Raw genomic sequence first — 56,723 nt, forward strand, 5'->3', positions numbered from 1 at the left:
CTGGCGGGCAAGGTCCGGGAGCGGCTGACCAAGGGGAAGCTGCCGCTGACCGTGGTGCCGACGGACTATCAGAAGGCGGCCGTCTCGCCGTACCGCAAGGCCCTCACCGCGGCGCTGCCCGCGGACGTCCGGGTGGCCTGGAGCGGCGGTGCGGTGATCCCGGCGAAGATCTCGGCGGCGGCCACCGCGGAAGCGGCGAAGGCGTCCGGGCGGCCGCTGGTCACCCTGGACGGCTACCCGGCCAACGACTCGGCGCCGGAGCGGCTCTACCTGGGCGCGTACCAGGGCCGGGAGGCCGGGGTGGCGACCGGTTCGGCCGCGCTGCTGACCGCCGCGATGGAGCAGCCGGTGGCCTCGCAGGTGCCGCTGGCCACCGCCGGCGACTTCAGCTGGAACCCGGAGGGCTACCGGCCCGCCGAGTCCTGGCGGGCCGCGCTGCGCCCGCTGGCCGGTTCGGCGGAGGGCCTGGCGGCGCTCACCGCGCTGGCCGGGCACAGCTCCTCGTCGGTGCTCGCCAAGGGCGAGTCGGGCTACCTGACCCCGCTGGCCGAGCGGTTCTGGGCGGCCCTGGAGCCGACCGGCGGGGCCGCGCCGGACCGGGCGAAGCTGGCCGAGGCGGCCGGGCCGCTGCGGGACGCCTTCGCCACCATGGCCGGGGCCCGGCAGGCGCTGGCCACCGAGCAGGTCGGGGTGGAGGCGGACCAGTGGCTGGCCGAGCTGGCCGGGTACGGCCGGGCCGGGCTGGCCGCGGTGGACATGCTGCTGGCCCAGCGCGGCGGGGACGGTTCGGCGGCCTGGCAGCAGCGGGTCGCGCTGCGCGGCGAGCGGGAGCGGCTCGGCCAGGGCGGCGCCACCGTCGGCGCCGGGGTGCTGGACCCGTTCCTGGACCGGGCGGTGCGGGCCGCCGACAGCTGGTCGGGGGTGAGCGCCGGGCCGGTCTCGGCGACCACCACCCTGGGCACCGCGCACGACCACCGGCCCGGGCTGATGACCGACGACTCGGCCGACACCTTCTACTGGACCGCCGCCCCGCCGCAGACCGGTGACACCATCGGCCTGGACCTCGGCCCCGGCCGCCCGGTGGGCAGCGTCACGGTGCTGATGGGCAGTTGGGGCCAGGGGGCGGACGCCCGCAGCGCGGCCGGCGACTTCCTGCGCGAGGGCGTGCTGGAGTACTCCACCGGCGAGGGCGGCTGGCGGCCGCTGGCCGATCTGAGCGGCCGTCAGGACCTCACCGTCACCGTGCCGCCCGGGGTGGTGGCCAAGGCCGTACGGCTGCGGGCCACCGCCGGGCAGAAGACCGCGGTGGCGGTGCGCGAGTTCAGCGTGGCGGCGCCGGGCGAGACCCCGGCCACGGTGAGCGGCGGCCCGGTGGCCGAGCCCGGCTCCTCGGCCGCGGCGGTACTGGACGGGAACCCGGACACCGCCTACCGGGCGGCCAGCGCCCCGGCCGCCGGGGACGTCCCGCTCACCGTGCAGCTCGGCGCGGCCCGCCCGCTGGACCGGGTCACCGTGCTGACCGACCCGACCGTGAAGGCCTCGGGCACCGTCGAGCTGGAGCAGCCGGACGGCAGCTGGGTGGCGGTCGGCACCGTCCGCCCCGGCTGGAACGAACTGCCCGCCGGGGGGCGGCAGGTGACCTCCATCCGGCTGACCTGGGCGGCGGGCGGCGAGCCGCCGGTGGTCAACCAGATCGTGCCCTGGTACCAGGACACCCCGGCCGCCCGGCTCTCGCTCTCCGCCCAGGTGCTGGACGTGGTGGCCGGCGCCGCCACCCCGGCGCAGACCGGGGCGGTGGTCGAGTCCGGCCGCCCGGACGTGGTGACCGGACGGCTCACCGCCGAGGTGCCGGGCGTGGCCCAGGGCCTGACGGTGGCTCCGGTGCCCGAGCTCGCGGTGCCGCGCGGGGGCAGGATCGCCGCCCCGCTCCAGGTGACGGCGGCGGCCGCCACCCCGACCGGGACGTACGAGGTGCCGGTGGTCTTCACCGCCCAGGGCCTGACGGTGCGCCAGACCCTGCGGGTGCGGGTGGTGCCGCCGACCGGCGGCCCCGACCTGGCGCCGGGCGCGGTGGCCTCCTCCTCCGGCGACGACTCCGCGAAGACGCCCGCCGCCGCGGTCAACGACGGGGACCCGAAGACCCGGTGGTCCTCCCCCGCGAAGGACGACGCCTGGGTGCGGCTGGAGCTCCCGGAGCCGGGCCGGCTGGGCTCGGCGGTGCTGGGCTGGGAGGCCGCGTACGCCTCCGCGTACCGACTGGAGGCCTCGGCGGACGGGGTCGCGTGGACCACGGTGGCCACCGTGGCGGACGGCCGGGGCGGCACCGAGACGGTGCGCTTCGACGCGCCGGGCACCAGGTACCTGCGGGTGCAGGGCGTCACCCGGGCCACCAAGTACGGCTACGCGCTCAACTCGGTGCAGCTGTACGGGGTCACCACGAGCTGACGGCGCCCTGACGGAAAACGGAGCCGCGCCGCCCCCGGGTGCTCCCAGGGGGTCGGCGCGGCTCCGTGGTGGTGCGCGGCGGGGCTCAGTTGGCCACCGCCAGGTCGGCCAGCAGGTGCTCCTCGTGGCCCAGGGTCTGCAGGGTGCGCAGCTCGGCGCGGCGGATCTTGCCGGAGATGGTGGTCGGCATCCCGGTGACGAACTCCAGGACCTTGACCCACTTCTCGGCCGGCAGCTCGGCCCGGACCCGCTGGAAGAGCAGCTCGGCGGCGTCCTCCCGCCCGGCCCACTCGGGGGCGAGCAGCACGAAGGCCTTGGGGATCCACATGCCGACCGGGTCCGGCACCGGCACCACGGCGGCCTGCTCGACGGCCGGGTGGCCCAGCAGCACCCGCTCCAGCTCCAGCGGGGAGATCCGGTAGTCGAAGGACTTGAACATGTCGTCGTCGCGGCCGACGTAGCTCAGCTCGCCGTCCTCGCCGAGCCGGACCAGGTCGCCGGTGTGGTAGTAGCCGCCGGCGAAGGCCGCCTCGGTCTTCTTCTGGTCGGCGGCGTAGCCGACCATGATGCCGGTCGGACGGACCGTCAGGTCCAGGCAGAGCTCACCGACGTTGCCGGGGGCGACCGGCAGGCCGGTCTTCGGGTCCACCACGACCGGGCGGTAGCCGGGGAGCGGACGGCCCATCACGCCGGCCTGCGGGCGGCGGCCCGGGGTGTGGCCGATCTGGCCGGTGGTCTCGGTCTGGCCGTAGCCGTCCCGGACGTAGACGCCCCAGGTCTCCTCGACCGTGGAGATCAGGGTGGCCTCCAGCGGCTCCCCGGCGCAGGTCGCCTCCCGGAGGGTGGCGGGGGCCTCGCCCAGGCCCTCGGCCAGCAGGCCGCGCCAGACGGTCGGCGGGGCGCAGAAGGTGGTGATGCCCTGCTCCCGCAGGGTGTTCAGGACCGCGGTCGGGGTGGAGAGGGCGGAGTCCAGGACCACGATGGTGGCCTCGGCGTTGAAGGGGACGAAGAAGGAGCTCCAGGCGTGCTTGGCCCAGCCGGGGGCCGAGATGTTCAGGTGGACGTCGCCGGGGCGGACCCCGTTCCAGTACATCCCGGAGAGGTGGCCGACCGGGTAGCTGGTGTGGGTGTGCAGGACCATCTTGGGGCGGGAGGTGGTGCCGGAGGTGAAGTAGACGAACAGCGGGTCGTCGCCGCGGGTGGAGCCCTTGGGGTCGAAGGCCTCGGGGGCGGTCTCGGAGTCCGCGTAGTTGGCCCAACCCTCCACCCGGGCACCGGTGTTGATCCTGGTCCAGCCGCCCGGCAGGTCGGCGAAGCGCTCGACCAGGGTGTCCTCGGTGAGCACGTGGCGAACCTTGGCCCGGTCCAGCCGGTCCGCCAGGTCGTCGGTGGTGGCGGTGGCGTAGGTGGGGACGACCACCGCGCCCAGCTTGATCGCGGCGAGCATCGTCTCGTAGAGCGGGAGGCGGTTGTGCAGGGCCATCAGGAGCCGGTCGCCGCGCATGACCCCCTGCGAGCGGAGCCAGTTGGCGACCTGGTCGGAGCGGCGGGAGAGCTCGGCGTAGCTGACCTCGCGGGCCGGGCCCTCACCCAGCAGGCGGAGCGCGGTGCGCTCGCCGTTCTCGGCGGCGATCACGTCGAACCAGTCCAGCGCCCAGTTGAACTGCGGCAGTTGGGGCCACTGGAACTGCTCGCGGGCGGTGTCCAGGTCGTGCGCGTTGTCCAGCAGGACGTTGCGGGCGGCGCGGAAGGCGGCGGTGGCGTTGGGGTTGCGGCCGGCGGTGTTCACGCGGCTCCTCCGGCGGTGACGGTGGCGGACTGGGGGGCGGTGGTGGTCAGTGCGAGCTGGATCATGGCGGCGGCGATCGAGTCGGCGTCGCGGCGGAACAGGGTGTTGAGGCCCGGCTTGCCGCTGCCGACCTGGGTGAACCAGCGGGTGTGCTCGGTCGGGATGCCCAGGGCGTAGAGGTCGCAGCGGATCCGGCCGTCGGCGTCGATCACCCGGAACGGGGCCTCGGTGACGTTCAGGCCGCCGGTGGCGTGGCTCGCGCCGGTCGCCGGGTCGGTCATCACGTACTCGCTGACCAGGCCGTCGGCGACGAGCGAGGTGGTGAGCGGGGAGGTGTCCTTGTGCAGGTCCGGGGTGGGGATGCGGGCGTCGACCAGCACCTCGGCGTGGTGCACCGAGCCGGCCACCTGCGGGGAGGAGATCCGGAACTTCCCGGCCGTCTCGTCGGCCTCGAACTCGGTGGCGGGGCCGGCCACCTCGACCACTCCGGCCTCGATCAGCGCCACCAGCTGCTCCACCCGCTCGATCGGAGGTCCGGCGGAGAGCAGGGAGTTGACGGGGAGGAACTTCTTCTGGAACTCCTCCACGTAGGAGTCGGGCTGGAGGCCGCCGTAGTCGACCGCCTCGCGCACCACGTTGCGGATGTCGCGGAGGACGTCGAGGGCCGACTTGAGCGGACCGTCCGCGTTGCCGAGCTGGGCCGCATCGAGGTCCTCCCGCATGACGGTCAGCAGTTCGGCGCGGAACTGCTCCGGGCCGGTGTACTCCTTGCCGCGGAACGGGCGGGCCAGCGCGTCCAGGTCGAGCGGGGCCAGCGGGGCGCCGCCGGTGCGGGCCCGGGAGTCGGCGCGGACCGCCTCCACCTCCTGCAGCAGCAGCGGGAGGACGTCCTCGTCGAAGCGCAGGCGGCCGCTGCCGCCGGCGTCGATCCGGCGCTTGCGGGCGTCGGCCACGGCGGCCGAGGTGAGGAAGCGCGGCTTGTGGCTGTGGTCGGGGTTCTTCTGGTTGCGGCCGCGGGCCGGGATCGGCAGGCCGCTGCGCGAGCCGGTGACGATCTTCGGCTCCAGGCCGCTGGCCAGGTAGCGCAGGGTGCCGTCCGCGTCGGTGGCGAAGGTGCCGCCGCGGCCGATGGTCAGGCTGAGCATCACGTCGTAGAAGGAGAGACCGAGGCCGCGGATCGCGACCGTGGAGCCGGGGCGGACGGTGTCCTGGTCCAGCGCCATGTCGGCGGCGGAGTCGCCGGCCAGGTAGGCCAGGCCCGGGTGGCGGTCGGCGAAGGCGAACATGCCGCGCTCGAAGGCGTCCGCCTTGTTGGTCGGGTGACCGGTGGCGAGCAGGAGCTGGTCGACCTCCAACAGGTAGGGGGCGGCGTCCAGTTCGAGCACGTAGCCGCCCTCGGCGGCCGGCGAGGCCTGGGTGACCCGGGCCTTGACCGGTACTAACTCGACCCGTTCCGGGAGGTTCTCGGCGATCGAGCGGTAGACGGCCTGCTGGTACTGGCCGTAGCGCTGCCGGGAGGCGTAGTCGTCCGGGCCCAGCAGCGGCTCGCCGTGGGTTCTCGCCCGCTCGGCGATCCACTGGCCCAGCGAGGGGCCGGCGCCGGGGCGGGCCGGGCCGCCGTCCGGGTCGCCCGAGTACATCGTCACCTGGCCGACCACCGTGTTCATCGTGAACCAGTCGTCCTGGTCCGTGCGCCACACCCGGCCGGAGCCGATCTCCACCGCGTCGATCAGGTGGATGCGGACCTGACGGCCGCTCAGTTCGCCGTCGTTCAGCCGGACCGCGAGGCGCTCCAGCACGGACAGACCGCGCGGACCGGAGCCGATGATGCCGAGGGAGAGGGGGGCCTGGGGGTTGCGGTCGGTGGTCACTTGGCGTCCTTGGCGGTCGAGGTGGCGGAGGTGAGGGTGGGGCGGCTGTACTCGGTCTCCAGGGCGGCGAGGTCGAAGCCGCGCTGCACGTGGGAGAGCATCCCGAGGAAGTCGTCGGCGCCGAGCCGGGCGGAGCCGGCGGGCCTGGTCGCCTGGATCGGCATCCGGCCGGTGGAGAGCCACTGCAGCCGGCCGTCCCCGTCGATGAAGCTGCGGGACCGCTGGGCGTTGTCGGCGTGCAGGCAGAAGGGGACGTCCAGGTAGCCCTTCTCGAAGGCCTTGCGCAGCGCCTGGCCGATGTCGGGGTCGAGCTCCAGGACCGCCTCGACCAGGGTGCGGGCCTCGGCGTAGACCGGGTTGTCGGTGATCGAGCCGGGCTGCGGGACGACACCCTCGGAGGCCCGGGCCGCCTCGCCCAGGGCGAGGATGTTGTCGGCGACGGTGGGGATGCGGTGGGCCTCGGCCGGGGTCTTGACGATCAGGCGCTCGGCGCCGGTGGTGCGGGCCAGCGTGGCGCTGCCGCGGAGCAGTTCGAGCGCGCCGGCCTCGGTGCGGGGGAAGACCCCCATGTAGGAGTACAGGACCACGTGCCACTGGGTGTCGCCGAGGTACTGGCCGGCCAGGTGGCGCAGCGCCGCGATGGCGTCCACGTCCTGGGCGAAGTTGGTGCCCTGGGCGTAGCTGAGCGAGATGCTGCTCAGGCCGCGCTGGCGGAAGAACATGCCCTCCAGGGCGGAGATCGCCACCAGCAGGCTGGGCGGGCAGAGCTGGCCGAGCATGCAGCCGCCGAAGCTCTCCAGGTGGGCGCCCTGCACCCGCTCGGCGAGCATCTCGCAGCTGGCCGCCCAGGCGTCCACCGCCTGGGCGAGCGGGGTGCGGGAGTAGGGGAGGCAGTAGGAGACCGGGCCGCCCTCGGTGGCGTCCAGGCCGGCGTCCAGCAGGGCCTGCACGATGCCGAGCGGCAGCGGGGAGCCGTGCCGGACCTGGATCGCGAAGTCCGGGGCGCCGATCTGGGCCAGCATCTCGCGGGTGACGTCGGCGCCGTGCGCCACGATCGGGAAGCCGTTGAGGTCCGAGCCCTCGCGGAGGGCCTTGCGGGCCGAGTCGTGGTCGCCGACCCGGGTGTAGCTGTCGAGGGTGATGGTGCCGACCGTGGTGGCGTCGGCGGCGGCGACCGCCTGGAGCCCGCCGAGCATCACCGGGACGCTGGGCATGCCCATCCGGGGCTGGACCACGAGGCGGCCGGCGGCCGCGGCGGCGGCGACGGTGTCGCCGAAGGGGGCGGTGGACAGCAGGCGGCGGACGCCGCCCGCGGGGGTGGCAGTGGCCAGGGTGCTCATGCTGCGCCTCCGACGATCGCTACGGGCTTGGGGGTCTCCAGGTAGCGGCGGAAGTCCGCCACGCCCTCTCCGTCCTCGAACACCGCGGTGAAGCCCGCGGCCATCAACTCGGCGCCGTAGCCGCCGCCTTCACCGCCGCGGATGCCGAGCTTGCCGCCGATCACGACCGGCAGGTCCGCCAGGTCGGCCTGGTCGCGCAGCCGGCCGATCATCCGGCGGCCGTCCAGGAAGCCGTGGCCGTTGACGCTGCTCACCACGACCATGTCGGGGTTGTGGCGGCGGCACTCGGCGATCAGCAGCTCGTCCGGGACGCAGGCGCCGATGTTGACCACCTCGTGGCCCATCTCCTCCAGCAGCAGCTGCAGGAAGACGAGGTTCCAGGTGTGGGAGTCGGAGGAGACGCTGGAGACCAGGACCCGGCGGCCACTGTGCCGGCGCTGGGCCGGCAGGTGCGCCCCGGTCGGGGTAAGCGATGACATGGGCTTCTCTCTGACGATCTGCGGGTGGGTACGAGGGGCCGCTGATGCTCGGTCAGCGGGTTTGTGCAGAGCGGGAGTTGCGGTCCGGCGGCCGGGGTGGCCGGCCCGCGGGGGCTTCCCCGTCGGGCCGGCCGGCCGGGCCGGTCAGGAGATCAGCGCGGCGGCGACCGGCCGGATCGGGTGCTGCGGGGTGCGCGGCGAGGCCGGGCGGGTGCGGATCGCCAGCACGGTGCAGCCGGAGGCGCTGGACATCTGGTGCTGGGTGCCCGGGCCCTCGACGATCAGGTCGCCCTTCACGTACGAGTCGCCGTCGCTGTGGTCCAGCTGGCCGTCCAGAACGAGCATCAGTTCGTAGCCGAGGTGCTCGTGGAAGTCGCCGTGGGCGGTCGGCGGGAAGCGGAGCAGCAGGCCCACCGACTCCTCGCCGGTCTCGGCGTTCGGGGCCCAGAGCACGTGGTGCTCGACGCCCGCCCGGCCCGGCTCGGACCAGGTCGTCCACTCGATGTCGGTGAGGTCGAAACCGCTGCGGAAGACATTCTGGATGAACTCGATCTCGGCCATGGGAATCCCCTTCTAGGATTTATCTGGATTCTGGCCGGGGCTTTTCTTTTTCCGCTCCCTCGGCCTGTAATAAATGTATGGCCCGGGGAGACCCCTGGCCCCCCGGCCTTCCCGATGGGGAGGCACGCGAGAAGCCGATGGCAGGTGACAGAGTCAGCTCAGCTGCCTGTGGAGGGCGTGTGCGCTCGCGCAGGATGATGGGAACTCGATAGCGAGAGGAGGCGCAGTGGACATAGCCATGTACCAGCTGCGGACTTTCTGGGAAGTCTCGCGCCTGCAGAGCATCACCAAGGCGGGCCGCAAGCTCGGCTACTCGCAGTCCACCATCACCGCGCACGTCCGGGTGCTGGAGGCCCAGGTGGGCACCCCGCTGTTCCAGCGGCTGCCGCACGGGGTCAGGCTCACCGAGGCCGGCCAGATCTTCCACGGGTACGCGGCCCGGATGCTCTCCGCGGTGGACGAGCTGTCGGCCGCGCTCGCCGAGAACGGCGAGGTCACCGGTCAGGTGTCGGTGGGCGCGACCGGCTCGCTGGTGGACCGCGAGGTGTCCCGGCTGATCTGGGAGGCCCGCTACCGGTACCCGCGGGTCACCGTCTCCCCGCTCAGCATGCTCTCCACCCGGATCCCGGAGGAGGTCGCGGCCGGCCGGCTGGACCTCGGCCTGATGATGACCAGCACCGCCGAGCCCTCCGAGCCGCCGCCGGCCGGAGTGGTCCGCGAGCGGCTGCACGAGCTGGACCTGGTCTGCGTCGGCTCGCTGGGCCTGCCCGGCGCCGAGGGCGATCCGGTCGGGCGGCTGCGGGAGGCCCGGATCCTCCAGGTCGACCACGGCTGCCCGTCCCAGGAGCAGGTGCAGAACGCCCTGCAGGAGCAGTACGGCTTCACGTTGGAGGTGATGTCGGCCGGCTCGGTGGGCAGCGCCCTCGGGCTGATGCGCAGCGGCCCGTTCATCGCGGTGCTCCCGGAGCAGTCGGTGGCCCGCGAGGTGGAGCTGGGCTCGGTGGTGCTCCAGGAGCAGTTACCGAGGATGCGGCGGGCGGTCTGGATGCTCTGGCGCGACCAGGCCTGGCAGCCCGCCGCGATGGTGGCCCTGTTGGAGCTGGCCCGGCGGGTGGGCCAGCTCACCGGGGAGCCCGTGGGCTCCGCCTGACGGCCCGTCAGGGCCGCGCCGCCTCCCCCGTGCGGCGGGAACGCCCGGAGGCCCTCGTAGCGTCGCTACGAGGGCCTCCGGGCGTTCCGGGCGGGACCGTCAGGCGGTGCCCAGCAACTGGGCCTTGAGCCGGGCGTTCTCCTTCTCCAGCTCCTGGAGCCGGGTGGTCAGCGGCTCCACGGCCGTCTCGATCTCCTCCTTGGTGAACCGGGGCGTGATGTGCTGGCTGCAGTTCCAGTCGAAGGCCTCGACCTCGATCACCAGGGCCCGCTCGGGCACGCCCGGGTAGTCCTTGTCCCGGACCGCCTCCATCAGCGCGCCGTCCGCGTCCTTGTCCACCGCCCGGGCCCGGCCGAAGACCTTCAGGCGGGCCCGGTGCGGGTAGTCGACCAGGAAGAGCGAGACCCGGCTGTCGTGGTCCAGGTTCCCGGTGGTGATGTACTGCTTGTTGCCCCGGTAGTCCGCGAAGGCGATGTGGTGCTCGTCCAGCACCTTGACGAAGCCCTTGGGCCCGCCCCGGTGCTGCACGTACGGCCAGCCGGTCGCGCTGGCGCTGGCCAGGTAGAAGCTGTCGCGCTCCTGGATGAACCAGGCTTCGTCCGGACCCAGCCGGTCCGCACCCTCCGCCCCGGCTGCCATCCGCTCGTAGCTGCGCGCGCTCCCGTGCGCCTGCTGATGGCGCTTGGTCTCCGTGGTGAAGGCGATCTGTGCGTACCGGCTGGTCACGGCTTACTCCTCGTCAAGTGACTTACAGGACGTTCTTGTTGACCTCGGCCGCCACCTTGTAGCCCATCTCCAGGGCGGCGTCGTTGTCCCAGCGGAAGTGGACACCCGCGTAGAGGCGGCTGTTGGCCTTCTCCTGCGCGGCCTGGGTGAAGCTGGTGAAGTGGCGGACCACGCCGACCGCGTTCGGGTCGTCGGTGCCGCTGCTGAACGGGATGTTGTCGCAGCCGAAGAAGTTCTTCATCGCGCCGGCCCAGGCCGCCACGATGCCGGAGTGGCCCGAGACGTAGGTCGGGAACGGCGGGGAGAAGTGCACGCCCTGCGGGGTCATCGAGAGCGGACGCCAGGCCGGGTCGGCCGTGGTCAGCGCGTTGTTGTCGGTGTCCGCGAAGTTGATCGCGGACTCCGGGCGCCACAGGTCGTTGTCGGTGTCGAACTTGGAGTCCCAGATCGCGATCGCGGCGTCGGCCATCGCTACGGAGATCATCGCGAACAGGCGGGCGCTCTGGGCCGAGTCGACCCAGGGGTGCTGCTGCTCGTAGACCGCGATCGACTGGATGTACTGGTGGCCGATCGGCTTGTAGGTGCCGTTGACGTCGTTGGCCCAGTAGCGGGCCTGCTCGGTCTGGTCGGCCGTGCGCTGGGTCGAGGTGGCACCACCGAGGCGGCGGACCTCGTCCACGCCGGCCGCGTACTGCGGGCTGGCGATGAAGTCGGTGATGTTGGTGAAGCCGAAGGGCAGGCTGGTCGGGCGGAACTGGCTGCCGGAGAGCAGACCGAAGGGCTTGACCTTGCCCCAGTTCGGCGAGTGCGGGACCGGGGCGCTGCCCGGGGTCGGCCGCCAGTAGCCGGGCTGGTTGGTGACCACGTAGGGGGTGTTGTCGTCCGCGCCGTCGCCGACCCGGTCGGTGATGATGCCGTTGGCGGCGGCGTTGCCGATCGCGATGCCGCGGTTGATGTTGATCGCGTTGGTCGGGCGGCGCAGCGAGACGGCGGTGTTCAGCTCGTCGTCGAAGTTGATCGCCGGGAAGGCAGCCTTCAGCGAGCTGTACGCGGCCTGGTCGATGGCCGCCTCCATCGAGCCGTTGTAGCCGCGGCTGTGCGGGACCAGGGTGCGGTACGGACGGCCGATCTGCTGGATCGAGTTGACGGCGTCGTAGATGGCGAGGTTCATCATGGCGCCGCCGCGGCCCAGCGGGCCGGGGGTGCCACCGGTGGTCCGGAAGGCGTCCATCAGGACGTTGTTCCAGTAGATGACGTGGTCGGTGCGGTGGACAGCCGACGTCTCGGCGTCCTCGACCGCGTTGGCGCTCTGCGGGACGAGTGAGACCAGGCCGCCTATCGCCAGGACCGAACAGGCGGCCTTGAGCACGGAGCGGCGAGTCCTCGTGGTGCGGTTCATCTGGGCGGATCCTTTTCGCTAGGAGGCTTGCGAGAAGGAATCTAGAGCCTGCCCGCAGGTTTAGACAGACGTTTCCAGTAAATCGGCCATCGGCATTCCCGATACCGGGACAGATCACCGGAGGAGTGAATTCCGGGCGACCTGACATATGCGTCCGATAAGCCTTGATGTGTCTTCGGCGAGACCCTTAGCGTCCCTGGCGTCGGAATTTCCTCCGATCGACTCCCCCGCACGTTTTACCCCCTGGAGTAATGAACGTGAACATCACGCGTACCAGCCGTGGCCGTCGCGCTGTGGTCTCCGTCGCTCTGGTCGCCGGTCTGCTCGGCGCCGGTGGCGTCGCCTCCGCCAGCCCTGGCAGCGGGATGACTGCGACCACCACCGCCTCGGGTCACTTCGTGAAGCCCCAGAACGTCAAGGTCAAGAACGTCACCCGGGTCATCGAGCAGACCCTGGTCATCCAGCCCGGCGGCCACACCGGCTGGCACGTCCACCCGGGCATCGTCTTCCTGACCGTCGCCAAGGGCACCATCACCCGCCGCAGCGCGGACTGCAAGGTCGAGACCTTCCCGGCCGGCAGCTCCTTCATCAAGCAGGGCGACATCCCGCTGGACGGCGTCAACCTCGGCACCGAGCCGATCGAGCTCCACCTGACCTACGTCCTCCCCGAGGGCACCCCGCTCCGTTACGAGCGCGAGGCGCCGAAGAACTGCAAGTTCTGACGGTCGCTCAGCGAGCCGCTGCTCGGTGCGGTCACCGCACCGCACCGAGCAGCACCTCCTGGAGCTCCCGCCGGTAGCCGGCCAGCCGGCCGACCCGGTTGACGGCCAGCGCGCCGACCAGCCCGCCCGCCCGGTGGTACGAGACCTCCAACCTCCGCCCCGGCAGGTCGAGTTCGACCACCCGGGCCTCGTCGGCGAAGGCCGGCAGGCCGACCGACCGGACCTTCACCCCGTGCAGGTCCGACCAGAACGACGGCACCCCGGTGAAGGGCTCCGGCGCTCCGGGACGCAGCAGGGTGTGCGCGGCCGCCACCGCCTGCTCCACCGCGTTGGTCCAGTGCCCGAGCGCCACCCGCGCTCCGCCGGCCAAGGGGTGCGGCCACCGCACCACGTCGCCCGCCGCCACCACGCCGTGCAGCACCGAACCGTCCGCGCGCAGCGCCCGCAGCGCCGCGTCGCAGCCGACCCCGCCGTCCAGCGCCAGGCCCGCGCCCTCCAGCCATCCGGTGTTCGGCACCGCGCCCAGCGCCAACACCGCCGCGTCGGCCGCGAGTTCGCTCCCGTCGGAGAGCGTCGCCCCGGTCAGCCCGGGGGCGCCGTGGAAGGCCGCGACGGTGACGCCGGTGCGCAGCTCGATCCCCGCCTCCCGGTGCAGCTCGGCCAGGTATCCGCCCGCCTCGGCGCCGACCGCCCGGGCCAGCGGCTGCTCGGCGGCCTCCACCAGGGTGACCTCCAGCCCGCGGGACCGGGCGGTGGCCGCGATCTCACCGCCGAGGAACCCGGCCCCGACCACCAACAGCCTTCGCCCCGGCCCGAGTTCGGCCCGCAGCGCGAGTGCGTCGTCCCGGCCGCGCAGGGTGTGCACGCCGGCCGGCACCGGGCCGTGCCAGCCCCGGGCCGCCGAGCCGGTGGCGATCACCAGGCCGTCCCAGCCCAGCTCCTGACCGTCCGCCAGCTTCACGGTGCGGCCGTCCGGGTCGAGCGCCACCGCCGGGGTGCCGAGCAGCCACTCGGCGCCGAGCCCCGCCGGGACGGGCAGGGCGGTGGAGTCCGCCGGGCCGTCCGTGGCCAACTGCTGCTTGGAGAGCGGCGGCCGGTCGTACGGCGGGTGCGGCTCGGCGCCGACCAGGGCCAGCGGGCCGTCGAAGCCGCCGGCCCGCAGCGCCTCGGCGGCCCGCAGCCCGGCCAGTGAGGCGCCGACCACGACCACCCGGCGCGGGCCGCCGCTCATCGGGGCTCGACGGTGATGGCACGGACCGGGCAGACGGCGGCGGCCTTCTCCACCGTGTCGCGCAGTTCCTCCGAGGGCCCGGCCTCGAAGACCAGGTAGTCGTCCTCGTCGAAGGAGAACACCTCGGGCGCGGCGTAGACGCACTGCCCGTGGCTCTCGCAGAGGTTCAGGTCGACGGTGATCCTCATGTCCGTACTCCTCGGGCAGTCAACTGGCTGGGGTGACAGGGGGGTTGAAGCGGGAGGCCTCCGGGGCGCTCCAGCGCAGCGGAGCCGCGTCGGAGACCTCCCGGACGGCGGTGACGTCGAAGTCCACCAGCCGCTGCGCGCCGGGGACTTCGGCGACCAGCTGCTGGTCCCAGACGGTGCGGGCGGTGCCGGTGAGGTGGAGCGAGGAGCCGGACTCCCAGCCGGGGACGACGATCCCGGCGGCCGGGTTGAGTTCGAGGTTGCCCAGGGTCAGGAACATCGCGTTCCCCACGTAGTCCGGCCAGCGCAGCCGGGTGGGCGAGAGCACCCGGAGGAAGCCCGGGTTGCCGCCCCGGTGGGAGGCGTCGGCGTCGCCGCGGTTCGAGGCGGTGGCCACGAAGAAGGTGTCCGCCTCGCGGATCCAGCGCTGCTGAGCCTCGCTCAGCTCCGCCGAGTCGACCGCGGCGGGCGTCCGGCCGCCGCCCGCCTCACCCGGGAGCAGCAGGCGGTGGTCGCGCTTCTGGATGTACTTGGGGCAGTTGGCGATGACCTGGTCGAGCTCGACCCGCAGGCCGTCGCCGTCCGGGACGGAGCGGCCGTTGATCCGCATCCGGCGCCGGGTGGCGGGCTCGATGGCGATCATGCCGACCCGGGCCGGGCCGGCCAGCGCGGCGGCCAGCGGGTCCTGCGGCCCCGGACGGGCGGCGACGGTCAGCGTCCGCTCGTCCGGGGCCCGGAGGAACCCGGGGGCACCACTCAGCTGGGTGGCCCAGATCCGGCCGTCCCGGTCGGCGCCGCCGATGACCACCATCGGCCGGCCGGCCAGGAACTCCGCGGCCACGGGCGGGATGACGGTGCCGATCCCGCCGAGCGAGAACCCGGCCTGCCGGCCGAGCTCGGCGCGGTCCTGAACGGCGAGCTCCCCACGGTGGTAGGCGGTCGTCACGGTCTCTGTCCTTCCGGTCGGCTCGGCGGGCGGTCTTAGAAGAAGCCGCAGGTCGGGGCACCGGCGGTGGGGGCCTCGTGGGCCTCGGCGCCGGACGGGCTGTAGATCTCCAGGCGGATGCCGTCGGGGTCGGTGAAGAAGATGCCGCCGGAGGAGGCGCCCTCGCCGTGCGGGACCACGCCGTCGTAGGCGAACTCCGCGCCCAGGTCGCGCAGCACGGCCTCGGCGTCCTTGACCTCGTCGACCGTCTCCACCTGGAAGGACAGGTGGTGCAGGCCGGCCGAAGCGGTCGGGAAGGCGGCGGCGCTCTGCTGCCAGAGGGTGACCTGCAGCTTGCCGTCGCGGCCCAGGAAGGCGAACCGGCGGTCCGTCTCCTTGCCCTCGCCGAGCACCTCGAAGTCGAAGACCTTCCCGTAGAAGTTCATCGAGCGGTCCAGGTCGGTGACGTTCAGGCCGACGTGGCCGGTCTGCAGCGACTTGAAGTTACTCATCGTCATCACGTGCCTTCACAGAGGTGGTCCGGACATGTTCCCGAACCGCTGAAAGCGACATTAATGGTTAGGTCAGAGGCGGGCAAACCGACTAACGTCCGTTAACCGGTTAGTATTGCCGGCAGACGCCCGTCGTCACCGAACGTGAGGAGGAGCCCGATGTCCCTGCCGACCGCGGCCGACCCGCGCCCCCTGGCCGGCGAACCGCTCTCGATCGACCTGCTGAACACCCGCTGGACTCCGCAGGCCGGACCGCGGGACCTGCTCGACGGCACCGAGGGCCTGGCCCTCTGGCTCGGCTTCCCGACGGTCCGTCAGGCCTTCGCCGGCGCCGTGCCCGAGCCCTCTCCGGAGACCCTGGCGTGCCTGCTGGAGGCCCGGAAGGCAATCTCGGCGGTCGTGCGCGCACCGGACGACCCGGCGGCCCGCGCCGCGCTGAACGGCGTCCTGGCCCACGGCCGGACCCGCCACCTGCTCGGCGCCGACGGCCCCGCCACCGCCGTGGAGACCGACGCGCCCGAGTGGCTGCCCGCCTGGGCGGCCGCACAGGACTACCTGCGCCTGCTCGGCGACCGCCCGGAGCGCATCCGCTCCTGCGCGAACCACGGTTGCGTGCTGCACTTCTACGACGTCTCGAAGAACGGCACCCGCCGCTGGTGCTCGATGTCCGGCTGCGGGAACCGCGCCAAGGCCTCCCGGCACTACGCCCGGCACGGCAGCGGTTCCTGAGCGTCCCGGTGGGTCGGGGGTCATGGCGAAGACGCTAGGGAGGCCCGCTCCGAGCCTGCCAATCTCACCCTGATACTCCGTCAGGTTGCCTCACCCGCACGGGTGGTGACCCCCTCCGGACACACGGCGGGCCGCCGCACCGCCCGCGCTGGGGGTGGTACGGCGGCCCATGAGGCGTACCGAGGGGTGGCCCTGTCGGTCTCCTGGTCTCCGGTGGTGGACGGTGCGGTGGTCGGCGGTGCGGTGGTGGCTCAGGCCGAGAGCGGCTCGGGTTCGCCGCGCGGGCGGATATGGTCGTGGTGCTCGTACTCGCGGAACTGCTCGGTGGCCCCGTACGGCTCCAGGTAGGGCCGCCACCGCGGGTCCTTGATGCCGGTGCCGATGATCCGCCAGGCCAGGCCGGTGGGCGGGGCGGGCGGACGCTTCATCCGCCAGCCGAGCTCGGTCAGGTGACGGTCGGCCTTGGTGTGGTTGCAGCGGCGGCAGGCCGCCACCACGTTGTCCCACCGGTGCTGGCCGCCCCGGCTGCGCGGGATGACGTGGTCGACGCTGGTGGCGGCGGCCCCGCAGTACACGCAGCGACCGTGGTCGCGGGCGAACAGGGCCCGGCGGGTGAGCGGAACCGGACCGCAGAAGGGGACCCGCACGAAGCGGGTCAGACGGACGACGGACGGCGCCGGAACGGCGCTGGTGGCACTGTGCAGAGTGATCCCGGAATCCTCCAGGCAGACCGCCTTGTGGTTGAGGACCAGGATCAGAGCGCGTCGCATCGAGACCACACCCAGCGGTTCGTACGACGCGTTGAGGACCAGGACATGCGGCACGGAGGCCTCCTTGGACGCCTGCGACGCGTGGCTCGCGCCGGGACGAGCGGTCGACCGCGTGCGGGTGTCCGCCGCGATCTCCACAAGTGTCGCCTCACGCCGTCGTGGGGCGCCACCACTCCTGCGAAACGGATCCGATGTGGATTCCGTCATACCCGGTATGCCCACCCACCTCCCCCATCCCACCCCACCACCAGCCCCTCGGCCTAAGCCCCGACACCCCCGCACCGCCCTGGCACCGCCCTTGTACCGCCCTCGGACCGCCCGGAGGGCGGTCCGAGGGGTGGGGAACTGCGCGCGGCGGAGGAACGAGACCCGTGTGCCGGGTACGGAAACCCACTTGCAGGTGAGCATCCGTACCCGGCACACGGCTCACTTCCTCCGCCGCGCGCAGTTCCCCGCGCCCCCGGTGTGACCACCACCAGCCCAAGCGCCGCAGGCGGGGGTGCTCGGGGGCCCGGTTAGGCTGGCGTTTCGCCCAGCCGTAGCACCGAGAAGGAAGGACTCCGCCCGTGACCGATTCCGGCACGCTCGGCCTCCTCGCCGACGCCTCCCCCTCCCCCGGCCCCACCGCCGACCCGCTCGCGAACCTGCCGACCTCGCCGGCCGAGGCGGCGGAGGCCACCAAGCAGGCCACCGAGTGGGTGGGCCGCAGCTGGCAGGGCTGGCTGGAGGGCGGCCTGCGGATCGTGCTGATCGTGCTGCTGGCCCTGGTGCTCCGCGCGGTGGTGCAGAAGCTCATCACCAAGTTCATAGCGCGGATGGTGCGCCCGACCGAGAGCGAGGCCGAGCTCAGCCGGTTCAGCGGGCTGCTGGCCAACAGCGGGGTGGTCAACACCGAGCGGCGGCAGCAGCGCTCGGAGGCGATCGGTTCGGTGCTGCGCAGCGTGACCTCGTTCACCATCCTGGGGACCGCCGCGCTGATGGTGCTCTCGGCGCTCGGGGTGAACCTGGCGCCGCTGCTGGCCAGTGCCGGTGTGGCCGGTGTGGCGATCGGTTTCGGCGCGCGGAACCTGGTGACCGACTTCCTCTCCGGGGTCTTCATGATCATGGAGGACCAGTACGGCGTCGGCGACGAGATCGACACCGGCGTGGCCACCGGCACCGTGCTGGAGGTGGGCCTGCGGGTGACCAAGCTGCGCGGTGGCAACGGCGAGATCTGGTACATCCGCAACGGCGAGGTGAAGCGGATCGCCAACATGAGCCAGGGCTGGGCCACCGCCTCGGTGGACGTGCAGGTCGGCTACAAGGAGGACCTGGCGAAGGTCGAGGAGCTGATCAAGGAGACGGCGGAGCGGCTCTCCAAGGAGAGCCCGTTCGACGAGTTGATCTGGGGTCAGGTCAAGGTGCTCGGGCTGGAGTCGGTGGCCTTCGACTCGGTGGTGCTCCGGGTCGAGGCGCGCACCTCGCCGGGCAACGCGCTGCTGGTCTCCCGCACCCTGCGCCAGCGCCTGAAGACGGCACTGGACGGAGCCGGGGTGAAGGTCAAGGAGGAGACCGTGACGGCCGCCGCTGCGGCTGCCGCGGCCGCCAAGTCGGCCGAGGACGCCACCGCGGCGGGTGCCGCGGCCGGCACCGCCCCCTCCGCGCTGGCCGACCCGACCTCCCCGGCCTCCCTCGCGACCAAGCCGATCCCCGCCCAGGGCACCGAGTAGCAGGGCCCGTCGAGGACCCCGCCGCCCTTCCGGGAGGCGGGGTCCTGGCGTGCGGCGGGTAACGCTTCGGCAACCTGCGGGCGACGCCCCGTTGACACCCCCTGGCCTAGGCGAATAGCTTCCTCTCAGGGATTGGAAACTTTCCTAACAGTCCAACGGGAGGCCCCGATCCGCACGGTCGGGGCCAGAGCAGGGAGGATTCTGGCTGTGACCGACAACACCCGCACCCCCCTGGCCGGCACCCCGAGCCTGCTGCGCGCGATCAACGACCGTGCGGCGCTGGAGCTGCTGCTGGCCCACGGCCCGCTCTCCCGGACCCAGATCGGCACCCTGACCGGCCTGTCCAAGCCCACCGCCTCCCAGCTGCTCGGAAGGCTGGAGAGCGCCGGCCTGGTGCTGCCGGTCGGCACCACGGCGGGCGGCCCGGGGCCGAACGCGCAGCTGTACCAGGTGAACCCGGCCGCCGGGTACGTGGCCGGGCTCGACGTGACGACCACTCATGTGCGCGCCGCCGTCGCCGACATCACCGGCTCCACGCTGGCCGAGCGGGTCACCCCCACCAAGGGCTGGCCGGCCGACGAGGCGGTGGCCCGCACCGCCGAGGTGCTGGCCGAGACCGTCCGGGAGGCCGGGCTGGCGCCGGGCCTCCTGCTGGAGACGGTGGTCGGCGTGCCCGGGGCGCTCGACCCGAACAGCGGGCTGCTGCGCTACGCCTCGCACCTGCCGGGCTGGCACTCGCCCCGGCTGCTGGAGGAGCTGACCGAGGCGCTCGGCTCCCACGTCACCGTGGAGAACGACGTCAACCTGGCCGCCATGGCCGAGCAGGCCTTCGGCGCCGCGCGGGGCAGCGAGGACTTCGTGCTGCTCTGGGCCGAGGAGGGCCTGGGCGCGGCGATCGTGATCGCCGGCCGGATGCACCGGGGCTTCACCGGCGGCGCCGGGGAGGTCGGCTACATGCCGGTGCCCGGCTCGCCGGTGGTGCACCACCCGCGGAAGAACACCGGCGGCTTCCAGGACCTGGCCGGCGCCGACGCGGTGATCGCGCTGGCCCGCGAGCACGGCCTGGAGGTGACCGCCGCCGACTCCACCGTCGAGGCCCTGGCCGAGGCGGCCGTCGAGGCCGCGCTGCGGACCGAGGGCGCCGGCGACGACTTCCTGGACACCCTGGCCGCCCGGCTGGCGGTCGGCCTGGCCGCGGTGGTCGCGGTGGTCGACCCGGAGCTGGTGGTGCTGGCCGGGCGCACCGTGGCGGCCGGCGGCGACCGGCTCTGCGAGCTGGTCCAGGCCGAGCTGGTCCGGACCTCCGTCCCCCGTCCCGAGGTGCGCTCCAGCACCGTCCCCGGCTCCCCCGTCCTGCAGGGCGCGCTGCAACGCGCGCTCGCCACCGCCCGGGAGACGGTCTTCACCACCCACTGACCACCTCCGCACCACCCGCACCACCCGCACCGCCCGCACCGCCTGATCCACCGTCACCACGCCACCGCCCGCCCACCGGGCGGTCCGGCCTGCCCGGATTCCCCCAGGAGGACCTTCGATGCGCTCCCCCCGCAGACCGTCCCGCGTACTCGCCGCCGTCACCGGCGGCGCCGTCCTGGCCCTGCTCGCCACCGCCTGCACCGGTACCGACTCCGGCGCCACGGACGAGTCGGCCGGCGGCAAGGACGTGACCATCACCTTCTGGCACGGCTGGAACCAGGAGAGCGAGATCAAGGCGATCGACGACAACGTCGCCGCCTTCCAGAAGGCCCACCCGAACATCAAGGTCAAGGTCGTCCCGCGGATCGAGGACGACAAGGTCCAGCAGGCGCTGCGGGCCGGCGGCCCGGACGCCCCGGACGTGGTCTCCTCCTTCAGCACCGACAACGTCGGCAAGTTCTGCGCCTCCAAGGCCTGGGTGGACCTCAACCCGCTGATGAAGAAGGACGGCATCGACCCGGCCAAGACCTTCCCGGCCGCGATGCTCAAGTACAGCCAGTTCCAGGGCAACCAGTGCTCGCTGCCGCTGCTCGGCGACGCCTACGGCCTGTACTACAACAGGAAGGCCTTCGCCGAGGCCGGGATCACCGACCCGCCGAAGACCTTCAGCGAGTTCGAGGCCGCCGCGGTCAAGCTGACCAAGGCCGAGGGCGACTCGTACAAGCAGCTCGGCTTCATGCCGAACTACCACGGCTACGAGACCGCGCTCCCGCACTACCTCAGCCAGTACGGCGTGGAGTACTTCGACGCCCAGGGCAAGTCCAACGTGCACACCGACCCCAAGGTGGCGCAGGCGCTGAACTGGCAGAAGGGCCTGGTCGACAAGCTGGGCGGGTTCGAGAAGCTGGAGAAGTACCGCACCGGCTTCGGTGACGAGTTCAGCGCGAAGAACCCCTTCCACACCGGCCAGGTCGCGATGGCGCTGGACGGCGAGTGGCGCACCGCCGCGCTGGCCGACGACAAGCCCGACTTCGAGTGGGCCACCGCGCCGTTCCCGGTGCCGGACGACCAGGCCGCCAGCTACGGCAAGGGCTACCAGACCGGCACCATCGTCGGCATCGCGAAGACCAGCCAGAAGCAGACCGCCGCCTGGGAGTTGGTGAAGTACCTGACCACCGACACCGACGCGGTGGTGAACTTCGCCAACGCGATCCACAACGTGCCGAGCACCTTCGCCGCGCTGGACTCGCCGAAGCTGACCGCGGACGCCAACTTCAAGACCTTCGTGGACATCGCCAAGAACCCGGCCTCCAACGGCGCCCCCGCCTCGGTCAACGGCGGTGCCTTCCAGGTCAGCCTGCAGAACTTCTCCTTCGAGGTGGAGGCCGGCCGCGCCTCCGACCTCAAGGCCGGGCTCACCGCCACGGCCAAGGAGATCGACGCCGCCGTCGACCAGGCCAAGTGACATGGCGCTCCCCGTCTCCACCGTCCCGGCGGCGCTGCGTCGCAAGCGCCGCCGGGAGGGCCTGCGCACCCTGGCCTTCCTCAGCCCCTGGCTGATCGGCTTCGGCGTCTTCTTCGTCTACCCCCTGGTCTCCACCGCGTACTTCTCCTTCATGCGGTACGACGGCTTCGGCGCGCCGACCTTCCGGGGCCTGCAGAACTGGATCTACGTCCTCGACGACTACCCGTCGTTCTGGACCGGCATGGCCAACACGCTCTGGCTGGTCGTGGTGATGGTCAGCCTCCGGGTCGCCTTCGGGCTGGGCATCGGGCTGCTGATCACCAAGGTGAAGACCGGCGCGGGCCTGTTCCGCACGCTCTTCTACCTCCCGTACCTGGCCCCGCCGGTGGCCGCCACGATGGCCTTCGCCTTCCTGCTCAACCCCGGCACCGGCCCGGTGAACGAGCTGCTCGGCGACCTCGGCCTGCCGGAGCCCGGCTGGTTCACCGACCCGGACTGGTCCAAGCCCGCGCTCACCATGCTGGCCATGTGGGGCATCGGCGACCTGATGGTGATCTTCATGGCCGCCCTGCTGGACGTGCCGCGGGAGCAGTACGAGGCGGCCGAGCTGGACGGCGCCGGCGCCTGGCAGAAGTTCCGCTTCGTCACCTTCCCGAACATCACCCCGATCGTGCTGTTCGCGGTGGTCACCGGGGTCATCCAGACCATGCAGTACTACACCCAGGCGATCGTGGCCGGGAAGGTGGCCAGCGGCGTGATCGGCGGCTCGGGCCAGCAGTTCGAGCCCGGCTACCCGAACGGCTCCACCTGGACGCTGCCGCAGATGGTCTACAACCTGGGCTTCCAGCAGGGCAACTACGGCGCCGCCTGTGTGGTGGCCCTGGTGCTGTTCGCCCTCTCGATGGCGTTCACCGCCGTGCTGATGCGCCGGAAGTCCGGGCTGCTGGGAAGTGAGGACTGATGGCCGCGACCGTCTCCGTACCGTTCACCCGCCGGGGCGCCGAGCTCCGGGTGGCCCGCCGCCGGGCCGCGCTGCACTGGGTGGCCGTGCACACCACCGCGATAGCGGCCGGGCTGTTCTTCGTGCTGCCCTTCGTCTTCGTGCTGCTCACCTCGCTGATGACGGACCGTCAGGCCCTCACCTCGGACCTCTGGCCGCACGAGTGGGTCTGGAGCAACTACGCCGAGGTGTTCAACACCCCCGGCTTCCTGAGCTGGTGGCGCAACACCCTGCTGTACGCCGGTCTCGGCACCGTGCTGACCATCGTGTCCAGCGTGCCGGTCGCCTACGCGCTGGCCCGGTTCCGCTTCCGCGGGCAGCGGCTGGCGATGCTCGCGGTGATCTCGATGATGATGCTGCCGCCGCAGGTGGTGATCATCCCGATGTACCTGTTCTGGGCCAAGCAGCTGCACCTGAGCGGGACGCTCTGGCCGCTGATCGTCCCGATGGCCTTCGGTGACGCGTTCTCGATCTTCCTGCTCCGGCAGTTCCTGCTGACCATCCCCAAGGAGTACGTGGAGGCCGCCCGGATCGACGGCTGCGGCGAACTGCGCACCCTGCTGCGGGTGGTGCTGCCGATGGCGAAGCCGGCCATCGCCGCCGTCGCGCTGTTCCAGTTCTTCTACTGCTGGAACGACTACTTCGGCCCGCAGATCTACTCCAGCGACAACCAGGACGCCTGGACCCTCAGCTACGGCCTGGCCTCCTTCAAGGCGGCCCACCACACCAACTGGAACCTCACCATGGCCGCCACCCTGCTGGTGATGGCCCCGGTGATCGTCCTCTTCTTCTTCGCACAGAAAGCCTTCATCGAAGGCGTGACACTGACAGGGGTCAAGGGCTGATGTCCGCACTGAAGTTGGCAATCGTCGGTGGCGGTTCCACCTACACGCCCGAACTCATCGACGGGTTCGCCCGGCTCCGCGACACCCTGCCGATCGGCGAGCTGGTGCTCGTCGACCCGGCCGCCGACCGGCTGGAGCTGATCGGCGGGCTGGCCCGGCGGATCTTCGCCAAGCAGGGCCACGACGCGGTGGTCACCACCACCACCGACGTGACAGCGGGCGTGCAGGGCGCGGACGCGGTGCTGCTCCAGCTCCGGGTCGGCGGCCAGGCCGCGCGCAACCAGGACGAGACCTGGCCGCTGGAGTGCGGCTGCGTCGGCCAGGAGACCACCGGCGCGGGCGGGCTGGCCAAGGCGCTGCGCACCGTCCCGGTGGTGCTCGACATCGCCGAGCAGGTCCGCCGGGCCAACCCGGACGCCTGGATCGTGGACTTCACCAACCCGGTCGGCATCGTCACCCGGGCGCTCCAGCAGGCCGGCCACAAGGCCGTCGGCCTGTGCAACGTGGCGATCGGCTTCCAGCGCAAGTTCGCCGCCCACCTGAACGTCGCCCCCGAGCTGGTCCGGCTCGACCACGTCGGCCTCAACCACCTCACCTGGGAGCGCGGCGTCACCCTGCTCGACTCCCCCGACGCGGCCACCGGCCGCGAGGTGCTGCCCGAGCTGCTGGCCGGCTTCGGCAAGGAGATCTCCGAGGACCTGCACCTGCCGCTGCCGGTGATCCAGCGGCTCGGCGTGGTGCCCTCCTACTACCTGCGCTACTTCTACCAGCACGACCAGGTGGTCGAGGAGTTGAAGGTGCAGGGCTCCCGGGCCGCGGCCGTCTCCGCGATCGAGGCCGAGCTGCTCGAGATGTACGCCGACCCGACCCTGGACACCAAGCCGGAGCTGCTGAGCAAGCGCGGCGGGGCGTTCTACTCCGACGCGGCCGTCCAGCTGATCGCCTCGCTGCTCGGCACCGACGGCCGCACCACCGTCCAGGTGGTCAACACCCGCAACGACGGCGTGCTGCCCTTCCTGCCCGACGACGCCGTGATCGAGGTCCCGGCCGAGGTGGACGCGGCGGGCGTGCGGCCGCTGCCGCAGCGGCCGGTCGAGCCGCTGTACGCGGGCCTGATCGCCGGGGTCACCGCGTACGAGCACCTGGCGCTGGACGCCGCGCTGCGCGGCGGCCGGGACCGGGTCTTCGACGCGCTCCTGGCGCACCCGCTGGTCGGGCAGATCGAGCTGGCGGACCAGCTGACGGACCGTCTGATCGCCCACAACCGTGCGCACCTGACATGGGCGTGAGCATTCCGCGGCAGGCCGGACCGGGGCAGTCGGCCCGGACTGCCCACAGTGGTGAGGACCTGATGCAGCAGACACAGCTCCCGGGCGTCCTGGCCGTCGACGCCGGGAACAGCAAGACCGACGTGGCCCTGGTCAGCACCGCGGGCGAGGTGCTCGGCCGGGCCCGGGGCGGCGGCTTCCAGCCGCAGAGCATCGGCGCCGAGGCCGCCATCGAGGGCCTGGCCCCGCTGGTCGCCTCGGTGGCCGCCCAAGCCGGGCTCGACCCCACCGCCGGGGTGCTGACCAGCCACGTCAGCGCCTGCCTGGCCAACGCCGACCTGCCGGTCGAGGAGGAGGCCCTGCTCACCGCGCTCTCCGCCCGGCCCTGGGGCCTGACCAGCCACGTCGCCAACGACACCTTCGGCCTGCTCCGGGCCGGCACCGACGGCCCGCTCGGGGTCGCGGTGGTCTGCGGCGCCGGGATCAACTGCGTCGGCCTGCTGCCGGACGGGCGCACCGCCCGCTTCCCCGCACTCGGCAAGCTCACCGGCGACTGGGGCGGCGGCGGCGGGCTCTCCCAGGAGGCCCTCTGGCACGCCGTCAGGGCCGAGGACGGCCGGGGCCGCCCGACCGCCCTCGCCCCGGCCACGGCCGCCCACTTCGGGCTGCCGACCGCCGGGGAGGTGGCCGAGGCGATCCACCTCGGCGAGCTGGACCCGGGCCGGCTGCACGAGCTGGTGCCGGTGCTGTTCGCCGTCGCGGGCGAGGGCGACACCGTCGCCCTCGAACTGATCGACCGTCAGGCCGACGAGATCACCCGCCTCGCGGTGGTCGCCCTGCGCCGCCTGGACCTGCTCGCCGAGACCGCCCCCGTGGTCCTCGGCGGCGGCGTCCTCGCCGCCCGCCACCCGCTCCTCCTCGACAACGTCATCGCCCGCCTGTCGGCCGCCGCCCCCCTCGCCGAACCCCGCGTCGTGGTCGCCCCGCCCGTCCTCGGCGCGGCCCTCCTCGGCCTCGACCACCTGGGCATCGGCGCCCCGGCCCAACAACGCCTCCGCGGCGCCTTCCCCACCCCCACCCTGGTCGCCTGACGGGAGCCGCCCTCCGGGCCGCCCTCGGACCGCCCGGAGGGCGGTCAGGGGCGCGGGGAACTGCGCGAATCGGAAGACACAGACCCGTGTGCCGGGTACGGAGTTTCACTTGCAAGTGAGCGTCCGTACCCGGCACACGGGTCGTCGCGTTCCCCTTCGCGCAGTTCCCCGCGCCCCTGGTGGCCCCTGCGGGGCCACAGCTAGTCGGCTCTGAAGGTGCGTCGGTAGTCCCGCGGGGCGACCCCGACGCGGCGGGTGAAGGCCGGCCGGAGGGATACCGCGGAGCCGAAGCCGCAGCGGAGCGCGATCTGCTCCACCGTCAGGTCCGTCTCCTCCAGGAGCCGCTGGGCCGCCAGCACCCGCTGCTCCGACAGCCACCGCAGCGGCGGCACCCCCACCGCCTCCGCGAACCGCCGCGCGAACGACCGCTCCGACATCACCGCCATCCGCGCCAACTCCCCCACCGTCCACGGCCGTTCCAGCGAGGCCAGGACAGCCGCCCGCACCCCGGCCAACGGATCCTCCCCGGCCTCCGGCACCGGCGAAGGGATGAACTGCGCCTGCCCGCCCGCGCGGAACGGCGCCGTCACCATCCCCCGGGCGATCGCCGCCGCCGTCCGCTGGCCGTGGGCGGCCCGGACCAGGTGCAGGCAGAGGTCGATCCCGGCCGCCACCCCCGCCGAGGTCCAGATCAGGTCGCCACCGGTGAAGAGCACCTCCGGATCGACCGTCACCGCCGGGTGGCGGCGCGCCAGTTCGCCGGCCAGGTGCCAGTGCGTGGTGGCCCGCCGGCCGTCCAGCAGCCCGGCCTCGGCGAGCAGGAAGGCCCCGGAGCAGAGCGAGGCGAGCGGGACGCCCGCCGCGTGCACGGCGCGCAGCGCGTCCAGTACCGGCCCCGGGGTGGGCGCGTACGGGTCCTCGACGCCCGGGACCAGCACCAGGTCGCAGTCGGCCAGCGCCGACAGGCCGAAGTCCGGCGTCCGTTCCAGCCCGCCGCCCAGCCGGGCCGGGCCCGCGCCGCAGACCCGCAGCTCGAACCCGGGCAGCCCCGGGCGGCTGCCCCGTCCGGGCGACCAGATCTCGGCGATCACCGCGTAGTCGAAGGCCCGGACACCGTCCAGGACCAGGCAGCCCACCGTTCGCATGGCAGGAATCTATCGATCACCGGCGCTCGGCGCCCTCACCGCCCTCCGGGGAGCGGCCGGAGGATGGAGCCATGACGAACACCAGCGCCTTCGACGCCCCGCTCACCCTCGACCCCGACGCCGTGCTGATCGTGATCGACGTCCAACAGGGCTTCGAGGACGAGGAGTTCTGGGGCCCCCGGGACAACCCGGACGCCGAGCGGCGGATCGCCGAACTGCTCGACGCCTGGCAGCGCACCGGCCGCCCGGTGGTGACGGTCCAGCACGGCGGCCCGCGCGGCCCGCTGGCGATCGGCTCCCCGGGCTACGCCCTCAAGCCCTTCGTGGCCGCCGTGACCCCCGACCTGCACATCACCAAGACCGTGAACAGCGCCTTCTACGGCACCCCCGACCTGCACGAGTGGCTGCAACTGCGTGGCGCCACCCAGCTGGTGGTGGCCGGCATCATGACCAACGTCTGCAACGAGACCACCGCCCGGATGGGCGGCAACCTCGGCTACGACGTGGTCTTCCCGATCGACGCCATGCACACCTTCGCGATGGCCGGGCCGGACGGCGAGACCGTCCCGGCCGAGGTGCTGACCCGGAGCACGGCGGCGGTGCTGCACGCGATGCGGTTCGCCAAGGTGGTCCGCACCGAGGAGGTCCTCAAGGCGGTCTGACCCCGCCTCAGGTGAGGTGAGGTCGGAGCAGGTGGTCGCGGACCCAGGCGGCCAGCAGCTCGGCGCAGCCGTCCACCGAATCGCGCCAGGTGCGGTCCGCGCCCGCGCCCGCCTCGTCGCTGACGTGCTTGACCAGCCGCACCGGCACCCCGGCCCGTTGGGCGGCGGTGGCCACCGCGTAGCCCTCCATGTCGACCAGGTCGGCCCGGGCGGCCAGCCGGTCGCGGGCGTCCGCGTCGGAGACGAAGAGGTCGCCGGTGGCGAGCACCGGGCCGGCGGCCACGCCGTCGAAGACGAGCTCGGCGCCGAAGGTGCGGCCGGTGAGGGAGCGCAGCACGGGGGTGTCCAGGTCGTGCTGGATCACCCGGGAGACCAGGTGGGTGCCCTCCAGGCCGGGGTGCAGGGCGCCCGCGGTGCCCAGGTTGACGACCTCGGAGGGCAGCTCGCCCCGGGCCAGCGTGGTGGCCAGCGCCACCGCGGCGTTGACCTTGCCCATGCCGGTGAGCAGGACGGGAAGCTCGCCGCCGAGGTGGGCGGCCTCCTCCTCGACCGCGACGACGAGCAGCGGACGGTCCGGGGTGATGGTTCCGATCAGACGCATGGCCCCCATCGTAGGGCGAACCCTTTCCCGCCCCCCATGGCCTTGATCGCCGGGAACCGCATAGGGTGCGTCCGGCGTCGCCCGTGAGGCGGACGCCGTGAAAGCTCAAGAGCGGCGCAACTCGCGTGTGGCTGCCGGACCGGGCGGCCATACTGCTCGCGAGGGACGGTTCCGGTAGGCGGGACGGTCCCAGGGGGAGGTTGGGGCAGGTGGCGACACCGGTGGTGCACGGCGGGCGTCCGCCGATACCGAGATCACCCGGCGGTGAGAGCTCGTCCGCGGCCGGGGCCAGACCGGCCGGCGGCCTGAGCAGGATCCTCGCCCCGGATCGGCTGAGAAGGCTGACCGGCACCGCGCCGGGGCGGCTGCGGGCCGCACTGACGGTGCTGACCGTCCTGGTGCTGGCCTTCGGCGCGCTGACGGCCTGGCAGGTGAGCGTCCGGGCCCGGGCCGCCGGGCAGGTGGTGACGCACGGTCAGCCGCTGAGCCAGGACACCGCAGAGGTGTACCGCTCGCTGGCCGACGCCGACACCACGGCCGCCGCCGTCTTCCTGCTCGCCTCCGAGGCCCCGCCGGAGCTGCGCGCCCGGTACGAGAAGGACCTGGCCACCGCCGGTGAGCTGCTCACCCGGGCCGCCGCGCGGACCGGCAGCAGCGGCGGCGGCAGCGCGCAGACCCAGCAGTGGGTGGCCGAGCTGAACCGGCAACTCCCGGTGTACGCGGGCCTGGTGGAGGCCGCCCGGGCCAACGACCGGCAGGGCCTGCCGCTCGGCGGGGCCTACCTGCGGTACGCCTCGAAGCAGATGCAGACCGAGATGCTGCCGGTCGCCCGGAAGCTGGTGGACTCCGAGAACCGGCGCCTCGACGAGGGCTACGACGAGGCCCGCGCCGTCCCGTGGGCCGGGATCGTGCTGGGGCTGCTGGTGCTGGGCGCGCTGGCCTGGTGCCAGGTCCAGCTGCTCCGCCGGACCAACCGGGTCTTCAACCCCGGCATGCTGGCCGCCACCGCGGCGGTGCTGGCCGGGCTGGCCTGGCTGGCGGTCGGCACCGTCTCGGCCCGGTCCGACCTCGGCGACAGCCGGGCCTCCGGCGCCGCGCCGCTGCGGGTGCTGAACCAGGCCCGGATCGAGGCGCTGCAGTCCCGCGCGGCGGAGAACCTGGACCTGGTCGCCCGGGGCGGCTCGGACTCCTACGACAAGGACTGGGCGCGGTACACCGCCGCACTGTCCGGGACCGCGGCCACGGCCGGCGACGGTGCCAAGTCCGGGGCGGACGGCGGGGGCACGCTGGCCCGGGCCGTCCAGGGCGCCCCGCGCGAGGCCGCGTCGGCGATCACCGAGGCCACGAACCAGTTCAGGCGCTGGGGTGCCCTGCACCAGAAGTCCGAGGACAGCGTCGACTACGGCGCCTCGCTGCGGATCGTGGTCGGCAGCGGCGGCGAGGCGGAGAGCTCCGCGTCCGCCTTCGGCGAGCTGGACCGGCAGTTGGGAGTAGCCGTCACCGCCGAGCAGGCGGCCTTCGACCGCGCGGCGCGCGGGGTGGACGGCGGGCTGGCCGCACTGGCCTGGGGCGTCGGCGTGCTGGCGCTGCTGTCGGCGGCGGGGGTCGCGGTGGGCTTGGGCCGCCGCCTGGCGGAGTACCGGTAGGGGGAGTCGACGGTGCGTACGGTACGAACGGTTCGTGGAACCACGCTCGCCGCGGCGGCGGGCGGCATCGCGGTGGCGCTGGCCGCCGCCGGGCTGACGGTCGGTCTGCGGGCCGCCCCGGCGGGTCCGCCGGCTCCGGCCGCCGCTCCCGCAGCTGCGGCCTTGGCGGTCCCGGCCGCACCCGCGGCGGCTGCCGGGGACTGCGCGGAGCGGACGGTGGCGCCCAGCTCCTCGCTGACGGGCCGTAAGGTCCAGGAGATCAAGGCCCGCGGCACGCTGCTGGTCGGCGTGGACCAGAACAGCTTCAACTGGGGCTACCGGAACCCGCAGACCGGCAGGATCGAGGGCTTCGACATCGAACTGGCCAAGGCGATCGCCAAGGCGGTGCTGGGCAGCCCGGACAAGATCACCTTCCGGACGGTGACGACCCCGAAGCGGATCGAGGCGATCCGCACCGGCCAGGTGGACCTGATCGTCCGCACCATGACCATCAACTGCGAGCGCTGGAACGACATCGCCTTCTCCGCGCCCTACTTCGTCAACGGCCAGCGGCTGGTGGTGCCGAAGGCGGCGGCGGCCAGGACGGTGGCGGAGGGGATGAAGGACAAGCGCGTCTGCGCGGCCCAGCAGTCCTCCTCCGACACCGAGTTGAAGAAGCCCGGGTACGGCACCGCCTCGGTGACCCTGGTGGAGAACCAGCTGGACTGCCTGGTGCTGATGCAGCTCGGGAAGGTGGACGCCACCCTGACCGACGGTTCGCTGGCCGCCGCCCAGGTGGCCCAGGACCCCACCGCCCGGATGGTCGACGAGAACCTGGGCTCGACCAGGATGGGGATCGGCATGAAGCAGGAGGACGCCGACCTGCAGGCGCTGGTCAACCAGGTCCTGCTGGACTACCGGGCGAACGGCGGCTGGCAGGCGGCCTACGACACGTGGCTGGCGAAGAGCATGGGAAGCTCCTCGACGCCCTACCTGCCGTGACGGCGGCCGGGTCCGTGGTGAGGTTCTGTTCCGGGTCGTGGTCGAGATCCGGTCCGTGGTCGAGAGAGGGATGACGTGGCGTTGGCAGGAGCTGCCGGGCCGGCGATGAGCCGGGAGGAGGTGGACCGCGAGCTGGGCCGGCTGGGTGCCGAGCGCGACGCGGTCGAAGCCGCGCTGCTCGCCCTCCAGGAACACCAGGGCCGCCGGCTGCTGGAGGGTGCCGCCCTGAGCGGGCGGACCCAGGAGCGCTGGGCGGTGGCCGAGCCCGGGCTCGCGCTGCTCTGGGCGCTGTTCGACCGCTACGCCGAGGCACTGGCCTCGGCCCGCGCGGTCCGGGCCCGGCGCAACCGCCCCGGCGGGGCGGAGCTGGCCGAGCTCACCGAACTGCTGAGCGGCCCGGCCGTGACCGTCTCCGGCGGCCAACTGCCGGACGCCGCCGGACCGGTGCCGGTCCGTCTGGTGGAGCGGATCAGCCTGGCCGAGCTGCTGGAGCGGATGAACGCCTGGTACGCCGCCGTCTACGAGGTGGTGGCCGCGGCGGACGCGGTCTGGACGGCGCTGCCCGCCCGGATCGACCTGCTGCTGGCCGAGCTGGGCCGGGTCCGGATGCTCTCCGGCTCGGTCGGGGTGCGCAGCGGGGCGCACCCGCTGGCCGACGACCTGGACGGCCTGGAGCGGGAACTGACGGAGCTTCGGGCCGAGGTGCGGGCCGACCCGCTGGCGTTCTGGCGGCCGGGGCGGGTGCCCGCGCAGCGCAGCGGGGCGGTCTCGCCCGAGGCGGCGATGGCGGGCGTGCTGGCGGGGGCGGCGGACACCGAACGCTTCGACCGGGCCGGACGGGCGCTGGACGGGCTCCGGATGGAGCTGGACGGACTGCTGCGGCTGCGCGACGAGGCCCAGGACCGGCTCCAGCAGGTCGGCGACCTGCTGCGCCGGGCCGACGCCACGCTGGCCGAGGCCCGCCGGGCCCGCGGCGAGGTGCTGGCGAAGATCGCCGCCACCGAGGTGCCGCAGGTGCCCGGGCCGGCCTCCGCGCTGCGCGAACGGGTCACACTGGCGGTCGAGTTGCAGCAGACCGGCCAGTGGCACCGGCTGGCGCCACTGCTGGACGCCCTGGAGGACGTGGCGGCCAAGGAGCTCGGCCGGGCCCGGCAATCCCTCACCGAGGTGGCCCAACCGCTGGCCGTACGGGCCGAGTTGCGCGGCCGCCTGGAGGCGTACAAGGCGATGGCCGCCCGGCTGGGGCTGGCCGAGGACCCGGTGGTGGTGGAGCGCTTCGAGAAGGCGCGCTGGCTGCTGTGGAGCGCGCCCTGCGACCTGCGCGCGGCGGCGGAGGCGGTGGTCCGCTTCCAGCAGGCGCTGCGGCCGCCGGCACCGGCCGTGCCCGCTGCCGCTGCCGCTGCCGCTGCCACCGAACAACCGCAGGACCGGATACCGGACGGACAGGGGGATGGCGTCGATGGGTGAGAACTGCGTCCGACCGGACTGCTCCGGCGGGACGATCGACCAGGACGGCTACTGCGACAACTGCGGCCTGGCGCCGCTCGGTTCGACCACCACCTCGTCCTCGGGGCCGGTGGCGTCCTCGGCATCCAAGGCCGCGGGGCCGGTGCCCGGTCTGCCGGCCGCCGGGGACGACTGCTCCCGTGGCTGCGGCGGGACCATCGACCAGGACGGCTACTGCGACGAGTGCGGCCTGGCCGCGGAGACCGGCCGGGTGGCCGCCGTCCCGTCGGCCCGGACCGAGCCGTACTCCGGCACCTCCTCCTCCCGTTCCTCCCGGACCATGTCGGGCCGCTCCCGTTCGCACCGCTCCACCCGGACCGGCAGCGGCCGGTCGGTCTCGGTGCGCAGCGGCACCGGCGGCGGCTCCACCGGGACGGCGCGGCGCGGCAACCTGGGCGCGGGCCTGGTGAACGTCCCCGTGGTGCCGGCGGCCGATCCGGCCTCGGCAGTGCTGACCGACCCTCAGGTGCCGGAGCGCAAGCGCTTCTGCAGCAACTGCGACGCCGAGGTGGGCCGGGAGAAGAACGGCCGCCCGGGCCGGCCCGACGGCTTCTGCACCAAGTGCGGCACCCCGTACTCCTTCACGCCCAAGCTCATGCGGGGCGACGTGGTGGGCGGCCAGTACGAGGTGATGGGCTGCCTGGCGCACGGCGGCCTGGGCTGGATCTACCTGGCGGCCGACCGCCGGGTGAACGACCGCTGGGTGGTGCTCAAGGGCCTGCTCGACACCGGGGACCAGGACGCCCTGGCGGTGGCCATCGCCGAACGCCGTTTCCTGGCCGAGGTGGACCACCCGAACATCGTCCGCATCATCAACTTCGTCGAGCACCCCGACCTGCGCACCGGCTCCATCGACGGCTACATCGTGATGGAGTACGTCGGCGGCCTGTCGCTCAAGGACATCGCCAACGACCGCCGTGCCGTGGACGGACGGCGCGACCCGCTCCCGGTCGAGCAGGCCATCGCGTACGCGCTGGAGGCGCTCCCCGCGCTGGGCTACCTGCACGCCCGGGGGTTGGTGTACTGCGACTTCAAGATCGACAACGTGATCCAGAGCGAGGACTCGCTCAAGATCATCGACATGGGCGCGGTCTGCCGGATCGGCGAGGACGGCCCGATCTACGGCACCCTCGGCTACCAGGCCCCCGAGATCGCCACCGACGGCCCCTCGGTCGCCTCCGACCTCTACACGGTGGCCCGCACGCTGGCCGTGCTGACCTTCGACTTCCAGGGCTACAACACCCGCTTCCGGTACGAGCTGCCCGGCCCCGAACAGGTCCCGCTGTTCGCCCGGTACGAGTCGTACTACCGGCTGCTGGTCCGGGCCACCGACCCGGACCCGGCCCGCCGCTTCGGCTCCGCCGAGGAGATGGCCGGGCAGCTCACCGGCGTGCTGCGCGAGCTGCTCAGCCTCCAGGACGGCCGCCCCCGCCCCGCCCTCTCCACCCTCTTCGGACCGGAACCGCGGGTGGTGGACCGCGAGCTGACACCGGCTCCGCCCGCCCCGGCGGCCGCCGCGCTCGCCCTGCCGGTGCCGCTGGTCGACCCGACCGACGCCTACGCGGGCCTGCTCGCCACCCTCAGCACCAGCGGCCCCGACGAGGCGCTCGCCGCCCTGGCCACCGCCCCGTCCCCGTCGGTGGAGCTGCGGCTGCGCGCCCTGCGCGCCCACCTCGAACTGGCCTCGGCCGGCGTCCCGGGGAGCCCCGTGCCCGCCCCCGCCCTCCCGGCCCCGGTCGAGATGACGCCCGGCGGGCCGCTGGTGCAGCTGCCGCCGGAGGGCGTCTCCCGGGGCGGCGCGCTGCGCTCCGCCGAGGCCGAGCTGCTCGCACTGGAGCAGGACCACGGCGACGACTGGCGGGTGGTCTGGTACCGGGCACTGTCCGAACTGGTGGCCGGCCGGGCCGAGACCGCCGCCGAGTCCTTCGACGCGGTCTACGACGCCTTCCCGGGCGAGCCCGCGCCCAAGCTGGCCCTCGCGGTCTGCGCCGAGCTGCTCGGCAACGGCGAGGACGCCGCCGAGTTCTACCGCCTGGTCGGCACCACCGACCGCAACTACGTGAGCGCCGCCTTCGGCCTGGCCCGGGTGCTGCTGGCGGCCGACGACCGGGAGGGGGCGGTGCGGGCGCTGGAGAGCGTGCCGGAGTCCTCGGCGCACTGGACCGCCGCCCGGGTCGCCACCCTGCGGGCCCGGCTGCGCGGGCGGCCCGCCACCGATCCGCTCGGCCCGGAACTGGCGCGCTGCTCCGAGCAGCTGACGGTGCTTCCGCTGGACGCCCGACACGCCGGGGAGCTCTCGGTGGAGCTCCTGGAGGCCGCCCTCGGCTGGGTCCTGGCCGGCTCCCCCGGCGGGGCCGGGAACGAGGCCTCGTCGGAGGGTACCGCCGGCACCTCCCCCGGCACCCTCGACGTGCTCGGCCGACCCGCCGTTGAACGGGAACTGCGCTTCGCCCTGGAACACTCCTATCGAGTACTGGCACGGTTGACCGACCGCGCCGAGATCAGGATCGAGATGGTGGAGCGGGCCAACCGTGCCCGCCCCCGGACGTGGGTGTGAACCGATGCCGCAGCAGCAGACCGTGTGCCCGAGCTGTGCCGAGCCGCTGGACCCCGAGGACGACTACTGCGGCGCCTGCGGCGTCGGCGTGACCGAGGCCACCGCCCCCGGCCCCACCGCGTCCGACCGCACCACCTCCGGGCGCACCACTCCCGAGCACTCCGCCCCCGGGCGCTCCGCCCCCGGGCGCTCCGCCGACGGACCGTCAGCGACCGCGCCGTGCGTGCACTGCGGAGCCGCCGAGCTGACCGCCGACGGATACTGCGAGGCCTGCGGCGGCGCGCAGCCGCGCCCGCGCGACCACCAGGAGCGGGAGGTGGAGGGCGTCGCCGGGGTGACCGACCGGGGGCTGCGGCACCACCGGAACGAGGACGACTTCTCGGTGGCCGCCACCCGGCTGCCCAGCGGCGAGCCCGTCGCGCTCGCGGTGGTCTGCGACGGCGTGTCCTCCTCGGCCCGTCCCGACGAGGCCTCCGCGACCGCCGTCCGGGCCGCCACGGCGCACCTGCTCGCGGCGCTGGAGCGCGGCCAGCGGCCCGACCAGGCGATGCGGGACGCGATCGGCGAGGCCGCCAAGGCGGTCAGCGAGCTGGCGAAGGACGGCGTCCGCACCCCCGGCGGCAGCCTCAACTCACCGGCCTGCACCTACGTCAGCGCGGTCTCGGCGGCCGGGCTGGTCACCATCGGCTGGGTGGGCGACACCCGGGCGTACTGGATCCCGGACGACCGCGAGTCGGCCGTCCCGTACCGGCTCACCGAGGACGACTCCTGGGCGGCCCGGGTGGTGGCGATCGGCCTGATGGACGAGGCCGAGGCGTACGCCGACCCGCGCGCCCACGCGATCACCGGCTGGCTCGGCGCCGACGCCGAGGACCTGGAGCCGCACACCGTGAGCTTCACCCCGCACGTCCCCGGCGTGCTGCTGGTCTGCACCGACGGCCTGTGGAACTACGCCGAGGCGGCCGAGGCACTGGCCGAGCGGGTCCGCCCGGACGCCCGGACCGAGCCGCTCGCGGCGGCCCGGAGCCTGGTGGAGTTCGCGGTGGCCGCCGGTGGGCACGACAACATCACGGTCGCGGTGCTGCCGATCAGCCCGCCGCCGGAGTCCTCGCTCCAGACCGTCCCCCTCCAGGCCGGTACCGCCGTCGGCGCCGCCCCGCTGCACTCCGACCCGACCATCCAGCTCCACCGGCCCGCCGACCAGACCCTCCAACTCCAGCTCCAGCCAACGGCCGACCCGGCCTGACGACCGGTCAGCCCGGCCGGCGCCCACCCGCTCCCCGCGCCCGTGTCCCCCCATCGACCCAGCGACCCAGCGATCCCGTGATCACCCGATCCGCACGACAGGAGCAACGATGGCCGTTCTGTCCCGGCCCGAGCCGAGTTTCAACGTCGACGTCTTCCAGAACGAGTACCTCGCCGAGGGCGCCCGCGAGGTGAACGCGATCGTCACCGTGACCGCGACCGGCGGCGGGACCACCGGCGGGCGCCCGGTCTCCCGGGACGCCGTGGACGGTGCGGCCGGTGCGGCCGCCGCGACCGGCACCCAGGCCGCCGTGGTGATCATGGTGGACTGCTCCGGCTCGATGGACCACCCGGCCGAGAAACTGCGCAACGCCCGGGCCGCCACCGCCGTCGCGGTGGACACCATCCGGGACGGCGTCGCCTTCGCGGTGGTGGCCGGCACCCACGAGGCCACCGAGGTCTACCCGGGCGGCGGGAAGCTCGCCGTGGCGGGCGACGCCACCCGGGCCCAGGCCAAGGAGGCGCTGCGCCGGCTCTCGGCGAGCGGCGGCACCGCGATCGGCACCTGGCTGCTGAAGGCCCGTCAGCTCTTCGCCAGCCGCCCCGAGGCCACCATCCGGCACGGCATCCTGCTCACCGACGGCCGCAACGAGCACGAGAAGCCGGGCGGTCTGGACGCAGCCCTGGAGGCGGCCGCCGGGTACTTCACCGTGGACTGCCGCGGCGTCGGCACCGACTGGGAGGTGGCCGAGCTGCGCACGATCGCCTCGGCCCTGCTCGGCACCGTGGACATCGTCGCCGAACCCTCCGGCCTGGCGGAGGACTTCCGGCAGATGATGGAGACCGCGATGGGCAAGCAGGTCGCCGACGTCTCCCTCCGGGTCTGGACGCCGGCCAACGCCGTGGTGCGCTACGTCAAGCAGGTCTCCCCCTCCCTGGAGGACCTGACGGACCACCGGACCGAGGCGGGGCCGCGCGCCGGGGACTACCCGACCGGCTCCTGGGGCGACGAGAGCCGCGACTACCACGTCTGCGTGGAGGTGCCCTCCGCCGAGGTCGGCAACGAGATGCTGGCGGCCCGGATAAGCCTGGTGCTGCCGCGGCCGGACGGCAGCACCGAAGTCCTCTCCCAGGGCCTGGTGCGCGCGGTCTGGACCGACGACCTCGCCTCCACCACCCGGATCAGCCCGCAGGTCGCCCACTACACCGGCCAGGCCGAGCTGGCCTCCTCCATCCAGGAGGGCCTGGAGGCGCACCGGGCCGGTGACCTGGACCGGGCCACCGCCAAGCTGGGGGCGGCGGTGCGGATCGCCCACCGGACCGGGAACGACTCCACCTACAAGCTCTTGCAGAAGGTGGTGGACGTGGTGGACCCGAAGGAAGGTACCGTTCGGTTCCGTAAGAACGTGAGCGAAGCCGACTCGATGACGCTGGAGACCCGGTCCACCAAGACCGTCCGGGTGAAGAAGTGACGGCTCGGGAGACCGGGCCGCTCGTGCTGGACTCTGCTGGAACGTGACGTCGCTGGAATGTGGGGGACCTGATGCCGATCTGCCCTAGGGGCCACGAGTCGCAGGCCGAGGACTGGTGCGACTTCTGCGGCTTCCCGATGGCGCCGCCGCCCGGGCTGGCCGTGCCGGGTTCGGCCGCACCGTTCGCCAGCGGGCACACGCCCGCGCCGGGCACCGGGACACCGCCGACCGCTCCGCCGACGCACCTCCCTCCGGTCTCGCCGGTCGCACCGGTCTCCCCGGTGGCGCCCGCGCCGCCGGTCGCTCCCCCCGCGCACTTCGGGCACCAGCAGGACCCGTACGGGGCGGGCGCACCGCAGCAGCACACCCACCCCGGCCAGCACGACCCGTACGCCGGGCACCAGGCCCAGCAGCACCAGGCCCAGCACCAGCAGCAGCACCAGCCGCACTCGGCGCCGTACCAGCCGCACCCTCAGCAGCCGGACCCGTACGCCCAACCCCCGGGCGGGGCAGGGCAGTTCGCCCCTCACCCGGCGCACCCCGGCCACGCCGCACCGGCCCCCGGGCTCACCACGGACCTGGTCACCTGCCCGATCTGCCGGACCCCGCAGACCGGCCGGTACTGCGAGGAGTGCGGCTTCGACTACGCCCTCTCCAACCCCGAGGCCCAGCACCCCGGCGCCGGCCGCCACTCCGGCTTCCCGCCGCCCGCCCCGGCACCCGCGCCCGGGCCGTACCAGCCGCCCGTCCCGGCGCCGGCCCCGACGCCCGACCCGTACCGGCCCCCGGTGCCGCCGCCCGCGCCCGGCCCGGAGCCCTCGCCCTTCCCCCCGCTCGGCACCCAGGGCGCCGCCGCCGCGCCGCCGGCTCCCGGCGCACCCGCGGCGCCGGGGGCGTTCGGCGCGGGCGATCCGTTCCGCAAGCACGAGCGGTTCGGGGAGCCGACGGGTGCCGAGGCCCTGCAGACCTTCGACTCGGGCCCGACCTACGCCCAGCCCGGCACCGCGCCCGGTGACGAGTTCGGCACCTCGTTCCACCTCCAGCCGCCGGCCACCCCGCAGCAGCCTCCGGCCGCCACCGCCCGGTCCACCTGGATCGCGGTGGTCAGCGCGGACCGGGACTACTTCACCGACATGATGGCCCGCAGCGGCCCGGAGGCGGCCGGGCTGTTCTTCCCGCCGTACTGCCCGGAGCGGCGGATACCGCTCACCGGCCGGGGGCAGCTGCGGATCGGCCGCCGCAGCCAGCACCGGGGCACCGTCCCGGAGATCGACCTCTCGGTCCCGCCGGAGGACCCGGGCGCCTCGCACCAGCACGCCATGCTGGCCGAACAGGCGGACGGCAGCTGGGTCCTGGTGGACCAGGACTCCACCAACGGCACCACGGTCAACAACGGCGCCGAGCCGGTGCCCCCGCACACCGCGATCCCGCTCAACGACGGCGACCGCGTCCACATCGGCGCCTGGACCACGATCACCCTGCACCGCTCCTGACGCCCCGTCCGCCAGGCCACGCACGCCCCGCCGCCCCGGCGGCCGCGCACCCGACGTTCCACGGTCCTAGGCCGATGGACCTGGTGTACGGCCGCCGGGGCGGTCTGCGACCATGGTCAAGTGACTGACGAGGTGACCTTCTTCGACCAGGTCGGCGGCGAGCCGACGTTCCGACGGCTGGTGCACGTCTTCTACCAGGGCGTCGCGGAGGACGAGTTGCTTCGCCCGATGTACCCGGAGGAGGACCTCGGGCCGGCCGAGGAGCGGTTCGCGCTGTTCCTGATGCAGTACTGGGGCGGCCCCCGCACCTACAGCGAGGAGCGCGGCCACCCCCGGCTCCGGATGCGGCACGCGCCGTTCAAGGTGGACCGCGCCGCCCACGACGCCTGGCTGCGCCACATGCGCACGGCGCTGGACTCGCTGGAGCTGCCGGCCGACGCCGAGCGCCAGCTCTGGGACTACCTGACCTACGCCGCCGCCTCGATGGTCAACACCGCGGGCTGAGCCCCCCACGCCGCTGACATCAGCGCAGCGGGCTGAGACCCAGCCCCGCCCCCGGAGCGGCGGCCGCGCGCAGCGCGACCGATCCGGCCGGGGTGCCCAGGCGCAGCCAGGCGCCGGAGCGGTGGGTGGTGACCGGGCCGCCGGGGGTGAGGAAGCCGATCACCTGGGCGGCGTGGGCCGCGCGCAGCGGGAAGCCGGGGGCCGCGGTCAGCGGGCGGGACCAGATCTCGTCGGCCAGCTCGTCCAGCACCGACCGGGTGCGGTGGTGCTCCGGCACCTCCGCGCTGCGCCGCTTGAACTCCTCGATGGCGGCGGCCAGTTCGGGCACCACCTCGGCGGCGGCGGTCTCGGTGATCCGCTCCCAGCCGGTCCTCGGGGGGAGCAGCCCGGCCCAGGCCGGGCCGGTCACCGGGGCGGGCAGGCTCAGCGCGTCGGCCGCCTCGTCCAGTCCGTCGAGCAACTGCCCGGCGGAGACGGTGAGGTCGAACTCGGGGGCGTCCGTGCCGAGCCGGACGCTGCGCACCGCGAGCACCCCGGCGCCGCCGAGCGGCAGCCGGCCGAAGACCGCCAGCACCACGCCCTCCGTGCCGCCGCCGGCCCGTACCGCCTGGAGCCGGACGGCCGCCGCCCGGTCGAAGCGCAGCAGCCGGGTCAGGAAGGCGGCCAGAGCGGCGGCCTCGCCCTGGTCGGCGAGCGGGAGCGGGGCGGGGGTGGTCAACGCGGATCAGCTCACTTGTGGGGGCGGCTCCGCGCGAGGCTGCGACGCGCAGGGAACGGCGACGCGCGGGAGACGGCTACGGGAAGGCCCACCGGGCGGGTGCCCCGGGGCGGTCGGTGACGGACTGTCAGGCGGCGCGGCTTCAGGCCGCGGCGGCCGCCACACCGGGCGACCGGCCTCCGGCACGCTCCCCGGCCTGGTCGGCGTCCTCGGTGAAGCGGCTCAGGAACTCGCGCTCGACCGGGCTGATCCGGCGCGGGCGGCCCTCGGCCAGGTCGTAGGGGACCACCACGGTGGAGGCGCGGACGTAGACCGTCTCGGTGCCGTCCGCGGCGGTGTCCTTGATCTCGTAGGCCACGGTGAGCGAGGCCCCGCCGATCCTGGTCACCCAGGTCTCCACGGTGACCGGCTCGGGCCGGTGCACCAGCGGGCGCTTGTAGTCGATCTCGTGACGGGCCACCACCGAGCCGCCCGCGAACTCCCCGGCACCGGCGGCGGCGGCCTGGGTGAACATGAAGTCGATCCGGGCCTCCTCCAGGTAGCGCAGGAAGACCACGTTGTTCACGTGTCCGAAGGCGTCCATGTCGGACCACCGCAGGGGGCAGGCGTAGATGTGGCGTGCCACGGTCGATCTCTCCTCAGAATCTGGTTGCCCGTCAACCGACGTGACCCGCCGGCAGCTTACGGGCGGCGGTCCGGCAGCCCGCCCGCGGGGGGCGGGCTGCCGGACCGGGTCGCACCGACCGGTCAGTCGCGGGTCAGCTTCTTGTAGGTGGCCCGGTGCGGGCGGGCGGCGTCGGCGCCGAGCCGCTCGATCTTGTTCTTCTCGTACGAGTCGAAGTTGCCCTCGAACCAGAACCACTTGCTCTCGCCCTCGTAGGCGAGGATGTGGGTGGCCACCCGGTCCAGGAACCAGCGGTCGTGCGAGATGACCACGGCGCAGCCGGGGAACTCCAGCAGCGCGTTCTCCAGCGAGGAGAGGGTCTCGACGTCGAGGTCGTTGGTGGGCTCGTCGAGGAGCAGCAGGTTGCCGCCCTGCTTGAGGGTGAGCGCCAGGTTGAGGCGGTTGCGCTCACCACCGGAGAGCACCCCGGCCGGCTTCTGCTGGTCCGGGCCCTTGAAGCCGAACGCCGAGACGTAGGCGCGGGACGGCATCTCGACCTGGCCGACGTTGATCCAGTCCAGACCGTCGGAGACGACCTCCCAGAGCGTCTTCTTCGGGTCGATGTTGGCGCGCGACTGGTCGACGTAGCTGATCTTGACCGTCTCGCCGACCTTGACGGTCCCGGAGTCCGGGGTCTCGAGGTCCAGGAGCATCTTGAACAGCGTGGTCTTGCCGGCGCCGTTGGGGCCGATGATGCCGACGATGCCGTTGCGCGGCAGGGTGAAGCTGAGGTCGTCGATGAGGATCTTCTCGCCGAAGGCCTTGCCGAGGTGGTCCACCTCGATCACGACGCTGCCCAGACGCGGGCCCGGCGGGATCTGGATCTCCTCGAAGTCCAGCTTCCGCATCTTGTCGGCCTCGGCCGCCATCTCCTCGTAACGGGCGAGACGGGCCTTGGACTTGGCCTGGCGGCCCTTGGCGTTGGAGCGGACCCACTCCAGCTCTTCCCGGAGCCGCTTGGCGCGCTTGGCGTCCTTCTGGCCCTCGACCTTGAGACGGGACTGCTTGGTCTCGAGGTAGGTGGAGTAGTTGCCCTCGTACGGGTACGCGCGGCCGCGGTCGAGCTCCAGGATCCACTGGGCGACGTTGTCCAGGAAGTACCGGTCGTGGGTGACGGCGACGACGGTGCCGGGGTACTTCTCGAGGTGCTGCTCCAGCCAGTTCACCGACTCGGCGTCGAGGTGGTTGGTGGGCTCGTCGAGGAGCAGCAGGTCGGGCTGCTCCAGCAGCAGCTTGCAGAGCGCGACGCGGCGGCGCTCACCACCGGAGAGCTTGGTAACCGGCCAGTCGCCGGGCGGGCAGCCCAGGGCGTCCATGGCCTGCTCCAGCTGGACGTCCAGGTCCCAGGCGTTGGAGTGGTCCAGGTCCTCCTGGAGCTTGCCCATCTCGTCGAGCAGGGCGTCGGAGTAGTCCGTCGCCATCAGCTCGGCGATCTCGTTGAACCGGTCGAGCTTGCCCTTGATCTCCTTGACGCCGTCCTGGACGTTCTCCAGGACCGTCTTGGTCTCGTCGAGCGGGGGCTCCTGGAGGAGCATGCCGACGGTGAAGCCCGGCGACAGGAAGGCGTCACCGTTGGAGGGGTGCTCCAGCCCGGCCATCATCTTCAGCACCGTGGACTTACCGGCGCCGTTGGGGCCCACGACGCCGATCTTCGCCCCGGGGAGGAAGCTCAGCGTCACGTCGTCAAGGATGACCTTGTCGCCATGGGCCTTGCGCACCTTGCGCATGGTGTAGATGTATTCCGCCACGTGAGATCGCTCCGGCGTCGTCGTGTGAGATGGGGACCGCCCCGCAACTACGGGGAGCCGAACATTCGGCTTGCAGCGTTCCATTCTGCCGCAACGCGGCACCCGCCCCGAACCGCCCTTCCCCGGGGGACCCCCGAGGCGCTGCGACGGACCCGCCCGGGACGGCACCGGCCCCGCCCCCTCGACGGTGGAGGGAGCGGGGCCGGTGCGGGGGCTCAGCCCTCGGCGGGCTGAGTCACCGTCAGGCTCAGGCGCGGCTGTGGCGGCCGCGACGGCGCAGGGTGTAGACCGCGGCGCCACCGGCGATCACCAGCGCACCGGCGATGCCCGCGACCAGCGGGGTCTGACCGCCGCCACCGGTGTTGGCCAGGACCGGACCGGTCGGGCTGGCCGACGGGGTGGCGCTGGTGCTGGGGCTGACGCTGCTGCTGGCGGAGACCGAGGGCTTCGGGCTCGGGGTCTCGGCGGTGTCGGTCTTGCAGTTCAGCACACCGGTGAACTGGGCCACCTCGCCGTGGGTCAGTGGGATCTTGATGTCGTACGGGGAGTCCTCGGCGACCTTGACCGGGACGCTCTTGCTGCCGCCCGGCGGGACGGTCACGGTCTGACCGGCCAGCGTGAAGGTGAAGTTCTGGTCGCCGTTGTTGGCGACGGTCACCACGACGGCGCCCTGGACGCAGTCGACCTTGGCGGAGGCGGCCGGGCTCGGGCCGGTGGGGGCCCAGGCGACCGAGGCGCTGGCGGCGGCCTTGACCGGCTCGGAGCCGGCCAGGATCAGGGTCTGGCTGTGCTTGTTCTCCTTGCCGACACCGACGAAGGCACGGCCGACCGAGACCTCGGCGGCGGTGGTGGCCTTGATCGCGGCGCTGCCGGCGACCGCACCGGCGGCGGACTTGGCGTAGACCTGGTCGCCGTTCTTGGCGGTGGTCACCGCCTTGCCGTTCTTGTCGGTGAGGGAGAGGCCGGCCTTGGTGCCCGCCTCGTCCAGGGCCAGCGAGACCGAGGAGCCGTTGGTGGTGACGGTGATCGGACCGAGCAGGTCACCGCTCTTGCCCGACACCGAGGTCGGGTTGAGGGTGAGGGTCGGCTTCGGCTCGTCGAGCTTGATCGCCTTCTGGCTCAGGTAGTCGGCGAGCTTGACGGCCTTCTCGTTGTTGATCGGAGTCGCGTTGACCCCGTCGGAGAGGCGCCAGATCGCGGCCTGGGTGGCGACGGCCGCGTCGTCCTCGGTCAGCCCCGCGATGCCGCTGGCCGTGGAGAGCGCGGCCGGCTTCACCTGCGGGTAGGAGTTCTTGAGGATCCAGAGGATCTTCCCGGCCTCGGTCGGCTTGTCCGCCAGCGAGGTGGAGGACCAGCCGGTCTCGGTGTAGTCCGCGCTCTCCTGGGTCGGGTTCAGGAGGTCGATGCAGTACGTGTCGAGGGTCTTCTCGTCCTCGGTCGCGAGCTGCAGGATGCCGCCTTGGACCTTGTGCTCCTGGCCGTTGCGGTCGTACTTGATGCTGCCGCTGTGCCGAACGCCGGGCAGCAGCTTGGCCTTGGTACCGGTCGAGCCCGGCGTGTCGGCCGCGGACGCGACCGCTGCCATCCCGCCGCCGACGAGCATGCTCGTCGCGAGCATGACAGCACCTATGCGGGAAAGTGCCCGCCCCTGCTTGTGGAACATCTCGACCCCTCCGGGCTGGGCGTTGCCGATGGCAGCCCGCCTTGCAAAGCGACGCACGCTGTGACACCGCCGCACCAGTGTTGAACCAGACGCATCCTATTGACGGATGAGCGCCAGCAAACCTCCGTGCCGAACCAGGACGGTTCCGTATCTATATTGTTATCAAGCAGCTGATCACAAGGGCGTGCTGACGATCCGCCAGATTCTCACGATCAATCAAGCCGGTTTCCGCTTCGGCACTCCCCCGGCCCGGAAGTGCCCCGAGGCGGTCGGAGCCGGACTCATCCCGTGACTACTCGATCAACTCCCGCATTTCCGCCACCTCCCTGCTCCAACTCCCGCACACCAACCACCTCTCCTTCCCCATCCACCCCATCCACCCCGACCGCCACCGGGACGCGCCCCGGCTCGGCCCGGGGCCCGCCCGGCACCTCCCCCGGCACCTCCCCCGACGCCCCACTCGACGCCCCGCCCGACGCCCCGGCGGCCACGGCCGCCCGCCGGGAGCCCACCGCCGCGAGGATCCACTCCGGCACCGCCTGCTCGGCCGGGGCCGGCTCCCGGTCACCCGGTGGCGGCGGCCCGGCCACCGGATCGTCCCGGCCCGAACGACCGCCCACCAGCTCGGGTTTGGCCTGCACCGCCCAGCGGAACGCCGTCGTGCCACGCCCGAGGTCGTGCCCCACCACCCGGGCGTCGATCTCCACCACGCAGTGCCGCCGCTCCGGCTCGCCCCACTCCCGGACCCTCAGCCGGCCGCTCACCACGACCGGGTCGCCCTTGCTCAGCGAGCTCACCACATTGGCGGCCAGCCAGCGCCAGGCCTTCACCGTGACCCAGCTGGTGTCCCCCTCCACCCAGCCGCCCTTCTCCCGGTCGTAGCGGCGCTCGGTGGCCGCCATCCGGAAGTTGGCCACCGGCACACCGGCGGCGGTCTGCGAGTAGTTCACCACCGTCGCGACATTGCCGATCATGGTCACCATCGAGTCGTTCACCGGAACACCTTCCGTCCGTCGGGAATCACCCTGCGGAATCGCCCGCGGAACCGAGGGTGCCCCCTCCGGGAAAATGCACGGAGAAGTTCCGAAATCCTGTGGACAACTCGGGCATGGGGATAACCGATGTCACTCTCCGGAGTGAATCAATCGCATTTCCGGCTGACTTGACGTCACCTTTTCGGGGCCATGACAACACTCTCGCCCCGAGAGCTCCGGCCGACCGCCCGCCGACCCTCCCGGGCCCCGCCGCCGGTCGGTGCGCCGCCCGGGCATCCCTGCACGTCACCCGGGGCCCGTAAGGCCGAAAACCTCCCCCACCCGGCCACCGGACCTGGGCATTCTCCGCACCGAATCCATAACAGGTGGGGAGACAGCCCCGTAACGACTGCACAACGTCCGCCGCCAGAAGCCGTCAGAGCGCTGCGCACCCGGCCGCCACCTGCGATTATCGGACCGCTCAACCGGCTCGACACACCCGGCGAGGTGCGTGAAGACCCGGACGAGTATCTGGGCACCCTTATCCTGTCCCGGACCTCGCACGCCGACCGAAGCCCTCCCGGGCCGACGTCGTCACGCCCCCATAGCTCAGCGGATAGAGCACCCGCCTTCTAAGCGGTAGGTCGCAGGTTCGAATCCTGCTGGGGGCACCACCCCGCCCCGACGGGCCCGCTCCGACCCCCGGCCCCCGTCGCCACCCCTCGGGGGGTGTCCGGTCAGAGGGTGTCCAGGTACCCCTCCAGCAGCGCCGCCTGACGCTCCGCCGGGAACTCCTCCGGCGACAGCAGCGCCTGCACGACCAGCCCGAGCGCGAAGGCCTGCACCCCCGCCGCGACCTCCGCCGCCGGCCGCTCCGCCGACAGCTCCCCGGCCCGCTGCGCCGCCTCCACCAGGGCGGCGTTCCGTTCCCTGGCCCGCCGGTACCGCTCCGCGTGCCGGGCCGCCAGCTCCGGATCGGCCAGGGCGGTGTCCCAGGAGCTGACCCAGATCCGGTTCCCCGCCACCGACTCGGGCGTGGTCGGCAGGATGTCGAGCAGCACCTCGCGAAGCCGCTCCAGCCCCTCCGCCCCCGGCGCCCCGGCGCCGGGCACCCCACCGCCGGCCGGCTCGGCATCGGACGGCTCCGCATCGGGCAGCCGTTCCCGGGCGTCGCGGTCCAGCAGCTCCAGCGCGTACGAGAGCAGCGCCCGCTTGTTCGGGAAGTAGTGCGTGAGCAGACCGGTGCTGGCCCCGAGCTCCGCCGCCACCGCACGGAGCGTCAGGCCGCTGAAGCCGCGCTCGGCGAGCACCCGCCAGACGGCTGCGGAGACGTCGTTACGGCGGGCGGAGTGGTCTCCACGGGCGGGCGGCATGGCGCTAGGGTACCTACCAAACGTTTGTTATGCATGTACGACCAGCCGCCCACAGGAGGCCCCGTGTTCGCCGTACCCCTCGCCGAGGGCGCCGAGCTGCGCCCGTTGGAACCGTGGCAGGCCGAGGAGTTCCTCGCCCACATGGACCGGGCCCGCGACAACGTCAACCCGTACGTCCCCTGGGCCACCCGCTCCACCGACCTGGAGTCGGCCACCGCCACGCTGCAGGGCTTCGCCGACCGGCAGGCCGCCGACGCCCGCCGGCTGTTCGGCATCTGGCTGGACGGCACGCTGGTCGGCGGCGTGATGTTCGTGGCCTTCGACGCGGAGCAGGGCAACTGCGAGATCGGCGCCTGGACCGAGCCGGCCGGCCAGGGCCACGGCCTGATCAGCGCCGCCACCGCCCGCCTGCTGGACTACGCCTTCACCGAGCGCGGCCTCCACCGGGCGGAGTGGCACAACAGCACGGTCAACCCGCGCAGCCGCGCGGTGGCCCAGGGCCTCGGCTTCCAACTGGAGGGCGTGCTGCGCAAGTCGGCCCTCTACCGGGGCGAGCGCCTGGACTACGAGCTCTGGGCGATCCTGGCCCCGGAGTGGGCCGAGAAGCGGGGAGGCTCCGGGCGTGCCTGACAGCTCCTGGACCACCTGGCGCCCCGTCAGCGCGCCCGAGGACCGCACAGCGCTCGGGACGGCGGGCCGGAAAACCATGTGACAGGCCGGGCCGGACGGCCGAGGATCGGAGGTCGTCCGGCCCGGTCCTCCCCGACCGGTCCGGCCACCGGGCCCACGGGCCCCGCCCGCACCCGCGCCTCTGACCGGTCGGAGTCCCGATGGCCCAGCACCGCACCGTCCCCGCGCTCTTCCCGCCGCCCGGCTACGCGCACACCGCCGTGGTCGAGGCCGGCGAGCGGCTCGTCTTCCTGGCCGGCGGCGTGCCGCTGGACGCCGACGGGACGCTGGTCGGCCCGGGCGATCCGGTGGCCCAGGCCCACCAGGTGCTGGCCAACCTGGAGACGGCACTGGCCTCGGTCGGCAGCTCGCTGGACCGGGTGATCGCCTCCACCGTCTACGTGGTGGCCGACCGGCCCGGCCCGCTCTCCACGGTCTGGGACGTGGTCGACGCCTCGGCGCTGCACGACGGCCCGCACACCTCGACCCTGCTCGGGGTCTCCACCCTCGGCTACACCGGCCAGTTGGTGGAGATCACAGTCACCGCCGTGGTGCCGGAGCCGTCCGCCGTGGAAGGCTGAGCCGACCCACCCTCAGGAGGCGGCCTTGACCGAGCAGTTCGACACCGGCGTCCCCGGCCTGCGCGCCGACGTGGACGGTGCCGTCGCGACCCTGGTCCTGGACCGCCCCGAGCGGCGCAACGCCGTGACGCTCGCGATGTGGCGCGCGCTCCCCGGCGTGCTCGACCGGCTGGCCGCCGCCCCCGGCGTGCGTGCGCTGCTGCTCACCGGCGCGGGCGGCACCTTCAGCGCCGGCGCCGACATCGCCGAGCTCTCCGAGGTGTACGCGGACCCCGACCGGGCCGAGGCCTACCACGCCCGGAACGTCGCGGCCGAGCAGGCGCTGGCCGCCTTCCCGCACCCGACCGTCGCGGTGGTGCACGGCCACTGCGTGGGCGGCGGCTGCCAGTTGGCGGTCGCCTGCGACCTGCGCTTCGTCGCGCACGACGCCCGCCTCGGCATCACCCCGGCCAAGCTGGGCGTGGTCTACCCGGCGGTGCCGACCACCCGGCTGGCCCGGCTGGTCGGCCCGGCCCGGGCCAAGTACCTGCTGTTCTCCGGCGAGTTGGTGGACGCCCGGCGGGCCGAGTTGTTCGGCCTGGCCGACGAGGTGCACCCGGCGGCCGAACTGGACGCCCGGGCGCGCGAGTTCGCCGCGCTGCTGGCCACCCGCTCCCCGCAGACCATCGGCGCGGCCAAGGCCGCCCTGGAGGCCGGGCCCGGGGTCGAGGACGCGCACGCCGCCCTCGCCCCCTGGGAGCGCAAGTCCCGCCGGAGCCCGGACGTCCGGGAGGGCCTGGCCGCCTTCCTGGAGCGCAGGCCCCCCAGGTTCTAGTGCCGTGCCCGGCAAGGTTTGCCCCGTCGCGTCGTTCGGTGCGTGCTGTCGGCGTGCCGGGCGAAGGCCCGTCGTAGCGGAGCTACCCGGGCTTTTGGCCGGTGCGGCGAGAGTGCGTGCCGGGCGGCGTGACGGGGCAAACCTTGCCGGGCACGGCACTAGCGGGCCCCCGAAGGTCTAGCGGATCGGCATCCCCGAGATGGCCCGGGCGATCACCAGCCGCTGGATCTCGCTGGTGCCCTCGAAGATGGTGTAGATCGCGCTGTCCCGGTGCATCCGCTCCACCGGGTACTCCCGGGTGTAGCCGTTCCCGCCGAGCAGCTGCATCGCCTGCGAGGTCACGTACTTGGCGGTCTCGCCCGCGTAGAGCTTGGACATCGAGCCCTCGGCGGAGGTGAACGGCTGGTTGGTGGCCGCCATCCAGGAGGCCCGCCAGACCAGCAGCCGGGAGGCGTCGATCCGGGTCTTCATGTCGGCCAGCTGGAAGGCCACGCCCTGGTTGTCGATGATCGGGCGGCCGAACTGGACCCGGGTCCTGGCGTAGTCCAGCGCGACCTCGTAGGCGGCCCGGGCGATGCCGATGGCCTGCGCGCCGACGGCCGGGCGGGAGGCCTCGAAGGTGGCCATCGCCGCGTTCTTGCCACTCTTGCGGACGCCCTCGCGGGCCCGGGCCAGGCGCTCGTCGAGCTTCTCCTTGCCGCCGAGCAGGCAGCTGCCGGGCACCCGGACGCCGTCCAGCACCACCTCGGCGGTGTGCGAGGCGCGGATGCCGTGCTTCTTGAACTTCTGACCCTGGCTCAGACCCGGGGTGCCGGGCGGCACCACGAACGAGGCCTGGCCGCGCGCACCGAGCTCCGGGTCCACGGTGGCCACCACCACGTGGACGTGGGCGATGCCGCCGTTGGTGGCCCAGGTCTTGGTGCCGTTGATCACCCACTCGTCCTTGGCCTCGTCGTAGACGGCGCGGGTGCGCAGCGCGGAGACGTCCGAGCCGGCGTCCGGCTCGGAGGAGCAGAAGGCGGCGAGCTTGACGTCCTCGGGGGTGCCGAACATCTGCGGCGCCCAGGTGCCGATCTGCTCGTCGGTGCCGTTGGCCAGCACCGCGACGGCGGCCAGGGTGGTGCCGGTGATGGCCAGGCCGAGCCCGGCGTCGCCCCAGAACAGCTCCTCCATGGCGATCGGGATGCCGACGCCGGAGGGGTCGAAGAACTGCTGGGCGTAGAAGTCCAGCGAGTAGATGCCGAGCTTGGCCGCCTCCTGGATGACCGGCCAGGGGGTCTCCTCGCGCTCGTCCCACTCGGCCGCGGCCGGGCGCATCACGTCGGCGGCGAAGCCGTGCAGCCAGTCCCGGACGGCGAGCTGGTCCGGGCCGGGGTCGAGGGAGAAGGTGCTCATACGGGGTGCCTCCGGTCGGTGTCGTCCCATGCCGTGGGGTGTTACCCCCGGTAACATGCCCGGAGTCTGCTACTGATTGGTAGGCCTGTCAACGTCCACCCCACGTCCACCGCCACGTCCACGCCCAGGGAGCAGCACATGCCGGACGAGCCCCGCCGCGAGCAGTTGCTGAACGCCGCCGACCGGGTCGTGCAGCGGGACGGCCCGGGCGCCAGCATGAACGCCATCGCGGCCGAGGCCGGGATCACCAAGCCGATCCTCTACCGCCACTTCGGCGACCGGAACGGCCTGATCAGCGCCCTGACGGAGCGTCACACCGGCGGCCTGCTGGCCGCCGTCCGGGCCGCGCTGCACGAACCGCTGGAGCGCCGCGACCGGGTCGAGCACGTGCTGGACGTCTACCTGGCCGGCATCGAGTCCCGCCCGCAGGTCTACCGGCTGATCACCCAGGGCGGCGACCAGAGCCGGGCCGCCGGGCAGGCGCTGGCGCCCGCGCTCCAGCAGATCGCCGACGAGATCACCAAGGCCGTGCAGGCGCAGGTCGACCTCGGCCCGGACGGGCCGCTGCTCTCGGAGACCTGGGGCCGGGCGATCACCGGCATGGTGCTGGCCGCCGGGGACTGGTGGCTGGACCAGAAGCCCTGCCCGCGGGCCCGGATGGTGCAGGCGCTGGCCGACCTGCTCTGGGGTCGCCTCGCGGCCGCCGCCGCACTGCCGGGAGCGCTCGGCTGATCCGCGAATATGAGCCTTCCTCACCTCTTGTGCCCACCAGGGGCCTGGGGCAGGATCGGCGCACCCCCTAGCCGCGAGGTGTCCCGTGCGTGCTCGACGTACCGCCGCCGCTCTCTCCCTGGCCGCCGCCACCGCCCTCACCGGCCTGGCCGCCCCCGCCACCGCCTCGGCCCACCAGCAGCAACCGCTGTTCCCCGCAGGCACGTTGACCACCGCCGACGGCCGCACCCACCTCACCGACGCGCACGGCCGGGTGGTCCAACTGCGCGGCTTCAACGTGGACAAGTACGCCGAGGCGACCGAGGCCGACCTGCGCGCGGCGGCCGCCCAGGGCTTCACCCTGGTCCGGGTGGCGGTCTCCTGGACCAGGCTGGAGCCCACCCGCGGTCGGCTCGACCCCGCCGAGCTGGCCCGGCTGCACCGGGTGCTCGACTGGGCCGAGAAGTACCGGCTGCTGGCCCTGGTCGACTTCCACCAGGACGTCTACGGGCCGAAGTTCGGCGGCGGCGACCGCGGCATACCGCTCTGGGCCACCCGCGACGACGGCCTGCCGTTCGAGCCGGACCCGGACGACTGGTTCGCCGGCTACTACCAGCCCGCCGTGCAGGCCGCCTTCACCCACCTCTACGACGACGCCGACCTGCGCCGCTGGCAGGCCGACTTCTACACCCGGCTGGCCCGCGAACTGCGCGGCCACGGCTCGCTGTTGGGCTACGACCTGTTCAACGAGCCGTCCGGCCCGATCCCCGGCGACCCGACCGACCCGGCCGTGCTGGTGGCCGCCTCCGCCGCCCTGGAGCGTGACCGGCTGCCGGCCATGTACCGGCGGCTGATCGCGGCGGTCCGCCAAGTGGACTCCCGCGCCTGGCTGTTCGTCGAGCCGACGGTCCTGGTCGGCCTGGGCGTGCCCACCGAGCTGCCGCCGTTCGCCGACCCGCGCCCGGGCGCCGACCGGATCGGCTACGCCCCGCACTTCTACGACACCGCCGTCGAGGCCGGGAAGGACTGGGACCCGTCCGGCGGCTTCGTGGAGAACTACCAGGCCGCCATCACCGCCTACCCGACGGCCCACCGGCTGCCGGTGATCGTCGGCGAGTGGGGCCCGCCCAGCGCCCGCACCCCCGGCAACCGCGAACTGGTGCGGCGTCAGACCACCGCCATGTCCGCCTTCGCCGACGGCTGGGCCATGTGGTACTGGTGCAAGGGCAGCGGCGGCTACTGCGCGCTCGACCCGCAGGGCCGCCCGGCCCCCGGCCACGAACCCGCCTTCGCCCCGTACGCCCGGGCGCTGGCCGGCACCCCGCAGGGCGAGGCCTTCGAGGGCGGCGCCTACTCCCTGACCTTCACGGCCGGCGGCCGCACCGCCGGGGGCAGCGGCGGCTGGACCGAGATCACCCTGCCCGCCACCGCCTACCCGGGCGGCGCGAAGGTCACCGTCTCCGGCACTCGCGCCTCGGTGGTGGACGTGGAGCAGCCCCGGGACGGCCGGGCCGGCACCGCCCGGGTGCTGCTCCCACTGGCCCGCCCCGGCACGGTGGTCACGGTGCGGATCACCGGCCGGTAGCGGGCCCCTGACGACACGTCAGGACGGTCAGCCGTCCAGGCCCCGGCGGGCCAGCAGCGGCTCCAGCTCGGGTGCGCGGCCCACCACGTTCCGGAAGCAGGTCAGCGCGTCCACGCTGCCGCCCCGGGAGAGCAGCTCGGCCCGGAAGACCTCGCCGCTCTCCCGGACGCCGCGCCCGTTGGTCTCGAACCAGCGGACGGTGTCCGCGTCCAGCACCTCGGACCAGATGTACGCGTAGTACCCGGCGCTGTAGTCGTTCGAGAACACGTGGCTGAAGTAGGTGGTCCGGTAGCGCGGCGGGATCAGCGGCTCGGCCAGCCCGGCCTTCGCCAGCGCGGCCGCCTCGAACTCCTGCGCGTCCTCGACCACTTCACCCGCCGGCAGGGTGTGCCAGGCCCAGTCCAGCAGCGCCGCCGCCAGGTACTCCACGGTCCGGAAGCCGTAGCCGAACTTCTCGGTGGCGGCCATCCGCTCCACCAGCTCGGCGGGCAGCGGCTCGCCGGTCAGGTGGTGCCGGGCGTAGTTGGCCAGCACCTCGGGCCGGGTCATCCACATCTCGTTGACCTGCGAGGGGAACTCCACGAAGTCCCGCGGCACCTCGGTGCCCGCGAAGAACGGGAAGCGCACCGCCGAGAACAGCCCGTGCAGCGCGTGGCCGAACTCGTGGAAGAGCGTGCGCACCTCGTCCCAGGTGAGCAGGGCCGGCTCACCATCCGCCGGGTGGCCGATGTTCAGGTTGTTCACCACCACCGGCCGCCGGCCCAACAGCTCGGACTGCTGGACCAGTTCGTTCATCCAGGCGCCGCCGGTCTTGGACTCCCGGGCGAAGAAGTCCCCGATGAACAGCCCCAGCGAGGAGCCGTCCGCCTCGAACACCTCGAAGACCCGGGCCTCCGGGTGGTACGCCGTCAGCTCGGCCCGCTCGGTGAAGGTCAGCCCGTACGCCAGGTTCGCGGCGAAGAACACACCGTCGTGCAGCACCCGCTCCAGCTCGAAGTACGGGCGCAGCTCGGCGCTGTCCAGCTGGTACTCGGCCTGCCGGACCTTCTCCGCGTAGAACTGCCAGTCGTGCGCCCCGAAGTCGGTGACCCCGTCGAGCCGTTCGGCGAACTCGGCGAGCTTCTCCGCCTCCTTGCGGGCGTTGGCCACGGCCGGCGGGATCAGCTTGGCGAACAGCTCCTCCACCGCCTCCACGGTCCCGGCCGTCTCGTCCGCCACCACGTACGCGGCGTGGCTCGGGTAGCCCAGCAGCGCCGCCCGCTCGGCCCGCAGCGCGGCCAGCTCGGCCGCCAGCGGACCGTTGCCCTCCACCGCCCGCTCCAGCGAGGCCTCCAGCAGCCGGGCCCGCACCGCCCGGTCGGTGAGGTCCGCCAGCTCGGACTGGTTGGAGAAGTTCTTCAGGCTCAGCACGTACTTGCCGTCCTGGCCCAGCGCCCGGCCGTTGGCCGCGGCCGCCGCCACCGCGCCCGGCGCCAGACCGGCCAGCCGCTCGGCCTCGTCCAGTACGAGGGCGTTGGCCCGGGTGCCGGTGAACACGTTCTGCCGGAAGGCCGACTCGGCCGTCGCCAGCCGGGAGTTGAGGTCCCGCATCCGCTGCTGCTGCGCCTCGTCGAGACGGACGCCGGCCCGGACGAAGCGGGCGTGGTGACGCTCCAGCAGCCGCAGCGCCTCGGCGTCCAGGCCGAGCTCGGCCCGCCGCCCGTACAGCGCGTCGAACCGGGCGAACAGGGCCTGGTCCAGCAGGATCGCGTCCTGGTGCGCGGCCAGCCGGGGGCTCAGCTCGGCGTCCAGCTCCTGCAGCTTCGGGGTGGTGTCCGAGGCGTTCTTGTTGTCGAAGACCAGCCGGACCCGGCGCAGTAGGGCGCCCGAACGCTCCATCGCCTCCACCGTGTTGGCGAAGCTCGGCGGCTCCTCGGAGGCCGCGATGGCGGCCGTCTCGGCGAGCTGGTCCGCCATGCCGCGCTCGAAGGCGGGCAGGTAGTGCTCTTCCCGGATCGCGGCGAAGGGCGGCAGTTCGAACACCAGGGTGCTGGGCACGAAGAAGGGATTGTCCGTCATGCCCGCGACCCTACTCGCCCGGCCGAGCGGCGAACCCAGGTGGCCGCCCCGGGGGCGTGGGTTGGTGGTCACCCCGGAGGCGCGGGGAACTGCACGAGTCGGAAGGCGCCTCACCTGCAACACACGCACCGTCAGACAGTTGCACGTGCTGCCTTTCCACGGCGCGCAGTTCCCCGCGCCCCCGGGGTAGCCACTTTCGTCGGTGGTCACGGGTAGCGTCGGGGCCGAAAGTCTGTTCCGGTGCGTGCAAGGAGGCCCCGTCGTGGTGGCGAGGATCGCGGTGGTGCCTGCGGAGCACGGCCCCGGCGGGCGGATGGTGGAGCTGGCCGAGGACGGGCGGCCGGTGGGCGGGCCGGTGAAGGTGGCCGACCTGGCCGCGGCGGTGGCCGAGCGGGAGGCCGCGGTCCAGCCCCGCTGGGTGTTCGCCTCCGTCGAGAGCGCCTACGCTCCGCTGCTGCCGCGGCAGGTGGCGAGGTGTCACGACCTGCGCCTGGTCGAGGCGCTGCTGCTCGGCCACGAGGGCCGCTGGGGCGAGCCCCGCAGCCTCGGCGCGGCCTGGGCCCGGCTCCAGGGCTCCCCCGTCCCGCCCGACCTCCCGGAGGCCGCCGGAGGCGGGGAGCAGGAGAGCCTCTTCGCCCCCGACCGCCTCCAACTCCCGCCCGGCACCGACCCGCTGGCCGCCGTGGTGGCCGTCCACGCCGACCAGCTGCGCCGGATCGGCGAGACCGAGCACCCGGGCCGGTTCCGCCTGCTGGTGGCGGCCGAGTCGGCCGGCGGCCTGCTGGCCACCGAGATGGCGCGTGACGGCCTGCCCTGGCGGTCCGACCTGCACGACCGGCTGCTCACCGAGCTGCTCGGCCCCCGTCCGCACGTCCCCGGCACCCAGCCCAGGCTGCTCTCCGAGCTCGCCGTCGAGCTGCAGCGCGCGCTCGGCGGCCGCCCGTTCAACCCGGACTCGCACGCCCAGGTGCTCAAGGCCTTCGCCGACCAGGGCATCCGGCTCACCTCCACCCGCAGCTGGGAGGTCCGCGGCGTCGACCACCCGGCGGCGCCGCTGCTGATCCGCTACAAGGAGCTGTCCCGGATCCACGCCGCGCACGGCTGGGCCTGGCAGGACACCTGGGCGCGCGGGGGCCGGTTCCGGCCGGAGTACGTGGTCGGCGGGGTGGTCTCGGGCCGGTGGGCCAGCCGGGGCGGCGGGGCGCTGCAGATCCCCCGGGTGCTGCGCGGCGCGGTGGTGGCCGATCCGGGCTGGGCCCTGGTGGTGGCGGACGCCGCGCAGCTGGAGCCCCGGGTGCTGGCCGCGCTCTCCGAGGACGCCGGGATGGCCCGCAGCGCGGCCGGCGGCGACCTGTACGCGGCGCTGGCCGCCACCGCCTTCCAGGGGGACCGGGAGAAGGCCAAGCTCGGCCTGCTCGGCGCGATGTACGGCCAGACCAGCGGGGACATCGGCCCGCTGCTGGCCACCCTGCGCCGCCGCTACCCGGCCGCGATGGGCTACGTGGAGGCGGCCGCCCGCACCGGCGAGGAGGGCGGCATCGTCCGCTCCCGGCTGGGCCGCACCTGCCCGCCGCCCTCGGCGGACTGGCTGGACCTGACCGAGGCGCCGGACACCTCCGGGGAGGCGGGCGGCCGCTCGGCCCGGGCCCGCGGCCGCTTCACCCGCAACTTCGTGATCCAGGCCAGCGGGGCGGACTGGGCACTGGCCCTGCTGGCCGCCCTGCGCCGCCGCCTGAGCGCCCTGGCCGACGGCCCGGACCGCCCGCACCTGGTGCTCTTCCAGCACGACGAGGTGGTGGTGCACACCCCGGTGAACATGGCCGACGCGGTGTCCGCCGCGGTGACCGAGAGCGCCGACGAGGCCCGGCGGCTGGTCTTCGGCGACACCCCGGTGCAGTTCCCGCTCACCACGGCCGTGGTGGAGAGCTACGCCGAGGCCAAATGAGTCCCTGACGTCCGGTCAGAACTTTCGGAAGCCCCGGGCGTCCTCGGCCGCCGCCACCACCTCGTCCAGCCCCCCGCCGGCCGAGGCGGTGACCACGGCGGCCACCGCGCCCTCCACGAACGGGGCGTCCACCAGCCGCACCCCGCCCCGGGGGTGGTCCTCCAGCGCGGCCACCGTGGTCAGCACCGAGCTGCCCAGGTCGGCCAGCACCACCACCCCCGCCGGGCTCCAGGCCCGCGCCACCTCCCGCACGATCAGGTCGTAGCTGGTGCCCAGGCCACCGTCCTCGGTGCCCGCCGCCAGCCGTACCACCACCTGGCCGGAGCCCAGTTCGGCCAGCAGGTCGCGGAGCCCGGCGGCCAGGCCGGGGCTGTGCGAGACC

At 73.4% G+C, this 56,723-nt stretch carries 49 protein-coding genes and 1 tRNA gene (1 of these 50 cut by a window edge); 27 read left to right on the forward strand and 23 right to left on the reverse strand.

The features are described from left to right. A partial coding sequence (locus tag ACZ6ZR_RS06445) for a beta-N-acetylglucosaminidase domain-containing protein (RefSeq protein ID WP_465639947.1) occupies window positions 1–2,445 on the forward strand: 2,445 nt, incomplete at its 5' end. A gap of 85 nt (window positions 2,446–2,530) precedes the next feature. On the opposite strand, the gene ACZ6ZR_RS06450 is transcribed toward ACZ6ZR_RS06445, so the two are convergent. From ACZ6ZR_RS06450 to ACZ6ZR_RS06470, 5 genes are all read right to left on the reverse strand, one after another. Next, complete coding sequence (locus ACZ6ZR_RS06450; RefSeq protein WP_465639949.1) at window positions 2,531–4,234, reverse strand: AMP-binding protein; 1,704 nt, start codon at window positions 4,232–4,234, stop codon at window positions 2,531–2,533. Then, the gene (locus ACZ6ZR_RS06455) at window positions 4,231–6,105 is read right to left on the reverse strand and encodes an FAD/NAD(P)-binding protein (RefSeq protein WP_465639951.1); all 1,875 of its coding nucleotides are present in this window, start codon (window positions 6,103–6,105) and stop codon (window positions 4,231–4,233) included. Before ACZ6ZR_RS06455 ends, ACZ6ZR_RS06450 begins: the two co-directional genes overlap by 4 nt. Next, complete coding sequence (locus ACZ6ZR_RS06460) at window positions 6,102–7,445, reverse strand: methylaspartate mutase (protein WP_465639953.1); 1,344 nt, start codon at window positions 7,443–7,445, stop codon at window positions 6,102–6,104. Before ACZ6ZR_RS06460 ends, ACZ6ZR_RS06455 begins: the two co-directional genes overlap by 4 nt. Beyond that, window positions 7,442–7,924 carry a cobalamin B12-binding domain-containing protein gene (locus tag ACZ6ZR_RS06465; protein WP_465639955.1) on the reverse strand — a complete coding sequence of 161 codons (483 nt, stop codon included), beginning with the start codon at window positions 7,922–7,924 and terminating at the stop codon, window positions 7,442–7,444. The genes ACZ6ZR_RS06460 and ACZ6ZR_RS06465 overlap by 4 nt, the downstream gene beginning before the upstream one ends. 144 nt (window positions 7,925–8,068) lie before the next feature. Beyond that, window positions 8,069–8,485 (reverse strand): cupin domain-containing protein, encoded by a 417-nt coding sequence (locus ACZ6ZR_RS06470; RefSeq protein ID WP_465639957.1) that lies wholly within the window; start codon window positions 8,483–8,485, stop codon window positions 8,069–8,071. A 226-nt stretch (window positions 8,486–8,711) separates the two neighbouring features. On the opposite strand from ACZ6ZR_RS06470, the gene ACZ6ZR_RS06475 reads away from it, so the two are divergent. Next, a complete protein-coding gene (locus ACZ6ZR_RS06475) occupies window positions 8,712–9,635 on the forward strand; it encodes a LysR family transcriptional regulator (protein ID WP_465639959.1) in 924 nt (307 codons plus the stop codon). 99 nt (window positions 9,636–9,734) lie between these two features. Here the strand turns inward: ACZ6ZR_RS06475 and ACZ6ZR_RS06480 are convergent, their stop codons facing one another. After that, window positions 9,735–10,361 carry a pyridoxamine 5'-phosphate oxidase family protein gene (locus ACZ6ZR_RS06480; protein WP_465639961.1) on the reverse strand — a complete coding sequence of 209 codons (627 nt, stop codon included), beginning with the start codon at window positions 10,359–10,361 and terminating at the stop codon, window positions 9,735–9,737. Between the two features lie 22 nt (window positions 10,362–10,383). Next, complete coding sequence (locus tag ACZ6ZR_RS06485) at window positions 10,384–11,760, reverse strand: vanadium-dependent haloperoxidase (RefSeq protein WP_465639963.1); 1,377 nt, start codon at window positions 11,758–11,760, stop codon at window positions 10,384–10,386. Between the two features lie 257 nt (window positions 11,761–12,017). Here ACZ6ZR_RS06485 and ACZ6ZR_RS06490 point away from each other — a divergent pair, with 257 nt between their 5' ends. Continuing rightward, complete coding sequence (locus tag ACZ6ZR_RS06490; RefSeq protein WP_465639965.1) at window positions 12,018–12,482, forward strand: cupin domain-containing protein; 465 nt, start codon at window positions 12,018–12,020, stop codon at window positions 12,480–12,482. A gap of 31 nt (window positions 12,483–12,513) precedes the next feature. Here the strand turns inward: ACZ6ZR_RS06490 and ACZ6ZR_RS06495 are convergent, their stop codons facing one another. The 4 genes from ACZ6ZR_RS06495 to ACZ6ZR_RS06510 are packed head-to-tail and all read right to left on the reverse strand — an operon-like array spanning window position 12,514 to window position 15,338. Then, window positions 12,514–13,713 (reverse strand): NAD(P)/FAD-dependent oxidoreductase, encoded by a 1,200-nt coding sequence (locus tag ACZ6ZR_RS06495; RefSeq protein WP_465639967.1) that lies wholly within the window; start codon window positions 13,711–13,713, stop codon window positions 12,514–12,516. Then, window positions 13,710–13,901 (reverse strand): ferredoxin, encoded by a 192-nt coding sequence (locus tag ACZ6ZR_RS06500; RefSeq protein ID WP_465639969.1) that lies wholly within the window; start codon window positions 13,899–13,901, stop codon window positions 13,710–13,712. Before ACZ6ZR_RS06500 ends, ACZ6ZR_RS06495 begins: the two co-directional genes overlap by 4 nt. A 19-nt stretch (window positions 13,902–13,920) precedes the next feature. Further along, complete coding sequence (locus tag ACZ6ZR_RS06505; protein ID WP_465639971.1) at window positions 13,921–14,847, reverse strand: pyridoxamine 5'-phosphate oxidase family protein; 927 nt, start codon at window positions 14,845–14,847, stop codon at window positions 13,921–13,923. A gap of 35 nt (window positions 14,848–14,882) precedes the next feature. Further along, window positions 14,883–15,338: a VOC family protein gene (locus ACZ6ZR_RS06510; RefSeq protein ID WP_465639973.1), complete on the reverse strand. Its 456-nt coding sequence runs from the start codon at window positions 15,336–15,338 to the stop codon at window positions 14,883–14,885. Between the two features lie 159 nt (window positions 15,339–15,497). Between ACZ6ZR_RS06510 and ACZ6ZR_RS06515 the strand changes: the two genes are divergently transcribed. Next, a complete protein-coding gene (locus tag ACZ6ZR_RS06515) occupies window positions 15,498–16,067 on the forward strand; it encodes a CGNR zinc finger domain-containing protein (protein WP_465639975.1) in 570 nt (189 codons plus the stop codon). Between the two features lie 251 nt (window positions 16,068–16,318). Here the strand turns inward: ACZ6ZR_RS06515 and ACZ6ZR_RS06520 are convergent, their stop codons facing one another. Then, window positions 16,319–16,891: an HNH endonuclease gene (locus ACZ6ZR_RS06520; protein ID WP_465639977.1), complete on the reverse strand. Its 573-nt coding sequence runs from the start codon at window positions 16,889–16,891 to the stop codon at window positions 16,319–16,321. 512 nt (window positions 16,892–17,403) lie between these two features. On the opposite strand from ACZ6ZR_RS06520, the gene ACZ6ZR_RS06525 reads away from it, so the two are divergent. From ACZ6ZR_RS06525 to ACZ6ZR_RS06555, 7 genes are all read left to right on the forward strand, one after another. Continuing rightward, a complete protein-coding gene (locus ACZ6ZR_RS06525) occupies window positions 17,404–18,546 on the forward strand; it encodes a mechanosensitive ion channel family protein (RefSeq protein ID WP_465639979.1) in 1,143 nt (380 codons plus the stop codon). Between the two features lie 201 nt (window positions 18,547–18,747). Then, window positions 18,748–19,962 (forward strand): ROK family transcriptional regulator, encoded by a 1,215-nt coding sequence (locus ACZ6ZR_RS06530; RefSeq protein WP_465640075.1) that lies wholly within the window; start codon window positions 18,748–18,750, stop codon window positions 19,960–19,962. 118 nt (window positions 19,963–20,080) lie between these two features. Beyond that, window positions 20,081–21,427 carry an ABC transporter substrate-binding protein gene (locus tag ACZ6ZR_RS06535; RefSeq protein ID WP_465639981.1) on the forward strand — a complete coding sequence of 449 codons (1,347 nt, stop codon included), beginning with the start codon at window positions 20,081–20,083 and terminating at the stop codon, window positions 21,425–21,427. Between the two features lies 1 nt (window position 21,428). Beyond that, complete coding sequence (locus ACZ6ZR_RS06540; RefSeq protein ID WP_465639983.1) at window positions 21,429–22,388, forward strand: carbohydrate ABC transporter permease; 960 nt, start codon at window positions 21,429–21,431, stop codon at window positions 22,386–22,388. Next, window positions 22,388–23,272, forward strand: coding sequence for a carbohydrate ABC transporter permease (locus ACZ6ZR_RS06545; RefSeq protein WP_465639985.1), 885 nt, complete (start codon window positions 22,388–22,390; stop codon window positions 23,270–23,272). The genes ACZ6ZR_RS06540 and ACZ6ZR_RS06545 overlap by 1 nt, the downstream gene beginning before the upstream one ends. An 8-nt stretch (window positions 23,273–23,280) precedes the next feature. Beyond that, a complete protein-coding gene (locus tag ACZ6ZR_RS06550) occupies window positions 23,281–24,561 on the forward strand; it encodes a 6-phospho-beta-glucosidase (protein ID WP_465640077.1) in 1,281 nt (426 codons plus the stop codon). A gap of 62 nt (window positions 24,562–24,623) precedes the next feature. Beyond that, the gene (locus ACZ6ZR_RS06555) at window positions 24,624–25,631 is read left to right on the forward strand and encodes an N-acetylglucosamine kinase (protein WP_465639987.1); all 1,008 of its coding nucleotides are present in this window, start codon (window positions 24,624–24,626) and stop codon (window positions 25,629–25,631) included. A 200-nt stretch (window positions 25,632–25,831) separates the two neighbouring features. On the opposite strand, the gene ACZ6ZR_RS06560 is transcribed toward ACZ6ZR_RS06555, so the two are convergent. After that, the gene (locus ACZ6ZR_RS06560) at window positions 25,832–26,776 is read right to left on the reverse strand and encodes a GlxA family transcriptional regulator (RefSeq protein WP_465639989.1); all 945 of its coding nucleotides are present in this window, start codon (window positions 26,774–26,776) and stop codon (window positions 25,832–25,834) included. Between the two features lie 71 nt (window positions 26,777–26,847). Here ACZ6ZR_RS06560 and ACZ6ZR_RS06565 point away from each other — a divergent pair, with 71 nt between their 5' ends. Beyond that, window positions 26,848–27,438, forward strand: coding sequence for a cysteine hydrolase family protein (locus ACZ6ZR_RS06565; protein ID WP_465639991.1), 591 nt, complete (start codon window positions 26,848–26,850; stop codon window positions 27,436–27,438). A gap of 7 nt (window positions 27,439–27,445) precedes the next feature. Here the strand turns inward: ACZ6ZR_RS06565 and ACZ6ZR_RS06570 are convergent, their stop codons facing one another. Beyond that, window positions 27,446–28,039, reverse strand: coding sequence for a nucleosidase (locus ACZ6ZR_RS06570; RefSeq protein ID WP_465639993.1), 594 nt, complete (start codon window positions 28,037–28,039; stop codon window positions 27,446–27,448). Window positions 28,040–28,248: 209 nt separating this feature from the next. On the opposite strand from ACZ6ZR_RS06570, the gene ACZ6ZR_RS06575 reads away from it, so the two are divergent. The 8 genes from ACZ6ZR_RS06575 (at window position 28,249) to ACZ6ZR_RS06610 (ending at window position 39,443) form a co-directional block, all read left to right on the forward strand. Beyond that, entirely contained in the window at window positions 28,249–29,685 is a 1,437-nt protein-coding gene (locus ACZ6ZR_RS06575) for a hypothetical protein (RefSeq protein WP_465639995.1), read from the forward strand. A 12-nt stretch (window positions 29,686–29,697) separates the two neighbouring features. Then, window positions 29,698–30,666, forward strand: coding sequence for a glutamate ABC transporter substrate-binding protein (locus ACZ6ZR_RS06580; RefSeq protein WP_465639997.1), 969 nt, complete (start codon window positions 29,698–29,700; stop codon window positions 30,664–30,666). Window positions 30,667–30,771: 105 nt separating this feature from the next. Further along, on the forward strand, window positions 30,772–32,133 hold the full coding sequence (locus ACZ6ZR_RS06585; protein WP_465639999.1) for a hypothetical protein: 1,362 nt from the start codon (window positions 30,772–30,774) through the stop codon (window positions 32,131–32,133). Continuing rightward, on the forward strand, window positions 32,126–34,729 hold the full coding sequence (locus tag ACZ6ZR_RS06590; RefSeq protein ID WP_465640001.1) for a serine/threonine-protein kinase: 2,604 nt from the start codon (window positions 32,126–32,128) through the stop codon (window positions 34,727–34,729). The genes ACZ6ZR_RS06585 and ACZ6ZR_RS06590 overlap by 8 nt, the downstream gene beginning before the upstream one ends. A 4-nt stretch (window positions 34,730–34,733) precedes the next feature. After that, window positions 34,734–35,975 carry a PP2C family protein-serine/threonine phosphatase gene (locus ACZ6ZR_RS06595; protein WP_465640003.1) on the forward strand — a complete coding sequence of 414 codons (1,242 nt, stop codon included), beginning with the start codon at window positions 34,734–34,736 and terminating at the stop codon, window positions 35,973–35,975. A 109-nt stretch (window positions 35,976–36,084) separates the two neighbouring features. After that, a complete protein-coding gene (locus tag ACZ6ZR_RS06600) occupies window positions 36,085–37,446 on the forward strand; it encodes a VWA domain-containing protein (protein ID WP_465640005.1) in 1,362 nt (453 codons plus the stop codon). A gap of 71 nt (window positions 37,447–37,517) precedes the next feature. After that, the gene (locus tag ACZ6ZR_RS06605) at window positions 37,518–38,939 is read left to right on the forward strand and encodes an FHA domain-containing protein (protein WP_465640007.1); all 1,422 of its coding nucleotides are present in this window, start codon (window positions 37,518–37,520) and stop codon (window positions 38,937–38,939) included. A gap of 120 nt (window positions 38,940–39,059) precedes the next feature. Beyond that, on the forward strand, window positions 39,060–39,443 hold the full coding sequence (locus ACZ6ZR_RS06610) for a globin (RefSeq protein ID WP_465640009.1): 384 nt from the start codon (window positions 39,060–39,062) through the stop codon (window positions 39,441–39,443). A gap of 19 nt (window positions 39,444–39,462) precedes the next feature. Here ACZ6ZR_RS06610 and ACZ6ZR_RS06615 read toward each other — a convergent pair whose 3' ends face one another. From ACZ6ZR_RS06615 to ACZ6ZR_RS06635, 5 genes are all read right to left on the reverse strand, one after another. Beyond that, entirely contained in the window at window positions 39,463–40,161 is a 699-nt protein-coding gene (locus tag ACZ6ZR_RS06615; RefSeq protein WP_465640011.1) for a DUF8010 domain-containing protein, read from the reverse strand. Window positions 40,162–40,303: 142 nt separating this feature from the next. Then, entirely contained in the window at window positions 40,304–40,786 is a 483-nt protein-coding gene (locus tag ACZ6ZR_RS06620; RefSeq protein ID WP_465640013.1) for an acyl-CoA thioesterase, read from the reverse strand. Window positions 40,787–40,908: 122 nt separating this feature from the next. After that, entirely contained in the window at window positions 40,909–42,573 is a 1,665-nt protein-coding gene (gene ettA / locus ACZ6ZR_RS06625; RefSeq protein ID WP_465640015.1) for an energy-dependent translational throttle protein EttA, read from the reverse strand. Between the two features lie 247 nt (window positions 42,574–42,820). After that, window positions 42,821–44,191, reverse strand: a complete 1,371-nt coding sequence (locus tag ACZ6ZR_RS06630) for a Cys-Gln thioester bond-forming surface protein (protein WP_465640017.1) — start codon at window positions 44,189–44,191, stop codon at window positions 42,821–42,823. Window positions 44,192–44,517: 326 nt separating this feature from the next. Beyond that, on the reverse strand, window positions 44,518–45,231 hold the full coding sequence (locus ACZ6ZR_RS06635) for a single-stranded DNA-binding protein (RefSeq protein ID WP_465640019.1): 714 nt from the start codon (window positions 45,229–45,231) through the stop codon (window positions 44,518–44,520). Window positions 45,232–45,808: 577 nt separating this feature from the next. On the opposite strand from ACZ6ZR_RS06635, the gene ACZ6ZR_RS06640 reads away from it, so the two are divergent. After that, window positions 45,809–45,884, forward strand: a tRNA-Arg gene (locus tag ACZ6ZR_RS06640). 63 nt (window positions 45,885–45,947) lie between these two features. Here ACZ6ZR_RS06640 and ACZ6ZR_RS06645 read toward each other — a convergent pair. Continuing rightward, window positions 45,948–46,583 (reverse strand): TetR/AcrR family transcriptional regulator, encoded by a 636-nt coding sequence (locus ACZ6ZR_RS06645; protein WP_465640021.1) that lies wholly within the window; start codon window positions 46,581–46,583, stop codon window positions 45,948–45,950. 63 nt (window positions 46,584–46,646) lie between these two features. Here ACZ6ZR_RS06645 and ACZ6ZR_RS06650 point away from each other — a divergent pair, with 63 nt between their 5' ends. The 3 genes from ACZ6ZR_RS06650 (at window position 46,647) to ACZ6ZR_RS06660 (ending at window position 48,647) form a co-directional block, all read left to right on the forward strand. Continuing rightward, complete coding sequence (locus ACZ6ZR_RS06650; RefSeq protein ID WP_465640023.1) at window positions 46,647–47,213, forward strand: GNAT family N-acetyltransferase; 567 nt, start codon at window positions 46,647–46,649, stop codon at window positions 47,211–47,213. Between the two features lie 200 nt (window positions 47,214–47,413). Then, window positions 47,414–47,833, forward strand: a complete 420-nt coding sequence (locus ACZ6ZR_RS06655) for a RidA family protein (protein WP_465640025.1) — start codon at window positions 47,414–47,416, stop codon at window positions 47,831–47,833. 25 nt (window positions 47,834–47,858) lie between these two features. Then, a complete protein-coding gene (locus ACZ6ZR_RS06660; protein WP_465640027.1) occupies window positions 47,859–48,647 on the forward strand; it encodes an enoyl-CoA hydratase/isomerase family protein in 789 nt (262 codons plus the stop codon). A 177-nt stretch (window positions 48,648–48,824) separates the two neighbouring features. Here the strand turns inward: ACZ6ZR_RS06660 and ACZ6ZR_RS06665 are convergent, their stop codons facing one another. Further along, window positions 48,825–50,042, reverse strand: a complete 1,218-nt coding sequence (locus ACZ6ZR_RS06665; protein WP_465640029.1) for an acyl-CoA dehydrogenase family protein — start codon at window positions 50,040–50,042, stop codon at window positions 48,825–48,827. A 138-nt stretch (window positions 50,043–50,180) separates the two neighbouring features. Between ACZ6ZR_RS06665 and ACZ6ZR_RS06670 the strand changes: the two genes are divergently transcribed. Together ACZ6ZR_RS06670 and ACZ6ZR_RS06675 are read left to right on the forward strand one after the other, a co-directional pair. Then, window positions 50,181–50,774, forward strand: coding sequence for a TetR family transcriptional regulator (locus ACZ6ZR_RS06670; protein WP_465640031.1), 594 nt, complete (start codon window positions 50,181–50,183; stop codon window positions 50,772–50,774). Window positions 50,775–50,859: 85 nt separating this feature from the next. Continuing rightward, on the forward strand, window positions 50,860–52,338 hold the full coding sequence (locus ACZ6ZR_RS06675) for a cellulase family glycosylhydrolase (protein WP_465640033.1): 1,479 nt from the start codon (window positions 50,860–50,862) through the stop codon (window positions 52,336–52,338). A gap of 27 nt (window positions 52,339–52,365) precedes the next feature. Here the strand turns inward: ACZ6ZR_RS06675 and ACZ6ZR_RS06680 are convergent, their stop codons facing one another. Beyond that, a complete protein-coding gene (locus tag ACZ6ZR_RS06680) occupies window positions 52,366–54,396 on the reverse strand; it encodes a M3 family metallopeptidase (RefSeq protein ID WP_465640035.1) in 2,031 nt (676 codons plus the stop codon). A 262-nt stretch (window positions 54,397–54,658) separates the two neighbouring features. Here ACZ6ZR_RS06680 and ACZ6ZR_RS06685 point away from each other — a divergent pair, with 262 nt between their 5' ends. Continuing rightward, a complete protein-coding gene (locus ACZ6ZR_RS06685; protein ID WP_465640037.1) occupies window positions 54,659–56,341 on the forward strand; it encodes a bifunctional 3'-5' exonuclease/DNA polymerase in 1,683 nt (560 codons plus the stop codon). Window positions 56,342–56,356: 15 nt separating this feature from the next. Here the strand turns inward: ACZ6ZR_RS06685 and dhaM are convergent, their stop codons facing one another. Then, window positions 56,357–56,723, reverse strand: partial view of a dihydroxyacetone kinase phosphoryl donor subunit DhaM gene (dhaM, locus tag ACZ6ZR_RS06690; RefSeq protein WP_465640039.1) — the 3' portion only. 26 nt of this gene lie beyond the right edge of the window; only the last 367 of its 393 coding nucleotides appear in the window; its start codon lies beyond the right edge, outside the window — the gene reads right to left on this strand; the stop codon is at window positions 56,357–56,359.

The organism is Kitasatospora sp. NPDC088742, assembly GCF_055584905.1.

Excerpts from the sequence above, each read along its gene's own strand:
- ACZ6ZR_RS06460 (WP_465639953.1), bottom strand. The coding sequence starts at position 7,445 with ATGAGCACCCTGGCCACTGCCACCCCCGCGGGCGGCGTCCGCCGCCTG.
- ACZ6ZR_RS06465 (WP_465639955.1), bottom strand. The coding sequence starts at position 7,924 with ATGTCATCGCTTACCCCGACCGGGGCGCACCTGCCGGCCCAGCGCCGG.
- ACZ6ZR_RS06470 (WP_465639957.1), bottom strand. The coding sequence starts at position 8,485 with ATGGCCGAGATCGAGTTCATCCAGAATGTCTTCCGCAGCGGTTTCGAC.
- ACZ6ZR_RS06485 (WP_465639963.1), bottom strand. The coding sequence starts at position 11,760 with ATGAACCGCACCACGAGGACTCGCCGCTCCGTGCTCAAGGCCGCCTGT.
- ACZ6ZR_RS06495 (WP_465639967.1), bottom strand. The coding sequence starts at position 13,713 with ATGAGCGGCGGCCCGCGCCGGGTGGTCGTGGTCGGCGCCTCACTGGCC.
- ACZ6ZR_RS06500 (WP_465639969.1), bottom strand. The coding sequence starts at position 13,901 with ATGAGGATCACCGTCGACCTGAACCTCTGCGAGAGCCACGGGCAGTGC.
- ACZ6ZR_RS06510 (WP_465639973.1), bottom strand. The coding sequence starts at position 15,338 with ATGAGTAACTTCAAGTCGCTGCAGACCGGCCACGTCGGCCTGAACGTC.
- ACZ6ZR_RS06515 (WP_465639975.1), top strand. The coding sequence starts at position 15,498 with ATGTCCCTGCCGACCGCGGCCGACCCGCGCCCCCTGGCCGGCGAACCG.
- ACZ6ZR_RS06535 (WP_465639981.1), top strand. The coding sequence starts at position 20,081 with ATGCGCTCCCCCCGCAGACCGTCCCGCGTACTCGCCGCCGTCACCGGC.
- ACZ6ZR_RS06540 (WP_465639983.1), top strand. The coding sequence starts at position 21,429 with ATGGCGCTCCCCGTCTCCACCGTCCCGGCGGCGCTGCGTCGCAAGCGC.
- ACZ6ZR_RS06545 (WP_465639985.1), top strand. The coding sequence starts at position 22,388 with ATGGCCGCGACCGTCTCCGTACCGTTCACCCGCCGGGGCGCCGAGCTC.
- ACZ6ZR_RS06555 (WP_465639987.1), top strand. The coding sequence starts at position 24,624 with ATGCAGCAGACACAGCTCCCGGGCGTCCTGGCCGTCGACGCCGGGAAC.
- ACZ6ZR_RS06560 (WP_465639989.1), bottom strand. The coding sequence starts at position 26,776 with ATGCGAACGGTGGGCTGCCTGGTCCTGGACGGTGTCCGGGCCTTCGAC.
- ACZ6ZR_RS06565 (WP_465639991.1), top strand. The coding sequence starts at position 26,848 with ATGACGAACACCAGCGCCTTCGACGCCCCGCTCACCCTCGACCCCGAC.
- ACZ6ZR_RS06570 (WP_465639993.1), bottom strand. The coding sequence starts at position 28,039 with ATGCGTCTGATCGGAACCATCACCCCGGACCGTCCGCTGCTCGTCGTC.
- ACZ6ZR_RS06585 (WP_465639999.1), top strand. The coding sequence starts at position 30,772 with ATGAGCCGGGAGGAGGTGGACCGCGAGCTGGGCCGGCTGGGTGCCGAG.
- ACZ6ZR_RS06590 (WP_465640001.1), top strand. The coding sequence starts at position 32,126 with ATGGGTGAGAACTGCGTCCGACCGGACTGCTCCGGCGGGACGATCGAC.
- ACZ6ZR_RS06595 (WP_465640003.1), top strand. The coding sequence starts at position 34,734 with ATGCCGCAGCAGCAGACCGTGTGCCCGAGCTGTGCCGAGCCGCTGGAC.
- ACZ6ZR_RS06600 (WP_465640005.1), top strand. The coding sequence starts at position 36,085 with ATGGCCGTTCTGTCCCGGCCCGAGCCGAGTTTCAACGTCGACGTCTTC.
- ACZ6ZR_RS06605 (WP_465640007.1), top strand. The coding sequence starts at position 37,518 with ATGCCGATCTGCCCTAGGGGCCACGAGTCGCAGGCCGAGGACTGGTGC.
- ACZ6ZR_RS06630 (WP_465640017.1), bottom strand. The coding sequence starts at position 44,191 with ATGCTCGCGACGAGCATGCTCGTCGGCGGCGGGATGGCAGCGGTCGCG.
- ACZ6ZR_RS06645 (WP_465640021.1), bottom strand. The coding sequence starts at position 46,583 with ATGCCGCCCGCCCGTGGAGACCACTCCGCCCGCCGTAACGACGTCTCC.
- ACZ6ZR_RS06655 (WP_465640025.1), top strand. The coding sequence starts at position 47,414 with ATGGCCCAGCACCGCACCGTCCCCGCGCTCTTCCCGCCGCCCGGCTAC.
- ACZ6ZR_RS06665 (WP_465640029.1), bottom strand. The coding sequence starts at position 50,042 with ATGAGCACCTTCTCCCTCGACCCCGGCCCGGACCAGCTCGCCGTCCGG.
- ACZ6ZR_RS06670 (WP_465640031.1), top strand. The coding sequence starts at position 50,181 with ATGCCGGACGAGCCCCGCCGCGAGCAGTTGCTGAACGCCGCCGACCGG.
- ACZ6ZR_RS06680 (WP_465640035.1), bottom strand. The coding sequence starts at position 54,396 with ATGACGGACAATCCCTTCTTCGTGCCCAGCACCCTGGTGTTCGAACTG.